The organism is Spirosoma jeollabukense, from assembly GCF_054777855.1.
This window is the reverse complement of sequence record NZ_BAAHAD010000016.1, coordinates 1-57,671: the sequence shown is the minus strand read 5'-3', so window position 1 is coordinate 57,671 and position 57,671 is coordinate 1. Positions and strand designations below refer to the sequence as shown.

The window sequence follows — 57,671 nt, the reverse complement described above, 5'->3', positions numbered from 1 at the left end:
ATGTTCTTTCGTCGTGTTGTTGGGGTGCCCTTCCCAGCCATAATCAGGATCGTCCGCCGGATCGGCCCACTGAAAAAGACCATCCAGTAAGCGCCGGAGCTGATCCGGCGAAAAAAAGCTGGGCGTTCCACCACCCAGGTGTAACTCCGCAATGCGGGGGCGCTCCGGGAGCCAGTCGCAATACATCGCCCACTCAGCCAGCAACGTATCGATGTACGGTTGTTCGACGCCGTGGTTGCGGGTGATGCGTTTGTTGCAGCCGCAAAATGTACACAGGCTCTCGCAGTAGGGCATGTGAATATACAGGCTGATGCCGCTCGCGTAGTTAGTTTCGGCAAAGGCGGTGGTCAGGCGCCGTTGCCAGCCGAGTCGGTTAAAGGCATCAGTGTTCCAGAAAGGGACAGTTGGGTAGCTGGTATAGCGGGGGGCGGCTACGTTATACTTAGCGATCAGTGAATCAGTCATGGGCCAAATCTGACCCATTTAAGGAATGAATCAGGCTGCTCAAAGTTCACTACGTACGCTCGGCGCAACACCAACCAAAATCAGCCAACAATCTGATTTATATCAGCCAATGTTCAATTGACCAGCGCCAATTTTGAGGGAAATACCCGCCACGATGACCACCGCTCAGTCAACGAAAACCGTCTGCTATCACTGCGGCAGTACCTGTGCTACCGATACGAACCCTATTTTTTTTGACGATAAGCCGTTTTGCTGCTCGGGTTGCCAGACCGTTTATCAGGTTTTGAGCGAACACCAGCTCTGCCAGTACTACGACCTGAATTCAACGCCGGGCAAGTCCATGCCGGGCAACTCCATGCCGGGCCGTACGGCTGAACTCGATCATTTAGCCTTTCTGGACAATCCCGCCATTGCGGCTCAACTGATCGATTTTCAAAATGACAACGTAGCGCACGTCACGTTTTATGTACCCGCCATTCACTGTTCATCCTGTTTGTGGCTCCTGGAACACCTCTACCGTATGGAGCCGGGCGTGCAGCAAACCCGCGTCGACTTCCTGAAAAAGCAGGTACATCTGGTAATCAATCCAGCCCAGATCTCGTTACGTCAGGTGGCCGAACTACTCACCTCGCTGGGCTATGAGCCGCTTATCAGTCTCAACGACGTTGTGAAGCAGCAGCAGAAACCTACGTACCGACCCCTGCTGTACCGGCTGGCCGTGGCAGGGTTTTGCGCGGGAAATATCATGCTTTTCAGTTTTCCCGAATACCTGGGCCTGGATGATCCAAAGTTTAAACATGTATTTGGCCTGCTAAATTTGCTGCTGGCCACGCCCGTTGTGTTTTATTCAGGCTCAGGCTACTTCGCGTCGGTCTGGAAAAGCCTTCGCCGTCACGTTCGTGGTAGGCTCATTAACATCGATTTTCCAATTTTACTGGGAATTCTGGTTGCCTATTTTCGGGGTACATATGAAGTCCTGGTATTGGGTGGCGCAGGGTATTACGATTCAGTTAGTGGGTTGATATTCTTTCTGTTATGTGGAAAATGGTTTCAGGAGCGTACCTACGATTTTCTGTCTTTCGAGCGCGATTATAAATCGTATTTCCCGCTGGCTGTCCAGCGTCTTACGGGCGAAGTCGAAACATCTGTACCAGTAGCTGATTTGCAGAAAGGGGACCGTATTCGGGTTCGTCACGGCGATTTGATTCCGGCCGATGGCTTGTTGTATCGGGGCGATGGACTACTTGATTATTCGTTTGTGACGGGTGAATCGGCGCTGGAATGTAAGGAGCCGGCCGCATTGCTCTACGCAGGCGGGCGACAGATGGGCGGCAGCATCGACCTCGAAATCGTGCGCGACGTATCACAAAGCTACCTCACCCAACTCTGGAATAACGACGCGTTTAAAAAAGACCAGTCGAGTCAAACGCGAACCTTTGCTGATGCCGTGGGGACCTATTTTACCCTGACTGTACTGACGCTGGCCACTCTAATTGGCACCTACTGGTACGTATGGGCTGGTCAGCCTGCTACGGCGGTGAATGCGTTTACGGCTGTACTGATTGTGGCCTGCCCCTGCGTGCTCTCGCTGTCCTATCCGGTGGCATTGGGACATGGCTTGCGGCTATTGAGTAAACGCGGGTTTTATCTCAAAAACGCTACCGTGATTGAGCAACTTTCCCGCTGCCATACGGTCGTTTTTGACAAAACCGGCACGCTGACCACACCGGCCCCGAAGTCGGTAACCGAATCGTTTGAGCGTCCGCTATCCCCCATTGAGCGGAGCATGGTTCGAGCCGTAGTCAATCAGTCGGCGCACCCATTGAGCCGCCGACTAAGCCAGTATTTGGCCGACGGGTTGCCCATGGCCGTAGAGAATTTTACGGAACTACCCGGTCAGGGTGTGATTGGGGTAGTGGATGATTACGTAGTAAAAATAGGCAATGCGGCTTTTGTTGGCGGGGTTGCCGAGCCAGGTGGCTCAACTGTCCACCTGAGTATCGGCGGAACGTACCGGGGACGGTTTCAATTGGCCGCCCACCTGCGCGACGGGCTGGCGGATATGCTGACGACTCTGCGAGAACAAGGCAAACAGCTCTACCTTTTGTCTGGCGATACAGCCGCTACCCGCGATAACTTGCAAACCTGGTTTGACGATGATGCGATGACGTTTGATTGCCAGCCCGAAGACAAACTCAATTTTATTCGGGCATTGCAACGTAGTGGTCAGAAAGTTCTGATGATCGGCGATGGACTGAACGATGCGGGTGCTTTGAAACAAGCCGATGTGGGTCTGGCCGTGACGGATGATACACTCCAGTTCACACCCGCCAGCGACGCGATTCTGGAAAGCCGATCGCTACGTGATCTACCTGATTTGCTGCAGTATAGCCGGTTTGCCATGCGGCTCATCCAGTTCAGCTTTGGTGTGTCGCTGCTGTATAACCTGGTGGGGCTGTCATTTGCCGCTACAGGTCACCTCTCGCCGGTCGTGGCTGCGGTGCTCATGCCACTGAGTTCAGCAACAATGGTGCTGATTGCTACGGTTGGTATGCGCCTGAGAGCCTGATTGGTAAAAATTGCTCGTGTTCATCCCATACAGGCTCGCTCAGAGCCGAAACAGGCAATAGGGATTTAGCGAATTCAGGGTAAAGTAGACTACAAGGGCGTCCGCCCTTCCCTGACCGAGCTCAATACGTTAACTCAATTTTTAAGTTACAGGAATTGGCCCGATTTCCCGCTCGGAACACCCGCAATGCCTGTTGAGCAGCCTGTTCAGTTGCCGTTGACCGAAAAGCCCAGTTCGACTATCTGTTGGTTGGCTCTTGCCAGCGTCTTTCTACTTGGATTCGTAACGTTTCTATTGGTTGGCGGAAAACAGAAAGTCCGCTGGGACATGATCTTCTAATCAACGGTATTTATTCGCTTGACCAGGTTGGATGGAAAGTAAAAGTTGATACCCGTCTGCTGCTGTATATCAGCTAACAAACCGATTGTCTCTATGCTACTTAGCCCGATCTCTTGCCTTGACTGATTTACTTGCTTCCTGGCTTGGCTGGTCAATGACTGACTCAAGTAGCCGAAGTGCGTTTCTTGACGGTCACTCTTGACTGCTACGTACCAATCATCAATCATGGCAAATTCGTAGGGTGACATCGCCCCTGACTTAAGGGCTTGTACGAGCTTGGGTTTTATGCGCGCATACAACGTGTCGTTCAGCGCATATCGTTTGCTGATTGAATTGTGATGACTCAATATGACTGAAGCCCAATACCCATTGTGAATGAGTTTTTCACCGGGATATCCGTACGCGTCGATAATCTTGTTTAATTTAGCTACTTGCTGTTCACTATGAGGAGCAAATCGTTTTTCGGCGTAGCGTTCCTGTCCTTTAGCGCCAAACGTAAATAGCGCCAGCAGGGCCTTTCGCTGGTCCTTCCTGAACATCTTTTCAAGGTGATTTCGAACCTGTTGATTCCCGCCGTTTTGATAGAGGGCTCTTAACGAGTCGTATTGCTGTTCGACCAATCGCCATTCGGGCTCGCTTTGAAGCGTACGAACCAGGACATTTTTCTTTATCTGCCTGAGCGTCCATCCGGTGGCTATTGCTCTCCGTAAATACGTAAACGCCTGCCGCTTTTGGCCCGTTTTTAGCGCCAGTTGAGTGGCCACTTTGTACTCCCTTGAAAAGATAAACTCATACGTATCGAACACGTGCCGATATAAATCTAAGGCCTCTTGATAGTCATGGTGAGTGATATGAGTATGAGCCGTAGCAATGGTGTTATGATAGAGTGTGTAGTCTTTTTGATTGCCTTTGTCCTGCATACTGTCAGGCAGGCATCTGACTAAGCTGAAGGCATTCAGAAAAAGATAGAGGGCAAGGAAGTGGCTCATACGAGGTTTTTATCCTCTAGACGCGGCTAGGTGTAGCTAGGTTGTAAGCCGTTAAGAAGTTTTAACAACTCGTTGGTTACCGAATAGGCACATACTCCCTTAGTAATTCCAGATAGTCTCAACCCAACAACGTATTATGAGCACATAGCTTACCTATCGTTTGTATCAGAAAGGAGCGCTTTCAGGAACATCTATTCTTAGACGTATCAACAACTATGGGTTCATACATGCCAACCAATGGATAGCATTACAGGTCTTATCGAAAAGACTTCTGTTATGAATAGTAAACCGGCTACTCTATTATTGTTTTGTTTACTGGTAGGATGCAACGGATCAGGAGTTGAGCCAGGGGAGGTAGCCGCTACCACAAAAGGATATCTTTACATTGATAACTGGGGCAAGTCCTGTGGGAGTGGAGGGCTAGTAACCGTTATCAATGCAGATACTTATTTGGCGACTAATTCGGTGCCGGTGGCTTATGAAGGTAATTCCAGCGAGCCTGTTCCAGTATGGATACGATACGAAAAACTGAGTCCTGATTCCTGCGCTCAATTGACAAACCGAATTAAAATTTTGTCGATACGTAAAAGAGACTAATCAAGAGCATTGTCTCCTGAAAGGCCTCATTTGCTTTCTAGTGAGTTGGGTTGCCAGGCGATAAACAAAAAAGCCAGACGACGAGAGGTCACCTGGCTTTTTTGCCGCTTACTCGAGCAGTTATTATTTAAAATCAGGTGCTTTTCACAGCATCCCCGTCGAGCAGCGATTACAGATATAAAAACGACTTCCAGCAGAAATTGTTTTCAGAAAGCGAAATTTGACGCATAATTTTTCAAAAAATTTACTCTTTCTTCCAGGCTGTCATTTTTTCTCAAATGGGAGGCTTATTTGACGCTAGCAACTACGCAAGTAGATTCGTCTGGATTAGTCGATCAGCCTGACCAGTAGGAGGGAGCACTTGCCGTTCATTCAGCAAGTACCCCAGTATAATACATCAAACCGTAAATTTTCGACAGTACGTCCCTGGGCCGATTGAGTTTCTTGCTCAAGTCGGGAAGTGTTAATTGATAAACCCTATTTTTGGTCAAAACCTAAAACCTATGCTGTCAAAATACTTCTGGATGACGGGCTCGTTGATCATTGCTACCTTAGGTAGTATTCATTTGTATTTAACTTTTTTTACCACTGCGTTTTCGTCAGGAAATGAGCAGATGATTGAGCAGATGAAAGCCTCATCCCCTATGCTGAGTCCAGCCATAAATATGTGGAAGGCGTGGATTGGCTTTAATGCCAGTCACAGTAGCGGGCTGTTATTTATTGGATTGCTTAATTTCTATTTAGCACTTCGCTACTTTGGCCAGGTTCAATCCGATCCCTTCTTTTTCTTTATGACAGTCCTTACAATCGGCTTTTACGGTTGGCTAGCCGAAAAATACTGGTTTACTATTCCCTTTGTGGGTGTGTTGGTGGCCCTGATTTGCTACGTGATTTCTTATGTTTTAACCCTGGTAAACGACTGATTTATTGGTTGTTAACCAGGCTGTCTATCAGCAGGAGCCTTTTCGTGAGAATCTTTCCCTGTTAGCGAAGCAGTGCTACACCCACCCAATAGGTAATCTCGTACTGCGTTTTGTCGTTCGTCTATTTTACAGCTCAGGGCACCTATTTTAGGGTATGGTAGCAACCGATTTTGCATGGACGTTTACATATACGCTTCGTCGCGGCCTACGCGGAGCTTCACGATTTTCAGGGTATTAAGCATCTTCAGAATCGGGTAAGCCGGGTCGAACTCGTGCCAGCGGAAGCCGCCGAAGTTGGCCCGCCCACCGTATTTGTGGTGATTGTTGTGATACGATTCGCCCATCATCAGAAAATCAAATGGTAGCAGATTTTTGGCGGTGTCGTCTACCTCGAAGTTCGTATACCCGTAACGGTGGGCGTACCAGTTGATGATAGCTCCGTGGATTGGTCCCATCAGAAACTGCACCGGTAGCAGCAGAAATAACCAGGGCGACGTAGCAAACTGGATGTAAAACAGGGTATAAAGTGTTCCCCACGCTATCCTGACCGGCCAGCGGCTACCGAAGCGCTCCATCCATTCCCAGTTGGGCACGCCCTTTTTGAACTTCGCCGGAACCGAGTCCCGATTGTTCTTGATGTCGCTATAAAAGAGCCGGGTCTTCCACATCATATCGAACAGGTTCCTGGAATACTGGGGCGAATGGGGATCGAACTCCGTGTCGGCATGGGCGTGGTGCAACCGGTGCATAATGCCGTAGGCGCGCGGACTCAGAAACGACGACCCCTGTCCAATGAACGTCAGTACGTAAAAGAATTTTTCCCAGCCTTTGCTCATGGTGAACATCTGGTGGGCAGCATAGCGGTGAAGAAATAATGTCTGCATCAGCACTGAGAAATACCAGTGCGCAAGGAAGAAAGCGAGAATGATCATTTAAAAAGAGCCCACAAGTGGCGTGGGCCATTTAACGCATTAAAGTGAATTGCCGTAAAAGTAGGTGGCCTGACTTGTCCCGTTCCTGACTGTCCTCAATGTATCACCTGAGTTTTGTTAACCCGGTTGATCGCCTGATAGAACTCAGCTAACACCCTGACGAAGCTCATTCATTGCCCGCCAGATTTACCGCACTTTTGGCTTGTCAAACGCCACTGGGAATGTCTATACTCTTTTTTATGATTGGAATCAGCCTACTGATGGCACTCGGATTCCTGGGCGCTTTTATCTGGTCGATGCGTACCGGGCAGCAGGATGATCTTTTTACGCCTTCGCTCCGCATGCTACTCGACGACAACCCGCCCGACGAATTATCCAATCAGGTAACTCCTGCTGAATCAAGACCTCATATTTCCTCGAAAACTTCTACTACTGCTGTATGAACGTTAGCACGAACCAACCGCCCCTCATCATTTCGCCCGACCGGGCGGCTATCGGGCAACCGCCACCGGGCCAGCGACCCGTTATCGATCGATTCGCCTACGACAATACCACCGTCCGTAATTTTGCGGTGGCCACCATCATTTGGGGGATCATAGGAATGCTCGTCGGGGTGATTGCAGCCACGCAGTTGTTTGCGCCAGCGGCCAACCTCGGTAACCAGTACACGACGTTCGGACGTATCCGGCCCCTGCACACCAACGCGGTGATTTTCGCCTTTGTGGGCAACGCCATATTCATGGGCGTCTACTATTCGCTGCAACGGCTCTGCAAAGCCCGGATGTTCTCGGACCTGCTCAGCAAACTTCACTTCTGGGGCTGGCAGCTAATTATCCTCTCGGCCGTGGCTACGTTACCACTCGGGCTAACAACCTCGAAAGAATACGCCGAACTCGAATGGCCCATCGACATTGCCATTACGTTGATCTGGGTCGTGTTTGGTATCAATATGTTCGGTACGATCATCAAGCGCCGGGAGCGGCATTTGTATGTAGCGATCTGGTTCTACATCGCTATGTTCGTTACCATTGCGGTGCTGCACATCATCAATTCGATGGCCATTCCGGTTACGTTCCTCAAAAGTTATTCGCTTTATGCCGGGGTTCAGGATGCGCTGGTGCAGTGGTGGTATGGCCATAATGCAGTGGCTTTCTTCCTGACAACGCCGTACCTGGGCATGATGTATTACTTCCTGCCCAAGATGGCCAATCGGCCCGTGTACTCCTATAAACTCTCGATTCTGCACTTCTGGGCCTTGATTTTTCTTTATATCTGGGCTGGTCCCCACCATTTACTATACAGCTCGCTGCCCGACTGGGCGCAGTCGCTGGGGGTAGTGTTCTCCATTATGCTCATTGCGCCGTCCTGGGGTGGGATGATCAATGGTCTCCTGACGTTGCGGGGTGCCTGGGATAAGGTGCGTGAAGATGCCATTTTGAAATTCATGGTCGTTGGCCTGACTGCCTATGGTATGGCAACGTTTGAAGGCCCTTTGCTCTCGCTCAAAAACGTAAATGCCATTGCCCATTTTACCGACTGGATTGTGGCACACGTTCACGTGGGGGCGCTGGGCTGGAACGGATTTCTGACGTTCGCTATGCTGTACTGGCTCATTCCCAGAATGTACCATACACCCCTATTCTCGAAGAAACTGCTGAATACGCACTTCTGGCTGGGTACGTTAGGTATTCTGTTCTATGCGGTGCCGATGTACATTTCGGGCTTCACGCAGGGAATGATGTGGAAGGAGTTCACGCCAGAAGGTACGCTACGGTATAGTAACTTCCTGGAAACCACGCTGCAACTACTGCCTATGCACCGGATGCGGGCTATCGGCGGAGTACTCTACCTGGTTGGTGCTATTCTGATGGGGTATAATCTCTTCAAAACGATGGCCGCCGGAACATTGATCGCCAATGAACCCGCCGAAGCCCCCGCCTTACCCAAAGCTTATGTACCGACAGGCAGTGATACGTACTGGCACCGCTGGTTCGAGCGCAAACCTATCCCGCTGCTGGTCGGCTCGTTAGTTGTCATTTTGATCGGTTCGCTGATTGAGCTGGTGCCGACGTTCATGGTGGATAGCAACGTACCGACCATTTCGGCGGTGCAGCCTTATACCGCCCTTGAAGTCGAAGGCCGCGACCTCTATATCCGGGAGGGTTGTGTGAACTGCCACTCTCAGATGGTACGTCCGTTCCGCTCCGAAACGGAGCGATATGGCGAGTACTCGAAAGCCGGTGAGTTCGTGTATGATCACCCATTTTTGTGGGGTAGTAAACGGACCGGTCCTGACCTCCACCGAGAAGGCGGCAAATACCCCGACTCCTGGCATTACCACCACATGCAGGACCCCAGTTCGATGTCGCCCGGCTCAATTATGCCACCTTATCCCTGGCTTCGGGAACAAAAGCTGGACGTATCCAATACGGCTGATAAGCTGAAAGCACTTCGCAAAGTGGGTGTTCCTTACCAGGACGTAGCGATTCAGTCTGCGACTGAAGACCTGCAAAAACAGGCGGGTACCATCAGCAGCCAATTAGCCAAAGACGGCATCAAGGTTCAGCCCGACCGCGAAATAGTAGCCCTCATTGCCTACCTGCAACGACTGGGTACGGATATTAAGAAAATGGAAACGGTACAGAAATAAATGATGAATTATAAATGATGAATGATTGCCGGGTCGTCGGTGCGATGATAAATACACATCCATAGCTTATCATACATCATTTATAATTCATCATTCATCATTCCCTTAAAGTCATGTTCAAGCAATTTATTTCCAAAATTCCGGGGGCGGACCTCTATATGGTGGGTTCATTTCTGACCTTCTTCCTCTTTTTTGTGCTGGTTGGGCTGTATCTGTGGCTGGCCGACAAAAACCATATGGGCCAGATGAGCCGCCTGCCGCTCGATGATTCCTCCACCGATTAACCTACGCTATCTCTCATGAATCTGTTTTTAATCTTTTTATCGAGTGATCCAGTTAGATCGATCTGGGCGATTGAATCGGGTGAGGAATTAGCGCTGCTTTTACTGGCGACACTGCTGCTGGTCGGTATGATCGTGGTGGCGCTCGTGGCGGTGTATCTGATGCTCATCCTGCGAAAAGCCCTTGGACAGGAACCCATTGCCAAACGGGCCGATCCCCGTACGTTCTGGCAACGTATCGCCGGACTGCACGCGCTCAGTCAGGAGAAAGAACTGATGCTGGAACACGCCTACGATGGCATTGAGGAACTTGATAACCCAACTCCGCCCTGGTTCATGGGGCTGTTTTACAGCACTATTGCGTTCGGGGTCGTTTACCTGTTCGTGTTCCATGTCTTCAACGTGGGCGATCTGCAAACCGCCGAATACACCCAGGAAGTGGCTATGGCCGATCAGCAGCGCGAGATTTACATTAAAAAAGTGGCTGGGTCGATCAATGAAAATACCGTTTCCCTTGTAAAAGAGCCAAAGGCGCTTGCGGCCGGAAAGGCAGTGTTTTTGCAAAGCTGCGTCGCCTGTCACGGGCAGCAGGGACAAGGGGGCGTTGGCCCCAACCTGACGGATGAGTACTGGCTGCATGGCGGCACAATAAAAGCGGTCTTTCATACCATTACCGAAGGGGTTCCTGAAAAGGGGATGATGTCGTGGAAAAAACAGCTTAATCCCCTGCAGGTGCAACAGGTAGCCAGTTATATTCTGTCGCTGCAAGGCACCCAACCCGCCGATGCGAAAGCCCCACAGGGAACCAAAGAAATGCCGAACGTACCAGCCCAAACCGAAAAGGTAGCCGTCCGGTAACGAAAAAAACTATGAATACCGAACTCAACGTAACAACACCGGCCGATGATTATTTTCGGTCGCACTTGCCGAATCAGAACGAAAACGGGGGGCGGCAGTGGCTGTACCCGCGTGCTACGTCGGGGCGGTTCACAAAATGGCGTACGGTGATTGCGGTTGGGCTGCTGGCGGGGTTGTTTGCCGGACCATTCATCTGGGTAGATGGGCATCCCCTGTTTCTGTTCAACGTATTGGAACGCCGGTTCATCTTTTTCGGCGTAACGTTCTGGCCGCAGGATTTTTACCTGGTCGCTATCGGTCTGATTACGTTCATTGTGTTCATTACGTTGTTTACGGTGGTTTTTGGGCGGGTATTTTGTGGCTGGGCCTGTCCGCAAACGATCTTTATGGAAATGGTTTTTCGTAAAATCGAAAGCTGGATCGAAGGCGATTACAACGCTCGAAAACGACTCGATGCCGCTCCCTGGACGACCGAAAAGGTTCTTAAAAAGACCGCAAAGCATGGCGTGTTTTTCCTGATCTCATTTGCTATCAGCAATACATTTCTGGCCTACCTCATAGGTCGGGATCAGTGGTTAACCTTAATCACCGCTAACCCGGCCCAACACCTGGGGGGCTTGACGACTATCCTTGTTTTCACCGGTGTTTTCTACGGTGTATTCGCCTATATGCGCGAAATTGTCTGCACGACTATTTGCCCCTATGGGCGATTACAAAGCGTACTGCTGGATAAAAATTCGCTCATCGTCGCCTACGACTACATCCGGGGCGAACCGCGCGGGAAAAAAGTGAAGAATGAAGAATTAAAAGTGAAAAATAGCAGTACTACTCTTCATTCTTCACTATTAACTCTTCACTCACCAAAAGGCGATTGTGTTGATTGCAAACTTTGTGTGCACGTTTGCCCGACGGGCATCGATATACGTAACGGAACCCAGATGGAGTGCATCAACTGCACCGCCTGCATGGATGCCTGTGACGAGGTGATGATCAAAATTGACCGTCCATTGGGTCTGATTCGGATGGATTCGCAACAGGGAATCGAGACCCGAAAACCCTTTCGATTTACGAAACGAATTATGGCCTATACCGGTGTGCTGGTTGTACTCGTAGGCGTGTTGGGATTCCTGCTTGTCAGTCGGCCATCACTTGACGTAACGATACTACGGGCACCGGGGCAACTGTTTCAGCGCGAAGCCAATGGGCAGGTCGCTAACCTGTATTCGGTGGAGGTGATCAATAAAACGTATCGGGCGTTGCCTGTCCGATTCCGGCTCAACCGCCCCGACGCTACGTTGCGATTTGTGCAGCCACTCAGCCAAACCCAACCCGGCGAACTGACCAAAACCATGTTTTTTATTACACTGCCCGAGAAAGCCATTCAATCCGACAAAACCAGGTTGACCATCGATGTACTGACGGGTGATACCGTCGTTGATCAGCTAGAAACGAGCTTTTTAGGTCCTGTAAACCCATAACGTAGTATGAACTGGGGAAAATCAATTGTACTCGTGTTTATCCTGTTTGCCGGGTTCATCGGCACTATGGTCTTTTTAATGACTCGGCAACACATCGATCTGGTACGTGATGATTACTACCAGGACGAAATCGCCTATCAGCAGCACATCGACCGGCTGGCCCGCACGGCTCGTTTGCCTCAGGCACCTTCGCTACGTATTGATTCTGTCCGGCAAGAACTTGACCTGCGCATGCCCGTTGGCTGGCAGCAGGGCACGCTGACGTTCTACCGCCCGTCCAACCGCCAGGAGGATCAACGGATTATCCTTTCACCGGGCCAACAACGCGTTTCGACAGCCAGGCTAGGCAAAGGACTCTGGCGGGCCCAGCTCAACTGGTCAGCGGGCGGGCAGTCGTATTTTCATGAGCAAACCTTTACCAAATTATGAGTCTCGGCTGGATCGCTGCTGCCCTGACAACGGGGCTTGTTGGCAGTCTGCATTGCGTAGGTATGTGCGGGCCGCTGGCCATGGCCTTACCCATCGGTCGATTGCCGTCCAGCCAACGCTGGCTGGCCATAGGCGTGTATCATCTGGCTCGCCTGACCGCCTACGCCGGGTTGGGGCTCGCCATTGGCAGTGTAGGGCAGGGGTTGTTATTGATCGGATTGCAGCGTCCACTGTCGATTGGGGCTGGGTTATTTTTACTCATTTGGGTACTACTGATCCGGGGCCGGTTTAGTGGCTTGACTACCGGAAATTCAGTACGTTGGGTCGTAGGGCCGATGTCCAGTTTTTTACAGAAGCCTTCATGGCGGGCTTTTGGCGCCCTAGGATTTCTCAACGGCCTGTTGCCCTGCGGCTTTGTCTACGTCGCTATGGCGGGCGCCGTCGTTACAGGAAGTGCCCTGCATAGTGGGTTGTATATGCTGCTGTTCGGGATTGGTACCGTACCAGCGTTGTTGGCCGTTCGGCTCGTTCCAACGCTGTTTCCTGTGAACTCACGTCAGCGGTTTGTGAAACTGATGCCGCTGCTTACGATCGTAGTAGGCCTTTTGCTCGTGCTTCGTGGCGTATATCAACCACCGCATACGGGTCGATCGGACCAACCTATTCCCCTTTGTCACGGGACAACAGGGGTGCTAAAGTAAGGCCAGTGATTTCTACAAAATGGGTTTTACCTGCTGATAGACAACGGGTTTTAGTCAGCTATTGAGTAGCTGTTGGGACAATTGCGTAAGCATTTCTTCGTTGGGTGTACCTACCTGCCGCCACAATTCGACACCCTGCTGCACCAGCACAAAAGCGGGAGTTGCGGTAATGTCAAAACTGCGTACTACGTCGGGATGATTAGCTTCATCGATGCGCAGTACCCGAACGCGACTGCCCAACTGTTGTTGCAGCGAGTTTGCCAGGGCAACTATCGATGTCCGGCGCTGACGATCCAGCGGCATAAAGATCAATAACACAGCCGACTTGGCGGGGATCAGGATCGGGTAGGAATAGTCGGGCATCATGACAGGTGGCCTACGGTACGTAATTAGTTGCTGAGAATTAGTAATTATGGTTGTAAAAATGGGGATTTGATAATTCAAACAACCTGACGTTCGTCATGTAGGCCCCTGATAGTTGGTTCGTTACTGAAGGTTATGGTGTAAATTGCCGGTAAAAATCGCTTCCTGATTCTTCACTTTGCCCGTTACTTACTTTATGCTCACCAGCCTGTCTACTAATGTGTTGATGAATCTGATGTTTGAACAGGATACCGATTTCCTGGGGATATACGATACGCAACAGGATAAGTACATCCGCATCAATCGGGCCGGTGTTCGGATGATGGGGTATGCCGACGAACAGCAATTGCTTGACTTGACGAGTCCTATTTTTCGTAGCCAGCCGTTGGCTAGCGACGATCGAACCCAGACGATTGCTCAACTGATTCAGGCGGGTCATCACGATGGAGAAATGGAACTCATTCAATCCGGTGGCGATACGTTCTGGGGACGTTTGACCATTACGACCATAGAAGCCAGTCCACTGTCGTTGATACGTATCACCAACCTGGAGCGGCTGCACCGGACCGAACGCGAACTGGCCCACAGCGTTCGTCGCTATGAGGCCATTTTCTCCAACGCGACCATAGGCATTATTGTCTGCGACCAGCACGGCCGTATCCTGTCGACCAATCAGCTGGCCGATCAGTTGTTTGGCTATGCGACCGGTGAATTGGTGTCGATGGTTATTGAACAACTGGTTCCGGCGGGTATAAGTCATTACCACGAAAAACTTCGCCATTCGTTCAACGCGAACCCGCAGGTACGGGCCATGGGACACAACCGGGATCTACACGCGCAACGGAAAGATGGCTCGATATTTCCGGTTGAAATCAGCTTAAGTTATTTTCGACTTGAAGAAGTGCTGCACGTGGTCGCTTATATTATCGACATTACCTTCAAGAAAGAAGCTGAACGGGAACTGCTGGCCCGCAATGAGCATATTGAACGGCTCAACGCGGACCTGGAACAGAAAGTGGCCGATCGCACCCATGCCCTGATGAACACCCTCGATCAGTTGGAACGCTCCAAGGATGAACTGTCGAAGGCATTGGCCGCCGAGCGCGAACTGGGCGAGTTGAAGTCCCGCTTCGTGTCGATGGCCTCGCATGAATTTCGTACCCCATTGACAGCCGTACAAACGTCGGCTACGCTGATTGAAAAATACCCCGGCGGTGATCAGCAGGACAAACGCCAGAAACACATCAACCGTATCCGTTCGTCGGTGAAGCAATTGAACGATATTCTGGAAGAGTTTCTATCGGTGGGCCGGCTGGAAGAGGGAAAAATCGAGTCTCATCCGCTAATGGTCGATGTGACTCAGCTGGTTGAGGACGTTGTGGCAGATATGAACGGGGCGCTCAAGGCAGCTCAATCCATTCAAATCCGAATGGATTGCCCGGAACCGGCCTGGCTCGACCCGTCCCTCTTGCGTAAAGTGCTGATCAACCTGCTCTCAAACGCCGTAAAATATTCCGGGCCTGGCTCGACCGTGACCGTGACGGGGATGTGTGCGAATGACCAGTTGGTGCTATCCGTTCAGGATCAGGGCATAGGTATCTCGAAAGAAGATAAGGAACATTTGTTTGATCGATTCTTTAGAGCGCATAACGTAGCAAACATTCCCGGCACGGGCCTGGGGCTGCATATCGTTTCCCGCTACATCGACTTGATGGGAGGAACCCTGACCCTTCAAAGTGAACTCAATCAGGGAACAACTGTAACTATAACCCTACCTTATGAAAACCATCCTCTTGATTGAAGATAACGACGAGATCCGGGATAACACGGCCGAGATACTGGAACTAACCGGCTACACCGTTCTGACGGCCGAAAATGGCAAAATCGGTGTTGAAAAAGCCCTGGAAACGCGTCCTGATCTGGTTATCTGCGATATTATGATGCCCGTGCTGGATGGATACGGGGTGTTGCACATATTCAACAAAAATCCGCAGCTGGCAGGCATTCCTTTTATCTTCCTGACGGCGAAAACCGAACGTACTGATTTTCGAAAAGGTATGGAACTGGGGGCTGATGACTATCTGACCAAACCCTTCGACGAAAGTGAACTGTTAAGCGCCATTGAAGGCCGACTCAACCGATTTCAGCATTTAAAGCCGGACTATGATTTGCAGCGTGATGGCTTAAATCAGTTTCTGTCTGATGCCAGGCAGGTTGGCAATTTGGCGAGTTTATCGGTTGACCGGAAGACGCATCTGGTTCATAAAAAACAATTTATCTATACGGAAGGTGATGAACCAACGCGGCTGTATTTTCTGGTATCCGGCAAAGTCAAGACCGTTCGGGCCAACGCAGACGGAAAAGAGTTGATAACGGGGTTGTATAATGCCGGTGAGTTTTTCGGCTACCTCGCCCTGCTGGAAAATGCTACGTATACGGACTCGGCTATATCGCTGGAAGCGTCTGAACTGATTTATATTCCAAACGAAGATTTCAAACAATTGCTGCTGGCCAATAAGGACGTAGGTCAGCAGTTTATTAAGCTCCTGGCTGGCCACGTAAGCGAACGCGAAGAGCAATTGGTTGGAATGGCCTACAACTCACTACGTCGGCGGGTAGCCGATGCGCTCCTGCGTTTGCATGAGCAGCAAACACACGGACTGATTCAGCTCACGCGCGATGATCTGGCGGCTGTTGTGGGTACGGCGACCGAGTCGTTGATCCGTACCCTGAGTGAGTTCAAACAGGATGGCCTCATTGATATTAGTGGGTCTGGCATAAAGGTAGTGCAGCCAGATAAATTGCGCCGGTCTCGCTGGTAACTAACGAGAGAATACTGACAACGATCAGGTTGGAAGCTAAGCTGGCTCATCTGTCTGGACAGATGAGCCAGCTATTTTTGAGCCTTTATGTAACGCCAGACGATTTCCATGAAAACGGCCTTTTATTCCACAGACTGCTCAGTTGATTCCGCTCTAGCCCTACGTTCGTGGCTGACCACTACTCCTGAAAAAGCGATTCACCTGACGGTTGTCCATGCGTACGACATCGAAGCAGGCACTTCGCTCAACAAGGAAGCTTGTCGAGCTGCCAAACAACAGGCGAAAGCGCGGCTGAATCACTGGCTGGAGATGCTTAATCAATCGTGGGTGGGCGAAGTTAAACCCGAAACACTGCTGGCCTCGCGCGAGTTGGCCATAACGATGCATTTGCTGCTACGTTCGTATGACATTCTGTTGCTCGATGAACAGGTTGTTTCGGAAACGGTTCTAAATCAGACGAAGGCAACGCGCTGTCGGATAGGACATTACGAAATGTCTGGGCAAACGGCGTAAGGTTATGCTGGGGTGGGTAATTTATCAGATGCCGACGTCTGGAAATGCCAGCGGGTTTCGATTTATGAGTAGTCACCACTTAGGCGGCCAAATTCGCCAGTGAATGAGTAGCTGGTGAATGTGCTTGTAGCTCCGCTTCGGTTTCTGCAATACGTAGTACGACACGACTATTTATCTTGCCCGCCGAGGGCTAATTTATTATCCTGAATGTCTACGGCGGCCACCCGCATACCCATGGCTTTGGCATACTGAACGGCCAGATGCCCCAATCCGCCAATGCCTGAAATAACCACCCACTGACCAGGCTTGACCTCGTTCTCCTTCAACCCTTTATAGACCGTAACGCCCGCGCACAGCATGGGGGCCGCTTCCTCAAATGCGAGTAAATCCGGTAGAACGCCCACATAATTGGGATAGGCGGAGGCAGTAGTTAGGGATATGACCAGAGTCAGGAGTCCGGTCAATCCTGGTCAGGCAAGTGTCTTGATTTTATCCCTACCATACGCCATCAGCGTATACAGCCACTCACTGGAACAGAGGAATCGTGAACTGACTATCTCCATCCGTCTCTTCTTCGTTGCCATATGGCGAAAAAGTTTTTACGCTGAGCTCATTTTTTTTGATGTTGAACCTGTACAGGCGCATCAACCCATGGCCCCCGTTAGGTCGGCTCTGGTAATCATTGAGAAACGTCTTGATGGTGTGTCCATCATAGACGTCCGTGCGGTAGCCCTCCCCATTATCGCCAATGTGCCCACAAAGCATCATAAATACGTTAGGATTGCCCTTTAAGCTTTCGTAGACGGCTTTCCCTTCAGCATTGAAAGGAGCCTGGGGCGTATTCGTTCCTTTCACCGGATTGAAGTGAATCAGCGAATGGCTCACGACAATTGCCTTGCGGGATGCGTATTGACTTAATATCGTGTTCGCCCAGGCATACAAATTAGTACGGTCTTCATTATGAGCGTCAAACTCCAGGTACAACACGATAAAATCGAGGCCACCCGCCGAGAACAGATCATAATGGCTGTCATTCGAAGTCCCGTAGTGTCCCCCATAATACGGTCTGCCCTCAAAATGGTTGATGCCAAAGTAGCGGTTATAAAAATTGGTCGTTCCCGTAACGGCATGCCCCGCGGGAAACTGGTCGTGATTCCCGATCGCCAGCCCGTAGGGAATGCTTACCGGGTTTTCGAGCTTGTAAAGCGCCGTCTTGGCTAAGTACCATTCGGAGCGGGCGGTAACCGGATTGTCTCCGTGTTCGGTGATGTCCCCCATATGGGCGACGTACGCAATGTTTTCTTTGGCCTGATTTTTCTGTATCCAGTCAATCTGCGCGGTGAACATATCAACGCTACCACCCAGTTGCGCCTGGGCTACGTAATACTGGGTGTCTGGAATGATAGCCAGTGAGAAGTCACCGGATTTAACGATGGCAGGCGGTCCAGGGGTGTTGCGTACCGGTTCGTCGGTAGCTACGGTTTGACCAACGCCTACCGTTGGCATTGCCAGTACAGCGCCACCCAGGAATGAGGCAACCAGGCATCGGGAGAAAAAACAGGACATAGACAAGTGATTAATATAATGATCGCAAAGATAGCGATACACTATTAACTCAATATTAAATACAACTGTCTCACTGTCAGTAGTGTATAAATTACAAATCAACTAATGTTAATAGATTATTATTTGCCTATGGGCATGTTCTTATAAACTTAATATTAGCTCCATACTAGCTATAAACTGGGTTCCGAACTTTGCTCCGTCAAAAACTGGCCTTCGCGAAGGTCGTGTAGCCGCCAATTCGTCCATTAGCTTGTATGCTCAACTTTTGCTCATTTTTACCCGGTAAAAAACAGTTCCTCGTCGTCATTTTACTGATAAGTGTGTTTTGCCAGGTACGCGCTCAGCAACCTACCGGCGTCATCCGGGGCTTAGTATCCGATAATACCGGCCCGCTGCCGGGGGCTACCGTAGTAATCGTTGGCACCCAGACGGGAGCCGTGGCCAATGCCGACGGCCGATACCGGTTGACCGTGGCCCCCGGTCGTTATACGGTGGCAGCCACGTTCGTAGGCTACGCCCGGAAAGAGGTAAAAAATGTTAATGTTACGGCCAATAGCGAACAGGTCGTGGATGTACAGTTGGGAGCCGGTGAAGGCAATTCGTTGCAGGAGGTAACCGTGAGCTACGGTCGGCAGCGCCGTCGGGAAATTACCGGCTCAGTGGCTACGCTGGATGCTTCGCTGCTTGAAGATATGCCGGTTCAACAGTTTGCCCAGCAACTCCAGGGGAAAATTGCCGGTGTTTCGGTGCAGCAAAGCAGTGGACAGCCGGGTCGGGGCACCGATTTTCGGATTCGCGGGGCGGCTTCCTTTTATTCGGATAACCAGCCGCTGTTCGTGGTCGATGGTATGCCGATAACGGGTAGTATCAATAACATCAATCCCAACGAAATCGAGAGCTACAGCGTGCTGAAAGATGCCGCAGCCACCGCTCTTTATGGCTCACGGGCGGCTAACGGGGTGGTACTCATTACGACTAAACATGCCAAGGCGGGCGACGCCAGGATTCAGTTTAACGCCAGCTATGGCGTGCAGAAACTACCCGATAATCGGGCACCGAAGGTCATGAACGCCCAGCAGTATGCTACGTTCATGAACGAGCGCTATCAGGATATCCGGAAATATGAGAATCCAGCCACCGCCACACCAGCCGAATATGAAAATCCGGCGCAATACGGGGAAGGCACCAACTGGTATAAGCTGCTGACTCGAACGGCTCCCATTCAGAATTACGACCTGACCGTGCAGTCGGCCACGGAGAAGTCGTCCTCCACGGCGCTCTTCGGCTATCAGGAGCAGCAAGGAGTGCTGATCAATACGGGCACCCGGTTGTTTAGTGGTCGGTTGAACAAGGATCTGACCATCGCGGGTGGACGGATCAAATTAGGCTTCGGCCTGGCTCCCAGCTACCGCATCGACCATAATAACCGGTTAGCGACGGACGGCGTGGGTGGCTTATTCGAGCGCATTTTTGAAGCCAGTCCCCTGAAATCACCCTATAATGCTGATGGTAGCTACAACCGCGATACGTATTCGCCGGGCATGGTCGCGTACATTAACCCGCTGGCCCAGTTCAACCTGACGAATGACGATTATAAAACGACCCGTATTCTGGGAAATGCCTTTCTGACCTATGAAGTAATGAAAGGGTTGCAGTTTAAATTCAATACCGGGATTGATAAAGGCAATGAAATACGCCACTATTACCAGTCCGGGATCGTCAGTTCAACAGTGAATAATCCTAACGGCACCAGCAGCGCCACAGATAACGGTTCCTATACGGCCGAAGGGTATCTTGATTACACCCTGACTATTAAAACGGATCATCACCTGAACCTGCTGGCGGGCTATTCTGCCCAGAAGTTTACCCAGGAAAGCAACACACTCTCTGGGCTGGGTTTTCCCAACGATGACATTACGTACCTGACGGCCGCCACCAGCGTGACAGGCAGCAGCAACTACACGGCCTATGCGCTGTTATCGACGCTGGTGCGGCTGAACTACAATTACCAGGGACGCTACCTGCTCCAGGGCGCCTTTCGGCGCGATGGTTCCTCCCGGTTCGGTACCAGCCGTCAGTATGGGAATTTTCCGTCCGTTTCGGCGGGTTGGATTGTCAGCGACGAGGCCTTTATGAAGCGCTTTAAGGGGATTAATTTATTGAAACTACGAGCGAGCTACGGCATTACGGGAAACAACTTTTTTGGTAATTACGTCGCCCAGTCGACAACGTCCAATTACTATTACAACTTTAACAACGTTATCACGCAGGGGACCACCATTGGCAACCTGGGTAACCCGAATCTGCGCTGGGAGCGGAGCCGCCAGTTCGACCTGGGCCTCGACCTGACGCTGCTCAACAACCGGATTAACCTGACCTACGATTACTATTTCAAGAATACGGACGGGCTCATTCAGAGTCGGCCCCTGCCCACCTCGTCGGGGTTCACGTCTATTCTGGATAACGTGGGAGCCCTCGCCTTCTGGGGTCACGAGATAACCCTCAACACGGTGAACATCAACCGGCCGGATTTCCGCTGGAACAGCAATTTCAACATATCGTTCGACCGTAACCTGATCAACGCGCTGGTCGATCCTGGCTATATCCGCCGGAACAATACCGTAAGTTCCGATTATTTCCGCAATCAGGTTGGTCATCACCTGGGCGAGTTTTACGGGTTTGTCTTTCAGGGGCTGTACAAGGATGCAGCCGACCTGGACCAGTCGGCTAAATACCAGGCGACGGCCACTGCCCCCAACGGTCTGTCGGACATTGGCACCATCAAAGTCAAGGATATCAACGGCGACGGGGTTATTGATGACGTTAACGACCGGACATTCATCGGCAATCCGACGCCTACCTTTACGGGTGGTTTCAGCAATAACCTGACCTATAAAAAATTCGACCTGAGCATCAGCACCGCTTTCTCGGTAGGCGGTCAACTGCTGAATGCGGCCAAGTGGGCCTACCAGACCAATCTGGATGGGTCGCGCGTACCGCTGGCCGCTGCCGCTGACCGTTGGCGATCAATTGACAATCCGGGTTCGGGTGTTTACCCACGCACGAAAACCGGCACTACCGGCCTGGGACGTAGCGTTAATTCGCAGTGGCTGGAAAATGCCTCCTATTTTACCCTCAAGAACATTGCGCTGGGGTATACGTTTGGCCTCAGCGACCGCTCGGCGCTGAAAGGGTTGCGGGTATATGCTTCCGTTCAGCAGGCGTTTGTCTTAACCGGCTACAGCGGCATGAACCCCGAAATCAACTTTGCCGGCCAGGACGCGACGCTGGGCTTGAAGGTCGACGAGAACGCCTATCCCATTCCCAGAACCTTTGCCGTCGGCCTTTCGGCAACCTTTCGTTAATAGTTTCTTACCCCACGCTCAGCATGAAGAAGACCAAATTATACGCCCTGGCAATCGGCCTGACGCTTTCCGCCTGCCAGCAAGATTATCTGAATTTAGCCCCCAAAGCCGCCTATACCGATGATACGTATTTTCAGACGGACGCCCAGTTCAGGCAGGCAGTGACGGCCGCTTACGCTCCGCTGCTCGATCTGATGAACAATGATTTCTATTTGTCCGAAATGCGCTCGGACAACACGTTCTATCAGTCAGTACTGTCTAACCGGGGTACGGCTTTCGTGTTCCGGGAAAACATTTCAGATTTCAAGGACGGAGCGACCAACTCATATACGGCGGCTGAATGGCAGTATCTGTACCAGATTATTTCCCGGGCTAATCTGGCCATTGGCCGACTGAAGACGGCTAGTGGGCTTTCGGCCGCTTCTCTATCCAGTTACGATGGACAATGCAAGTTTCTTCGGGCCTTTGCCTATTTCAAATTAGTCCGGCTGTTTGGCGGAGTACCGCTGTTTATTGATGAAGTAAAGGACGCCAATGGTGCGTTTTTGCCCCGCGCTACGCCGAATCAGGTCTATCAGCAGATCATTGCGGATGCCAACGATGCCGTCCGGGAGCTGAACGCGCCAGCCAAATTTCCACAAACCGGCGAGGCCACTAAAGGGGCGGCCACGGTGCTGCTGGCGGATGTGCTGGTTACGTTGCAGCGCTGGGCCGAAGCCGAAACGCTGCTGGCCACCCTGCCCGGCATGGGCTACGGCCTGAACGCAGACTATGCCAGCGTCTTTTTGCCAACCAACAAAAACAGCAAAGAGTCACTTTTTGAGGTGCAGTATCTGGATGGGACCACGACGGGCACCACGCCGAATACCCTATCGTTCAATTTCCTGCCCCGCAGTACCAACACTACGTTGCTAACGGGCGTTGCCATCAATAACAGCGGGGCGGGTGGGGTTAACACACCCACATCGGACCTAATCAGCGCCTATGAATCAACCGACAAACGATTAGACGCTTCTATCGGGATTACCGAAGGTACCTATAATGCCAGTAATTTATTTACCTACTCAGCCGTCAAAAGCCTCGTGGGCTACACAGCCTCAGCAACTGGCCGGGTGGCGGTTCCATACATAAAAAAATACCTGCATGCTCCCCTGTCGGCGCTGACCGGTTCGGCTGACAATTTCCCGATTTACCGGTACGCCGAGGCTCTGCTGCTCCTGGCCGAAGCGCAGAACGAACAGGGCAAATCTCCATTGGTTGCCCTGAACGCTGTGCGGAGCCGGGCAGGTTTACCCAACGCCCAGGCCGCTGATCAGGCTACGATGCGCCAGGTCATACTGCACGAACGACGGGTGGAACTGGCGTTTGAAAATAAGCGATGGTACGATCTAGTCCGTAGCGGCACGGCGGTGGCCACGCTGAATGCGTTCGGGGCAAAAATCAAAGCGCAGGCCAACTACCTACCGACGGATGGCCGCATTGTCACTCCCTTTCGATTGCTGTTCCCCATACCAGCTGCCGAAGTTGGCCTCAACCCACTACTAACGCAGAATCCAAGCTATTAACTGATTTATTCCACAGAAATAACCTGACAAATCAGGTAAATTAAACCCTCTTTACGCCAACAGTTTTTATCGGAAGTGCTTCAACAAAGGTTAGATTCGTGTTTTTGTAAAGCGAAAAAACGAGTAGCTGCAAAAACTACTTAACCCCGTCAGCACATGCCAGAGGGCATGCCCCTGGAAGATGGAATACGGATCACAGCCTACTTTCTGTACGTCCAGCGTCCGTATTTTTATGGCCGCCCCAATCAGTACTATACTCAGCCCGATCAGCCACAACGAACGCTCTTTCCGGAACTGGACGTAGTTAATAATCATCAATCCGTTCAATCCTAAAATCAACACTGGCACCAGGCGGGAGCTGGGTATTAACAACGCAATCTTGAAAAATGCGCCAATAAGAATCAGTAACGCCAGCACCCAAATGGTTTTTTGAGCAGGTGTCCACCGCAACCGGTGGCCAATGTGATAAAGCGCAATGCCCACCAGCGTCAGCATAATGCTGTAGGTCGCATTCATATCTACCCGCTGGCCCAGATACGTGAGCGACGCGTGGAAAAAAGCACTTCCAACGCCCAGATACACAAAACACCCACCCAGCAAGGCCGAAAGCATCGGAAAATTGGCCAGTCGGTTCAGCCCCAGCTTCCCGCGCTGTGTATGATCTGCCCAGGCAATCTGGAGGAGGAGAACTCCCAAAAAGAAGTACGCCAGGTTGGAATAGGTATTGATGGGTTGATGAAAGAAGCGATGAACATGGTTGAACTCGCAATACTCAACTGTCACAGCCGATTGGCTGATTGGCAGGCCCGCCCAGGCGGTTCCGTCAAGCCAGGTATCCAGGCCCACCCAAAGTAAAAGCATCCCGATCGTCAGATACGCGGAGCGAAGCAACTGTTTGTAAAGAATGGGTTGTGCCATACGAATACTAAGCCCGCAGGGGCATGTCCTTACTGATCTGATACCCGATACCACTACGTTAGATAGAGTTACCGGCATTCGATGAGCTGATAGATTCTCCGGTTACCAGGTTGGAAATAGCAGGACCACCAGTGCCGCTACCAATGTATTGAGGAAATTTACCGCGTCATTCTTCAGATACCCCCTCCGCTCCAGAGTGGCACCCAGCACGGAGTCAACCAGATTGCCGATTGTGCCAGCCACCAGAATCCACAGGACTGACCAGCCCCCGCCAAAGCTAACAGCATAGATACCCACAATCAGGCAACTCCCCAGAAAACCCAGTAGTGTTCCCTCCAGGCTAATTACTCCGTCCAGCCCCCTGGTATCGGTACGTCCGGTGAGGACGTTGTAAAAATGTCGTCCATAGACATTGCCTAATTCCGACGCACAGGTGTCGGCAGTGGCGGATGCGAAACTGGCGGTAAGCATCAGCTGAAACAGATTCGCCTGAGCCGGATAGAACCAGGCTAATAAACCTGTTATGCCAGCTACCCCGGCATTGGCTACCACCTGGGAAGCGGTTCGTCGTCCCTTGTTCGGCTCGGCTAATCCGGCGGCTATCTTAGCGGGTAGTTGCCAACTGGTCGCCAGTGAGCCAACAATAAAAAAAGTGCCCAGCATCACCAGACCCGGTAGGCCAGCGCCCAGAAAGATGGCAAAACCCAGCACCCCCCCGGTTAGCGCGCCCGTTACGTTGAGTTTACCCGATTTTACACTGAGGACCATGCCCACCAGCAGACAACTTACGACGATCCAATAGGAGAGGTGCATACCGGGTTTGAGAAATTACGATTGTAAGGTCGAGTATATAATTCTGTCAATTATAGCGCTTCGTTAACTGCATGGCCTGAGTCGCCTGGAATAAACGAAACGCATGTTTAAATGCCCATCCGCTCGAAACCAGCGAGAGATCGTTGGTGATCATGATCTAATTGCTCGTGTTGATAGCCTCTTTCAATGAAATCAAAATGTAGCTAATAACCGGTTGCGTCAGGAGTCTCTCCTCAAGATGTTACAAACCCGCTACAGGCTGACCTGTGTAGACACTAGTCAGTGTATAGTTTGTCTGAACGTCACCCCGTATAAAAATAGGCGATTCTCCGCACAATTTTCCATAATGGTTTATGCTTTCATTTGGGTGCACAGGCATAAAAGCCCCGGTATGTGCCATTCGTGGGTTGAATAGGTAACGAGTAATTGGCTTCATTGACGGTTAGTACGCCTTTAAACTACGTGTAGGCTCCTGTTCGGCAGTTGTAGCTGGTGGTTGAATTTATAACCTACTCTTCATACGTACCATCCGCATGAAAATCGAAAACCAGTGCCTGCTTATAAGCATTACCAGCATAGGTACCGGTGTCATTCCAGAAGTTGGTGGGCGAGAACGTGCCATGCGACCACTTGCCGACTAATTCAGCCGGAATTTTAGGGGGTGATGCCGAGGAATCAAGGGTAAGATGGGCGGTAGGGTCAATTTTTTTGTTTGCAAATTTTAATAAAAATATATATAGATGATACCGATTAATATATATGTATATTTTAAGTAATTATATGTGGTTATAATAGTACTTATGGGTGGTAATAGGAATTGGTCCTATTGGTTACTCATTAATCACTATGAAAAAATCTATCTTCTTTATCACCAGCCACAGCTGGTTGTTATTGCTGTTGGCAACAACCTTTTTAAGTATGGGCGAATTTCCTGCTTCTAAAGCCCCGAGCCCGCCTATGAGTAAGGTCAACAAACAAAAGCCTCGCTACTCAGAAGACCGACAACGCCCAGCTTCAAATGATCCGATTGGCTTTAAGCTCCACGCCAATAAAAATAAGCTAAAGGTTGGTGAGCTCGTTGAAATAACGGTTACGGCCCGTTACCTGAGCTTACATCCCAGTATGCTCTTTACATTTGACGGAGCGAATGCTTTCCGCCTGAAGGTTATTGTTCCAGAAGAATTTGTCATCACGGGTGGGACCTATCATGATTATATCGGCGATCAGCTTTCGGCCGATCACCCGGTGGCAACGTATACCATTCAGGGGTATTTCACAAAAATACCGGCTCAACCCCTCTTTCGATTGCTCCGAGGTACAGGCCAGGCCGATCCGCAAAGCTTATTTGCCGACAAAGGGGAGCTTCGACTTCAACTACTACCCGCGGAGAAGTCAGCTGCTCGAATCGGAGGAGGGGATTACAGAAGCAGTTTTGATTACGCCAACTGTAGTTCTATTGGCGGCTGGATTCTCGATTACAGTAGTACACAGGAATCGATCAGTGTCGATATCTACCTTAATGGCACAATGGTAGCGACCGTACTCGCGAATACCATCCGCCAGGACGTAGCCAATGCGTTTGGCATCAACGGCTACAACCAATATGGATTCAACTGGAACATTCCAAGCCAGTATAAAACAGGAGCACCCATCACCGTTTCGGTCAAGGCCGCTGGCTCGACCTACCAATTGGCCTCCAGTCCCCGAACGACCGAGACCTGTGCCGGATCGTCCAGTTGCACGTTCACCCCGACGGCCAGCGTAAGCAATGCCAGTCCCGGCTGTGGCAGCACGGTGACCTTAAATGCCACTTGTGCAGGCGCCGACTGTAGTGGAGTTAGTTATACCTGGACCGGTAATGGACTAAACGCAATGGGCTCCTCCGTGACAACGACCGTTCCTGCCACCAACGGCAACTACACCTACACGGTAACGGCCGCCAAGGCCGGTTGTACGAATCAGACGGCCACAACAACCGTTACTGTGAGTAACTGTGGCACGGGTGGCGATTACCGCAGTAATCTCGATTATGCGAACTGTGAGGGCGTTGGCGGATGGGTCTTTGATAATAACAGTACACACCAATCGCTTAGTGTCGATATCTACCTCAATGGCACAAAGGCAGCGACCGTACTCGCGAACACCACCCGCCAGGACGTAGCCAATGCCTATGGTATTAGTGGTTATAACCAATATGGATTCAACTGGCCTCTACCGGCTCAATACAAAACAGGAGCACCCATCACCGTTTCGGTCAAGGCTGCTGGCTCGACCTACGAACTGATCGCTAGTCCCCGAACGACCGAGACCTGTGCCGGATCGCCCGGTTGCACGTTCACCCCGACGGCCAGCGTGAGCAATGCCAGTCCCGGCTGTGGCGGCACGGTGACCTTAAATGCCACTTGTGCAGGCGCCGACTGTAGTGGAGTTAGTTATACCTGGACCGGTAATGGACTAAACGCAACGGGCTCCTCCGTGACAACGACCGTTCCTGCCACCAACGGTAACTACACCTACACGGTAACGGCCGCCAAGGCCGGTTGTACGCCTGCGACTAGTTCGGTGAGCATTGGTGTCACTTGCAGTGCCCCAACCTCCTTATCGGTGGGCTGCTATACCATCAAATCCCAGAAAACAGGCCAGCCTCTGCAAGCGATGGCAGATGGGTCGATCAAGCAGCAGGCGAGCAATGGCCAGCCCAACCAGGTATGGCAAGTTGACGATGCTGGAAATAGCCAGTTCAAATTCACACCCCGGAGTAGCACCGGTCAGGTTATAAAGGTCAATGATGGGACGGCTAGTGGTGAACAACTCTCACTAGGCGCTTATTCTGGAGATGATCGGCAAAAATGGTTTGTCCAGAAAGACGTGGCCAGTGGAGCGTACCGGGTGTATCGCAGCAACGGGATTACCTGGGATCAGAACAATTATGGCAACAATCCAGAGATTCAGCTCTATGGAACGACCGCTGAATCGGCCGTTGATTTCCGCCTGTTTCGTTTTGATGCCACGACTTGTAACAATACATCGGCCTGTGATTTCACCATTTCGGCCAGTCCGGTTAGTGCCACCTGCGGCCAATCCATTCAGGTAATGGCCGTCTGCAATGGTACTGGAGTCAGTTGTGAGAATGTTAGCTACAACTGGCTCATCAATGGCAACACGGTTAGTGGACAGAGCGCTACGTTCAATGCTCCAACTGGAAATGGAAGCACCAACTATACCGTCACGGCGACCAAAGCCGGTTGCGCCAGTAAAACGGCGGTGGCCACCGTAACGGTTAGCAACTGCCCCCAATCTTCAGGGTACGTGCCCGATGGCGCGGAGATTATCGTAAATCAGTATTAATCAGATCTATTTTCCATCTCTGACAATGAAACGTTCTCAATCGATCAATATAGTTTCTGCCTGCCTGCTGGGGCTGCTGCTACCTGGGCTTTATGCGGCTCAAGCGCAAACACGTTATAAACCCGTCAAAAAGGTTACTGGTAGTACAACCGATTTCAAAGCCATGCAGCGGGATCTAACGACTTACCCCTTGACGAGCGCTGGAAATACGGCCTTTAACTCAGCCGTTGCGGCCAATAGTTTACCCGTCGTCGATCGACCGATTGCCGGTGCTGTCGTGGGCAAATACAGCTATGATTTCGCCCTGTCGGGCAGCGATTACAATGGCCATCCATTTGTGACTACAACTGCTCCCGTGCTGGTGGATGCGCCCCGGTCGGCTCCGCGTCCGCTGGGAAACTATTTTCCCCTCGATCCTCAGACAGCTCAGAATACCGTCTTGCTACGAAGGTTACCCACCACAACGGTGCCGTCCAGCAAAATTGTAGTTTATGCCGGGCCTAACTTCACCAATACAGACGACCGCAGTGCCATCCTCACGCGGGGCTTCAACGCCGTAGCGGAGAATGTCCAGGATCGAACCACGATAACGGGTACCCGGGGCAACTACCTGATCCAGGGAAATGGGTACCGGGCTATTGGCGGAAGCCTGGCAAATAATTTTGGTATTAGCATGTCAACTGAGGCCCGAAATGCATTACGAGACTATGCGGATCATGGATACTATATAAATAATGCCGAAGCAGGTTTATTATTTGGCCAAGCCGTCTGGAATGACAAGAAAGGACCCGATTGGAGTACAAACAGCAATGGAGCCTTTGCCTTCTCACCTGATTTTGAGGATTTAACATCGGCAGGTGGCTATGATGAAGCGCAATGGAGAAATATGGTTGGTTATATGATGGCGGGTGTTAAATCTCAGGCAAATGCAGATGGTAAACCTACGCCCTGGTTTTTACCCTACGACTGGGGAACCTTAACCAACTATTCGTTACAAACACGTAGCCGGGATCAAGGGACAAGTCCTTACACGGAGTTGCCCTCGCCGATTGCCTACGATCCAGAGCCGGGGGTACCGTTCTACTTTTCGTATGCGGCTATTGGGGGTGCTTTTGGGGGGGGGACTAAATTAGCACCAATCGGGGCAAACAACCCATTAGCTCAATATGCGAAGGCAAACCCCTCTGCTGCGGGATCCGTCGAATACATGCGCAATACATGGGATGATCAAACTTTTTTTAAGAAAAATGGCAATGGTCAGCCGTTAACGCGTACGGTCTCTGGTAGTTCCGTTCCACTACTGGTCTATCGGGATGATGCACGAACAGCAACCATCTATGGTCAATCGACGGACATTTTGGGACTGGGTCAGTATGGTGGTTCGGAAGCGACCAACTTTATCTATCTGACCTATGAACGAATTCAACAGGCTATTACGGATCTGTATTTCCGGGCGGGGGGCAAGCATTTACCGATGTCAACCGATCGGCAGGCTGGTTGGGAAAATCTGAAATTGGAGCAATGGTTCCGGTTTGATACCGAGTTTAAAAATGAAGAGCAAGCGGTTGGACCACATGGCGATTTGAACAGTCGTCCCCTGAACCCGGATTTTGTCGAAGGGGATGCCATCGCCCATTATTTGCTTCGGGATGTCCTGCGCACTTGGGGAGCCTCCGAACCTACCTTAACACAGGGTCAACTCGGAACCACATCCTTAGGGAATGGAGTCGGTGGCAAGGGAAGCGTAGAAACGTTTAGTAAAGCCATTGAGCGTGCCAGTCAGTTAAACTTTCTTACTGATACCCCGTGGCGGTTGGTGTGCCCTCGTTATCTGATTCGAAATCAAGCTGAAGGCTGGTCATGGTACGATCCGAATGAGGCTTTTGAGAAGAAACCAATTGTATTTGGAGGAATCGTACCCAGCTATGGCAGCAAATCATACCTTTGGATGTACTGGCGCTATCCCATGCAGGACGTCGATCAATCGACGGAGATGGTCTGTTGGGTTGATAAAGGCAGTGGTCCGGTTACAGGCGCCTATCGGCTCGTCCTGAGAGGTCGCAAAACGGGTCTTGATTATTGGGAAGTACCCGCTGCCGTAGCAACGGCCGAACCCCAGCATATCAAGTTTCAGTTTACAGACCTAACCGGCGTGAAACAAACCTGGACGGGTGATTATCGCATACCGGTTCAGTACACCAATCATCCTACTCCTCCAACCCCTGTCTCCATCACGGGGGATATCTATAAAGAAAACTAATCGTTGAATAACCCCAAACAGATCGAAGCCATCGGAAGTGAATTTTTCGATGGCTTCGATCTGTCCATTAACTAATTCAAGATGTTGGGCTGCAAAATAGACTGCTAGAGCGGGTGACCATGCTGAGTAGTTGGGCCAAGACCGAAAACATCCGCTTGGCTATCGACTCCTGTCGGTTGCCCGTTTGTAAGAACATTTCTGAAACTGCGCCTTTGAGGTTGATAAGCACTTACACGCTCCTTACTGGTAGTGCCAATTGACAGTTGCAAGGTGCGGGTCTACTGATGGCTAAAATGGCCGGAGGTGTATGTCATCCCGTGAAATCATCGCTATACTGCCTTAACTCGACGGTAGTGTTGATTTATGAGACGGTGAATAGCCTATTCATCAATCAGTAATTTTTTGCATTCAACCGTATTGAGCCATTACCCGTTTTTACTAACCACTTAACTCAGTCTGGACCCTACTTGATGACAGCAATGGCGGCAGCGTAATCAGGCTCCTGACCTATTTCCGGTACTTGCTGTTCATAGATGATTTTACCTTCGGGATTCACTACAATTACCGCCCGACTTAACAGACCTTTCATGGGTCCGTCGGCAATTTGCACCCCATAAGAATTGCCAAAATCAGTTCTGAAATCAGAAAGCATCACTACATTTTTAATGCCTTCCGCACCACAAAAGGCTTTTTGAGCAAAAGGCAGATCTTTGGAAATACAGAGCACGGTTGTGTTTTTTAGTCCAGCTGCATCCTCATTAAATTTTCGTACCGATTTGGAACAAACTCCTGTGTTCACACTTGGAAAAATATTCATGATCACATATTTGCCCTTATAATCGGCTAACGTCTTATCCGTAAGATCAACCCCGGTCAATGTGAAATCTTTGACTGGAGTTCCCACCGCGGGTAGTTTACCGACGGTATGAATTGGTTTACCGCCTAACGTAACGGCCGTACCTGTCGTTTGCCCTAGCGAAATACCTGTCATGAATATGGCGACAAGGCCCAAAAAAAAGAATTTGTAGCTGTATATCGTGTTATTGATAGGAGTCATAAGCTGTATTAAATTGATGATGATTCCACAAATGTGCAAAGAAATCATTCATGAAAATCAATCATGCCAACCGATAAAAATCTTAAACGCCCGATTCAGACTTTTTCAGTACAAAATAGTAGAGATTGGTAGTTGATCACGTAACTTTTTATCGTTGCCTGTTCATCATTCTCGGCAAAAGATGCCATACGCCTTCTAGGGTTTTTCGCTGGTGTTGGCAGGCCGTGGTCTGTTGGTGGCTCAAAAGTCAATGGCGTTGAAGCGGGAATAGCCGGTTCATTTTTGTTTCTGACGGGGGAGTATAATCGGTCGTAGTGACGATTCTGCTGACACTGTTGATCGGGCTGCTGCATGTGGTGTTCGTTCCTAGTTTGCCAGACCAACTACTTAAATTAAACATAAACTATACTGCCTGATGGAATTCCTAATCGACAGGATCAGCCAAATCATCAGCCTATCGGAGGATGAAGCGCAATTGATAAAACAGCTATTTACCGAAAAGAGGATCAAAAAGGGGGAGCATTTTTTGCTTGAAGGGCAGATATGCCAGTCTGTGGCCATGATCAGCGCCGGATTGGTTCGGTACTATATCAATGAGGATGGCGATGAGGGCACCTATTATTTTAGCAGGGAGGGCGATTTTGTCTGTGATTATGAAAGCTTCCTCCCTCAGGCACCATCCAGTAAAAATATTCAGGCCCTGGAAGACACGTCACTTTATGTGGTAAGCTATGAGGGGCTGCAACAAATTTATCAGGGCGTGAAGCAGGGTGAGCGCCTTGGTCGACTGGGTATCGAACAGGTTTTCGTCACTGTCCTCCAGCAGTTATCCTCCTTTTACAAAGATTCGCCTGAGGTGCGCTATCAACGCTTCCTGCACACATTTTCAGTGATCAGTCAGCGGGTGTCCCAGTATTACATTGCTTCGTATGTCGGCATTAAACCGCAATCGCTATCCCGAATCCGGAAACGAGAAACCCGGCACCATTAATTAACCTGGGTGAATGAATAAAAAATGTAGCCGGGGGACATTTGCTTAACAAATCAGATAAGCAGATGAAAACACAACCAATCAATTTCTGGGGACCACGTTCGGTCTCGTACTGGCTCACGGCGCTGGCTGCGGTGGGCATCATTTTCCTGGGTTTGCGGTTTATGGTGGCTCCTGCCGCTGGCGCCGAAGGGTTTGGCATTCCGCTTGCGCCTACTAAAGAGGCAATGGCGTATGGTTGGGTCAAAGGCATCCGGGATATATTTTCGGGCCTGGTAGTGCTCCTGTTCCTGATCCCACGGAAGCCCCAGGCAACAGCTTTCGCCTTCGGGGCAGCCATCATTATTCCCGTATCCGATTGCCTTACTGTTTTGGCCGTCAACGGTGTACAGGATGTGACGCATTTACTGATCCACGGGGGTACGGCTATCTATATGATGATCACCACCTTCTTTTTATTCAGAGCAGAACCTAAAAAGTAAACGTTAAAGCCCGGTAGTAGCGATTTAATAGGCCATTCCTAGAGTTTCGTTAGCCAAAAATTTATCCGTATGGACACTAAAAATTATCCGTTAACCCGCGGACCTAAAGAGGGAAAGAATGTTTCCGTAGTGGGTGCTACGTATCGAATCCTGGTAGCTGGGGAAGACACTAATGGCGCTTTTGCCACGATTGATATGCTCATACCCCCCGGTGGCGGTCCCGGACCTCATGCGCATGCTGGTTTCGCTGAAACATTTTATGTCATCGATGGTGAAGTGGAGGTCAAATCAGAGGCCGGTAGCTATATTGCTGAGAAGGGATCCTTTATAACTGTCCCCACAGGCGGTATTGTCCATTGTTTCAAAAATAACACGGGTGAAATGGCTCACCTTCTTTGTACCGTCGTTCCCGCTGGCCTGGAGAAATTTTTTGAAGAGGTTGGCCAACCGGTTGCTTATGGGGAGTTCAAACCCAATCCAGCGATGGATAAAGAGTATGTCAAAAAGCTACAGGAAACCGCGGCCCGTTATGGGCAACAAATATTTCCTCCAGACTACTTCGACTAAGCCCTATCCCCACGATAGGGCTTTTTTTACTGTTTTAACTCAACTGTACTGTAAACCTGGACCATCTTAATGAATGTTTGTTGAATCAAATCAGCATTAAAATTAAACACGTAGACAGGCATAAATTTATCAGAACTTGGTCGCATCAACCGTTCGAATAGCGGCTGGAGTCCAGAACGTTTGCTTATTGAAGTAGCTCCTAACGTGAACCTAGTCGCCAAAGCCAAGCGCGTAGTCAATCTCGGCTACGGTCCAACCAGTACGTTTAAGCAGGGTGCTGGCTCCCCGAATGATTCGCTGGTGGGTTACTCCCAGGTTATTCTGCCTATTCCATCTTTTAACACTTTGCGGAGGTGGTTTATGTGTACGGCCAAACGCTTAGCATGGTCATTTGGGTGAGTTGGTTTAGCCCTTATCTCAGCGATTCGATCGGAAATTGCCATTCCAGAAAAAGCGGAAATACGTTCCGGGGCACTTCAACACGGATTGGGTTAGATGAATTGGCGCCCCGCGACTTTCAGTTACTGCCCGTTGACCCACCAGGCATCATCGGTACAGAGGAGGGGCAGTGAAACGTTCTAAAACCATGAGTCAATTCGCTAAAGCCCGCGGAATGATTCGTCGATTCTAACCTATTGGTGGTTGCTAAAACTTACACAAAAACAAGAGCAGATAGCCACAAACCAAGGAGATTAGCGCCATAAAGTTTATATCAATATTTTAAGAGCCTACTTTACGGATATACCTGTTAAATTTACTTATAATTACCATTATTTGTTGAAAGTAACAATATTGACTTTATTCATGTCTGTAGCAGCTAGAAACAATGTGCAATTACTGGGCAATCTTTTGTCGGAGAAGACAATTGTATGTGCGCATGGATTTGGTACCGACCAGCGTGCCTGGCTTGACGTCGTCGCGGCTTTTACAGACGAGTATAAAGTAGTTTTGTTCGATTATGTGGGCGCTAATGATAAAACAGTTCCCTACTTTACGAGCTGGAAATATAAACACCTGCATGCTTATGCAAGCGATATCTTAGACATTATTGAAGAGCTTGGCCTACAGAATGTTACGTTCATTGGGCACTCGGCAGGCGGTATGAGTGGAGCATTGGCTGCCATTGCGGAGCCAGAGTGGTTTTCCCAACTCGTTTTACTAAATGCGTCACCGTGTTATGTCAACCAGGATGGGTACATTGGAGGATTTAGTACGACAATATTAAACGAGCTTTTTGCCCAAATGGAAACTAACTTCCATGCCTGGGCTAGTGGCTTTGCGCCAATGATTATGGCCAATCCGGATCGTCCACATTTAGCTAACTCCTTTTCCAGTACGCTGTCGGCCATGCGACCAGATGTCGCATTAGCTATTGCAAAAGTTATTTTTTATTCGGATCATCGGGTAGATATAGGGCGGCTATCTCATCCAACGCTATTGATTCAGGCACAGGAAGATGTCGCTGTTCCACACGAAGTTGGCTATTTTCTGGAGAAGCACATCCCCAATTCGACGCTGATATTCTTGGATACTGAAGGGCATTTACCCCACATCAGTGATGCCAGTAAGGTAATTAGCGCCATAAAACCATTCCTCAAGTAAGTGTATGCCAGTTTCTATTGACAGCACAGGTTTTTTAAGGCTGGCCACTTTTTACTAATCCCGGAACCAATCAATAACCTGCTATCGATTCCTAGCTTATACTTCACCTGGCATGATTGACTTTAACCGTCTTGAGAAACGATTTCGGGTTATTGAAGAGACTGAAATTGGGCCAAACTTGCTGGAGGCCTATGCATCCGAACTACTTCTCTTTCTAGGCGCTGAGGTTTGCTATCTGATACAGGAACGGGAAGAGTGGACAGCCACGGTACTGCATTCTACCCGTCCTGACCTGGCGTCAGCTCATATCAATCCAGATCAATTTAACGACTTGACCCGATCGGCATCGTTCTTTTTTGAGCCAAATTTTGTCCCTCGCCGGTCATTGAAAGCATTATTAGGTGATTACTCTTCGGTCGCTGGCCTTCGTCTAAGCAATTATACGTTCAAAGGCTGGATTGTAGTAGGGTGGCCCAGGCTACCGGCCTTTTCCAGGGAGGAGGTTGAGAATATCCTCTATAGATTTGGTGATAAAGTATTAATCTGTACCCTGTCATTTCAGCAAATTGCGTTAGACCAGCAGTATAGGTTCCTGTTTGGTGTGGTTCCACAGGCCATTGTTCTGCTTAACGAAGCGGAAGACATAAATTGGATCAATCAGTCGGCTCTTGAGCTAATGAACCTGGAACCCGGTAATCTTCGCCCGTCATCGGCCAGTTTAGCTGCAGGGATGCTCCAGCTCCGAAATCGAGCGCTGAATAAGGACGCCATTGACCAAACCGCTTCAGAGTTGATTAATAATTCATCCTTCGTCACCAAAGAGTGGATTTGGACCTTTCCAGAAAAGGTGTTGTCCGTGTTTACAAAACCTATTTTTTCCCCATATTTCAAGGGCCGAATCTGGCTGTTCAATGACGTAACAGAACTATATCGTAAACATCAGCAGCTTTCGGATGCCAACCAGGAAATTGAAAATCTTATCAGTGTAATTGCCCATGATTTAAAGTCGCCTTTATCTACAATCAGCTTCATTTTTAGCTTCCTGCCTATGATTGGCTCACTGAATGATGAGCAAAATGAAAGTATCGAACATGGACAGAAAACGATTAAACGGGGCCTTAATCTGATTGATGGTATCGTTTATTTCAACAGCCTGGCTACCTCGGATCAAGCCCTGGAAATGGAAGATATCGAGCTGGATCGCCTGATTGACACGGTTGTCGATAGCTTTTCGGCGCAGGCTTATCAGAAAGAAATCTCACTTCATATTGAACGGACCCATCCACCGCTCATCCTCCACTCAGATCCTAAATCACTGGTTCGTATTCTCGATAATTTAATCAGCAATGCGCTAAAGTTTTCGCCGTTTGGCCGACGTGTGTATGTGCACACCGAATTAGTTAACCATCAACTGACGATGGCCATCAAAGACGAAGGTCCTGGGATATCTCCCGACGACCAGGTCAAACTTTTCAAGCGTTTCCAACGATTATCGGCTCAGCCTACTAACAACGAAGGCTCGTCGGGCCTAGGGCTGTCTATTGTGAAATCACTAACTGAAAAACTGGGCGCTTCGATCGAAGTCGAAAGTGTCATGCATGTAGGTACTACTTTTCGGGTAGTCTTCCCCGCCGAGTTTGTTCGCCTGGGTCATCAGGAAAAAGTGGGACGTGAGTTACTGTAAGTTTACAGTGTCCTCAAGCAGACACCCGATTGTTTTTTTTAACTTACGTAGCGTATGCGACTAATCAAATTTGACAGCTAGCAAACTGTAACCGTCTCCTAAAACGCTTTCCAAACTGAGACGACGGAGGGAGTTTTACTATCCGCAAACCAGGCGATTCATCACAACTAAAGTAAATTAAGAATCTACTTTAGTTGTGGCCAGTCTCAAATAATCCTTTGATTAATGAACATCATATCTCAGAGAATTGACCTGTAGGAGTCGTATAATTTAACAAGAAAATAGCTTGGAAATCTTGGGAGTAGTGTGCCACGCCAGTTATTAAACAACCAATTGCTTTGCACCCTTAGAAAGTCGTAGCCACTACGTCTTTAGGTGCCAAAATTCGTTCGGGCCACTTATAAAGTAAACAAACAGCCAGACTTTTTAAAGTCTGGCTGCTGCCTTCCTGACCTGTAAACAGGCGCGTGTTGCGTTAGGGTTTAAGCAATTTAAGCGTTTTCTGCTCGGTGCCCGTACTAACCCGCAACAACAAAATCCCCTGTGCCGTACCGAGCGGTATACTGACTCGTTCGAGCGTTTGGGCTTGGTGGATATAGAGTTGATGCAGCAGATCACCCCGGCTGTCAGTCAGGTTTAGTTGAACCGATTTCCCGGCGATACCACTGATTTCGACCTCCGCCGATTTACTTTCCACGGGGTTGCCCAGCACCCGTACCTGCAACCCTGTGCCCAGTTCGTCGATACCGGCACGAGCTCGTCCACAAGACGCTTTTAGATCCCAAACATAGGTCACTACGTTGCCACTCTGGCGAGCCATCAGGGTAAAGGGTTTAACGTCATTGGCCGTGCGGCTCTCCTTGTCCACAAACTGGTTGGGGTCCGTGGTCCAGCCGGTGATGCCCAGGGCCATGTACTCGATGCGGTCGCCGTTGCCCCCCTGGGTTTTAAAGATAAATGCACCCGTCAGGCAGTTGTACTCTGGAGCTACGAGCTGAAGTGAGCCTCCGCTCAATGGCGCAACCGTCAACGTAAATACACCCTCTGTTGCTAGCCCACCAAGGTCTGTAGCGGTGATCTTAACCAGGTAGTTACCTGACTGCGTGGGCGTACCACTCAGCGTCGTTCCGTTAAGGGTAATGCCGATGGGTAATCCGGAAGCGGCAAAGGTAAGCGGCTGGCCTTCGGGGTCAGTGAAGGCACCGGTGGGCAGTACGTAGCTGAACGGGCTGTTTTGCTGAGCCGTCTGGTTCGATAAGCTCCCGTTGTAGAACGGTGGGCTGTTGGCCCCCACCGGACACTGTGCCCGAATACTCCAAATGTAGGTTACCTCAGTGCCGTTCTGGCGGGCTTTAAGCGTTATCGGCTGGGCATCGACGGCGGTGCGCAGTTCGGTATCCACAAACTGGTTGGGGTTCGTGGTCCAGCCGGTGATGCCCAGAGCCATGTACTCGATGCGGTCGCCGTTGCCCCCCTGGGTTTTAAAGATAAACGCACCCGTCAGGCAGTTGTACTCTGGAGCAAGCAGCGCCAGTCCATTCGGTGGTGTCACCGTTACAGAACTACAGGCGGTCAGGGCATTCCACGAATACGTCACCGTAATGCCGTTCTGCGTGGCCGACAGGGTGAAGGGTTGCACGCTGGGTTTCTGGTCCCGAATGTCCTGCGCAATACCTGCATCGACCATAGCCGTGCAGCTCGTTGTTGGAGACGAAATGCCGACTGCCGAGTAACTGATCGGGGAGCCATCGCCACCCACGGTATTGAACTTAAACTCATTCGTAGCACAGTTATAGGTTGGTGCTACGAGACTGAGCGCCTGCCCCAGCGTGGCCGTTGGGCTGCCGCAGGACGTAGTAGCGGGCGAGCAATTGTTCGAAACCGTAATGCGCTGAGACGCTGTTCCGACGTTACCGCAGGCATCGGTGACCGTCCAGGTGCGGACAAGGGTGTAGGATACACCCGCAGTTGGAGTTGCCGGTGTGGTTACGTCCTGTACCGTAACGCTGAGGGGGCCAGGGCAGTTGAACGCCGAAGCCGTTATGGTCGCCGTGCTGGACACGGGTACCTCACTGGCACACGCATACTGAGCAGCCACCGGAATGCCACAGATCTTGGGTAGAAAGCTCGTGCCTAAGGGAGGATTGCCAGATGCGCGAACGCTGTTTGGGGTGTTATTGAGCGTGTTGTTAAGGTAATCGCGCAGGGCCGGTTTTTCCTGACCACTACAGGCGTCGACCAGAAACGCTTCCTGAGCCGTGCGCCAGTGGCCCGTCAGATACCCCCACAGGGTAATACCAATGACCGACGGGTGATTCCAGTACAACCCAAAAATACGCTCGTATTCCGATTTCTGGAATGCCTGCTTCACCGCTACGTTAGTTGTAACCGTATAGGTGCTGTCCACATCGCCGTCGATGTCCAGTTCGGTAATCATGATCGGCAATCCGGTCGCGGCAATTTTATTGAGCTGCGTTCTCAGGTAAGTAGTATGGGCCGCAAAGCTTTGGTTGGGGTCGTACTTGCGGGTCGAGAACGAGTGGCCCTGCAGTCCGATTACATCCAGCAGATTATCCGCTTTCAGCAGATTAACCAGCGTCACATAATCATCTGCCAGGCCGGATTCAGCATTGTACTCGTTCAGCATCAGCTTGGTTTCGCAGGGGAAGTACTGCCGGGCCAGTTTGAACGAATTGACAACCCAGTCGAACCGACCGGGCGTTGTACCCAGTTCGGCATTCAGGGATTTCAGCGCGTTCACGTAATCACCACTGGCCGGATCAGTTAAATTAGGCCCCAGGTTATTCGGTGGATCGTTCAGCGTTTCGTTGGCTACTTCAATGTATTCAAGCCTGGCCCGTGCGTCCGAACTGCCATCGTAGTGGGTAGCCACCGCCTGAAACCAGGCTTTTATTTTCTGAACCTTCTGTGCATCGTTCAGCGGTTTTAGCCACGTTGGCTGTTGCGCGCCCCACACCAGCACGTGAAACCGGAAGGGGAACCCATGCTGCTTGGCAAATGCACGCGCCTGATCTACTTCGGTGAAATTATAAACGCCCTGGGTCCCTTCGATACTGCCCCATTTACCGGCATTTTCGGGCGTTACCTGGTTGAAATACTTCTCGAAGTTTGGCATCTGTGGCGTGCTGTACGCAGACCCCAGAAATTTATTTTTTCCCGTGGCGATAGGCGTTTGACCGGCGGGTACCTGATACTTTACCGCACAATCATCCGCGCCAACCACCGTCACGTTATCGACAAAGAACGTACCGACGCTAGTACCCATGTCCAGCACAATTCGTGTACTGGCATCATTGGCCGTAAACGTCCAGGTCATAGGTTGCCAGGCCGTCGTTGTCGTATAGTTAGGCCCGTACTGGGCACCGGCTGTTGCATTGGTCGAAAACCGGATGACTTCTCCCCCCACATTTGAGCGCACATAAATCCTGGCCGTGTAATTTTTGCCGGCACTAAGACTCATCGGATCGCTTACCAGTTGCACGCTATACGGTTCACCAGCGGCTGTGTTGACCACCTTTACCGCTCGGCTGCCCTCGTTCACTTCAGCCGCAACGGTGGTTTCGGTTATATTGGCCGCCCCGTTATATTTTGACCAGTTCGTGAAATTGTTGCCAGGGCCGCCTAACTCAAAGCTACCATTGGTGACGAGATTGACGATGGCTGGGCTGATATCGGCATCGTCAAGGTAATAAACGTTCGTGTTTTTGCCCAGGTCAAGGACCAGTTTAGTCTGGGTTTCATTAGCGGTAAATGTCCAGCTCAGTTTAGTCCAGGTGGTCGGTACCGGCGTATCAGGTCCGTAGAGTGAGTTGGGCGTGGTCGAAAAGCGAATTGTGCTTCCGGCCGTGGTGGCTTTAGCCCAGATCGAGAAGGTGTACTGCGTTCCGACAACCGTCGTGGCTGCATCGTTGATTAACTGCACCGAGTAAGGTTGACCGGCATTAGGCTGACTACCTGTGACTTCGGCCCGCAACGCCCGGCCACCCGAGTGGGTCTCGGTAGTGGTAGCCGTCAGAAACGAAGCTCCGTTTTGCTTGGTCCAGTTGGTAAAGGTATCGCCAAATCCGGTCTCAAACCCACCGTTTCCGATCAGCAGGGCATCCGTCGAGGTCAGGCTCATGTCGTCCACAAAGTAAGTAGCGGCACTGGTACCCAGATCGATGGCGACCCGTGTGGTCGGTTCAACCGGTGTAAAATCGAGCGTTAACAACTGCCAGTCGGTGCCAATGGTGGTCGTCGTTGAATAAGCGTACGCGCCATAGTTCGCCAAGGGCGATATGGTGGAAAGTCTGACCTGCCCTCCAGCCACAGCCGCTTTGATGTAGATTCTAAACTGGAAGTGCTTGCCCACCGGCGTATTTAAAAAAGGACTGGCGAACTGTACTTCGTAGGCATTGCGGGGCGTAGTAGATACCACCTTTAAAGCTCTAACCCCGACTTTCACTTCGGCGGGGTTGGTCGTCTCTAAAAACGACCCCGCTCCATTCAGTTCCGACCAGTTGGTAAAGGTGTTGCCCGTACCCTCTTCAAGGCTGGAATTGGGTAAGTAGTTTGTCAAATTAGCCGTAGGCGGGTTAACAACAGCCGTTCCCGGCATTTCCATATCGTCCAGGTAATAGACGACGTTGCTTTGGCCCAAATCTAGGGCGATGCGGGTTTGGGTTACATTGGCCGTAAATGTCCACGACAACTGGGTCCATACATTGGCCGGGACATTCATATCGGGGCCGTAGAGCGCGCTGGGTTGGGTCGAGAACCGGACCGTTCCGCCGGCCGTTGCGGCTTTAACCCAAATTTTGAATGTGTAACTAGTGCCGATGGTCGTTGGGATCAGGTCACTTAGCATCTGCACCTGATACTGCTGACCCGCAAACCCCGGCCCCGCCGACTTTAGCGCGCGCGTTCCACCGTGCACTTCATCGGCAGCGGTTGTCGCTGTCAGATAGGTAGCTCCATTGGCTTTGGTCCAGTTGGTGAACGTATCACCGGAGCCTGACTCAAAGCCCGGATTTGGTACCAGATTTTGCTGGGCCATCAGCGGTGATAAGACCCCTAACAACAGGAGGCATACGACGAATAAAAAGTATTTTTTTCTCATTGACGAAGAGCTGGCGGATCGGTTGATCCGGCAAGAATTTTCAGCTTGATTTTAAAAGAATAGGCCATTTTCTTTATACTTGTTAAATTGACACTTATTTATTAAAAAAGTATTAGAACATATTGATAAAGCACCATAATGGCTTATTTAGGTCTATACTACGTTAATGGTCACACTGCTCCAGCCCGTAGGTGACGGTTTGTCGTTGAGGGAAGTTTTGATAGTTGAGTCTCCTGACCTGATAGGAGGTATCAATTTTTTACCTAAAATTGATACCTATGCAAGATCACATTCGCGGGCGATTCGGTCGCTTCCAGTACCGGGAGCCGCGCCGGGAGACTGCCGTTTTTCGTAGGCTCTTTGGGGGAACGTTCGGCGGGTGGCTGATTGGGTACACACAGTAATCATACGCTTCGTCGCTGGAGGCAAAAATACCGCCCCCTGATTTACGACGTAGCAATCCTGAGTTTTATCACGCCGGAATTACTACTGGCTTGCGTTTTATTGGTGGTAATGAGCCGTTTAGGAGCGATAAACAAAAAGAATTATCAAACCCTTTCCTAACGTATATGCTACGTAACTACCTCAAGATCGCTTTGCGGCACCTGGCCAGGAACCGGGCGTATTCGTTTATCAATATTGTCGGACTAGCGATTGGCATGGCCCTGGCAATGCTCATCGGGCTTTGGTTGTATGATGAGCTGTCCATCAATAAGTCCTTCCGCAACTACGACCGCATTGCCCAGGTCATGCGAAACAGAACCGTCAATGGGGAAGTCGATACCAAAGCGGGGTTGCCAATACCCGTGGCCCAGAAACTGCAAACTACCTATGGCGATGATTTTACCCACATCGTTTTAGCCTGGTGGACCAGTTGGCATACGATCACACTAGCCAATCAGGTGTTCTCAAAAAGTGGCAAATTCATGACATCCAATGCCCCCGAGATGTTATCGCTAACCATGCTCAGAGGCAGTCGGGATGGGTTAAAAGAACCAGCTTCTATCTTCCTGTCGGCGTCAGTGGCACGGGCTTTGTTCGGGGAAACCAACCCGCTAAATAGAACCCTGACCCTTGACAACACCATGACGGTCAGCGTCACGGGGGTGTATGAAGATATTCCTGCCGGGAACGCTTTTGATGACGTTCAGTTTATAGCCCCCTGGGATCTTTATGCCGCATCAACGCCCTGGGTAAAGGAGGCCAAAGACGACTGGACCAATACGTCGTTTGAGATTTATGTCGAGCTGGCTCCCCAGACTACGGAAGCGGCTGTATCGGCCAGGATTAAAAATGTACTGGCTACTAGCCATCAACTAGACTCGGCTCAGAAACCCGAAGTTGTGCTTTATCCGATGTTCCGTTGGCACCTGTACTCCGACTGGAAAAACGGCATCAATCAGGGTGGGCGGATTCAGTTTGTCTGGTTGTTTGGCATCATCGGCGTGTTCGTTTTACTGTTAGCCTGCATCAACTTCATGAATCTGAGCACGGCCCGCTCCTTCAACCGGGCTAGGGAGGTGGGCATTCGCAAAGCCATCGGTTCCCGGCGCCAGGAATTGATTGTTCAGTTTTTTAGTGAGTCATTACTGGTCGTTTCGCTCTCATTCGGTCTATCCATTGGGCTGGTATCGCTGGCAATGCCCTTCTTCAATCAGGTGGCCGGTAAGCATATCGTCGTTCCCTTTACGAACCTGTTTTTCTGGGTGCTGGGGCTAGGGTTCACGCTAGTAACGGGCCTGATTGCAGGCAGTTACCCGGCGCTATACCTATCTTCGTTCCAGCCCGTTGCCGTGTTGAAGGGACTTAGCTCGATCGCTCGATTCCAGACAGGTACTTCCATTGCCACGCCCCGCCGGATATTGGTTGTTGTGCAATTTACCGTCTCGATTACACTCATTATCGGGACCCTGGTGGTGCATCGGCAAGTTCAGCACGCTAAAAACCGCCCAATTGGTTATAGCCGGAATGGATTATTGTCGCTGCTGCTAAACGTGCCCCACTACGAACAGCATCGGGAGACCGTTCGCAACGAGCTGATCAAATCGGGCGCTGTGCTCGAAGTGGGCGAATCGGCTAGCCCGTTGACTGAGGTCCGGTCTACTAACGGGGGCTTCGACTGGGCGGGTAAAGACCCCGCCTTACAGGTCAATTTTGGGACAGTTGGCATATCGCCTGAATTTGGCAAAGCCGTCGGTTGGCGGTTCAAACAAGGACGCGATTTCTCCCGACAGCTGGCATCGGATTCATTGGGGGCTGTCTTGAACGAATCGGCGGTAGCCTTTATGGGGATGAAAGACATCCTGGGCAAAACCATCTCCTGGAACGGCAGCGGCTTTAACGTCCGTTTTCATGTGATCGGCGTGATTCAGGACATGGTAATGGATTCACCCTATGAGCCGGTCAAGCCGTCCGTATTTTTCATCAGCCCGCAACCCGGTAAATTTCTGACCATGCGGCTCAACCCAGTCCGTAGCCCACAGGCCGCGATTGCCACCATTGGCGAGGTGTTGAAGAAACACCTGCCCGAAGCTCCCTTCAACTACACGTTCGTCGATGAGGAGTACGACCAGAAATTTCGCAGCGAAGAACGTATCGGCCTATTATCCAGCCTCTTTGCCGGACTGGCCATTTTCATTTCTTGCCTGGGTTTGTTTGGCCTGGCTTCGTTTATGGCCGAGCAACGCACAAAAGAGATTGGCATTCGCAAAGTACTGGGCGCGTCGGTGGCTAACCTATGGCTCCTGCTTTCTAAAGACTTTGTCTTATTGATCCTTGTTGCTTTCGGTATGGCTACGCTGGTGGCTTACTATTTTCTGCAGGAGTGGCTCCGAACGTATCCGTACCGCACCGAATTATCGTGGTGGATTTTTGCTACGGCGGGTGCGGGTGCCCTGCTCATTACGCTGCTGACGATCAGTTTTCAGAGCATAAAAGCGGCCCTGATGAATCCAGTTAAGTCATTAAGAAGTGAGTAGTGAAATTATGAAGTTGTTGCAGAAAGAGTATATGCTTGCAATAAAGTCACTTATACAACTCAATAACATGAACAAACTTTGTTTAGTCGCAGGTCTTTATCTGCTAGCTTACTCGTTCACCAACGCCCAGACAGTTACCTATAAAAACTCAATTCGTGCAGGTGTTGACTACATGAGTTTGGATGGCCCAGACGATTTAGGGTTAAGATACATAGCTCGTTATGCCCGTCACCTCGCCAAGGACCGTCTTGTTGTAGAGGGCAGCTTTGGCTACCTTAGTATAGAGAATCGACGGCCAGTCTTTACGAATTTCTATTTCGTAGGGCGGCCCCGGCAGCGGTTCACGGCTGATTTAACGGGTTTCTTTGATTGCCTTCGCAACGCACGCCATGCGTTACGTTTAGGAGGGGGCCCTTCGGTTTGGTATCGGAAAGACGATGCCCTGCGGGAGGCCAGATCAACTATCAATCAAAACGGCCAGGTAACTGATGTGACAATTCTTAATGAAAAAGTGGATGAAGCCAACGTTGGGTATCATGTTGCTGCTGAGTACGAATATAGGATTGGCGCTCGAGCTACCTTGTCTGGTCGAATAGGTATGGCCAATCTTAACCGGGCGGGCATCAGTTCGACAGCGGGTATCAATGTTGGATATCGATTTTAACGCTCACGCAAAAGCAACTATACTACTACAAGACTTTTGACGCGTTTTACGCTTATCGATGGCCAGATAGTGTACTTTTTGGTCATCGATTACAAAGAGTCTGTGATGGATTTTGGTAATTGAGATTTCATTCCGGGATTTTTGAGGCATTGATCACTATAACTCTATTTACTACTCAACTTCCTTTTTGACTCTATAGCTTTTAAATGAAAACAAATCGGAAATTTCTCCTTATCGCTCCCTGGGATTATCAGTTGTATGTAGTGATTGAGAAAAACCTTAGACACCTGGGTTACGAAGTGACGGTTGTTCATAATAATCATTATCCGTTTACTGTAAAAGATTTAGCTATCAAAATAAAGTACAAATGGAGGAAAATGATCTCAGGGTATAAAGAAGATAATCAAGAACTAATCAATATATATATGGAAGAAAAGAAAATGTCTTTGATTAAATCTACTAAATTTTACGATTTATGTTTAGTAATCAGAGCAGATGTCTTTTCCCAAAAGTTGTTAACCGAAGCTAAAAGAAGAAGCGGTAAATTTATATCTTTTTTTTACGATGGTTTAACTTTCAATCAACATATACTTCCTCTGATACCTTTTTTTGACCGTTTTTATATATTCGATAAAACCGAATTGGATTTATTTAAAGACCATGGTATTAGGTATGCGCCCAACTTTTACGTTGATTATCCAGAAATTAATAAAGATACGTACGATCACGGTAATAAAATTTATTACATCAGTTCCTATAACCCTAGCCGTGTGGCAATAATCGAGTCTTTTTATAAATATATTGTTCAGAGGATCTATCCAATACAATTTGATCTTATATATAACAAAAATGAAGAATACGATATTCCCGATTACATAAAACAACATTTTAATTGTATACAGACGATTGTTCCCTATGAAGAACAGTTAAAATTAATACGAAATACTGAGATAATACTGGATTTTAAAATGACATTTCATTCAGGCTTTTCATTTAGAATTTTTGATGGAATTAAATTGAAAAAAAAAGTTATTACCACCAACCCGTTTGTCGTAGATGAAGACTTTTATCATCCTGATAATTTCTTCGTATTGACTGAAAATAATGAAAATGAACTTGATGATTTTTTGCAACGGCCTTATGTGCCATTAGATGATGGCATCAGGACAAAGTATTCGTTTGAAAGCTGGCTGAAGGCCGTCACAGATTATTAATGTCAATGCCTGTATTCAAGGTGATGTTCCTGGGAAATCTTAACTAAGTGCATTCTTTGAGTGGCAGGGACTAACAGCTAGGAAAGTGCACCGACAAGGCCTCACATATCTACCGGTTGGTGTAACTACCCAGCGCCGATCTGGAACGTCGATACCTGGATCATCAATACGTTAACTACGGGAAATCGCTGTCTAATAAGCGCTTTTTTGCCAGCCAGCATTATGGCCACAAAGCGTACCGGTAACCCTGGGACTCTTCTGAAATTTTTAGTTTATCTATCAATTTCCGTCGTTTACGACCAATTATTGAACCTTCACGACTTTATGAAGTGGCTGGATGGCCGAGTAGCTACCTTTGTTTCGTGGCTGAGCTCATTTATGTAATCGAGCAGGCCTACTGACCAAGCTGCTCAAAAGTAGGCGGTCAGTCTATTCAAATCCTTCCTCTTTTATGCCTGGGCCCCAGTGGTCCGGGCTTTTTTACTAACTGAACTTTAAGTATGAGTTCCATCCTAACACGTAGTGATACCTGTTACTTTTACCGGACACCACATTAAAATCATTTTATGTAGTCTCTTCCAGAAGGCAGTAAGTCCGGGAAGCGTTTGCTCAAGTTGAGTAACTATCCTATAATAATGTAGGGCCAACTACAGTCCGCTATGGTGCCTGGCCGTCGTTACGTTGATGGCCTTTATCAGGATACTATGGAAGGAACCGCAAAAGATATTACAGAAAAATGTTGCTGGGACAGCCCATGGTCAGCGTGGCCTATTCATGCCATCGCCCGGCTTTAGCGAGAAGGCCGGGCGATGACGAGTACACATGGTTAAATCAGGCTAAACTTGCTGGATCAATTTCATCGAGGTTAGCGCGGTTGGCGTTGGTATGATTGCCAAAGCGTTTTTCTATCTGACGCTGCAACTTGGCTACTACGTCGTTGATTAGGCTGTACCAGTTGTCGCCCGATGCGTCGGCAAATACATCATTGCCCGGCACACCATATTTGATGCCCACATGCTTGGTGTTGGTTCGCTGGTTGGGTTCTACTTTCAAATACACATCGGCCGTGATGACATCTCCCTTGTAGAAACGCTGAAGCTTCGAGAGAGCCTCCAGAATGACGGCCTGCAAGTCGTCGTCCAAAGTAAATCCTACGGCCTCGATGTCGAGTCGTACCTTATCTAAACGTTGGTCCTGTTCCATAATACACTTGGTTTACGTTGAGAATGCCTTTGATTAAGGGCTAGGGTTCTCAAGTTTAGTACTTCCTTGCTAAGTATTTTGTTTTAAAAGCCTCCACTGATCTATAAACAAAAGAGCAAGTAAAGCATAGGCTCCTGTTTGTTCTTTGTTTTGGCCCTTAAGTCATTCGAGCGTTTTCGGCAATGAGGTCCGGTTGCAATGGAGTAGATAGCCTTCTGAACCTCGCCAACATTGCTCCGGTACGGGCTGTGTTCTCGTCACTCAGCCTCAGGATCTCTTAAATGACAAACCTTTTTACGTGCCTCTAAACGATCGTTGAACAATTAATTGCTTGCTCTGGCTTAACTTATGCCTGCCTTATTCCTTCAGGCGTGGTTGATAGCAAATAAACCGTTTAGACGGGCGTTAAAAAGCTGTTTACTGCTCAATCCTGGCTTACGGCCCGATAATGGTAAGCATGCGCTTCATAAGCGTTAATGCATTGTTCGACTCTAAAAGCTGTTATTGAAGGACAGCCCCTGGTTACCGATGAATTTATTCGTATCCATTGCCTTACTGACCCTGTCTGGGTGGTTGATGACCGATCCGATTGTATCCGTATCAGAACCTCGGCACCCGCGTGCCTTGCTCAAGGCACAGCATCTGTCAATGGCTGAGCAGCGGCAGACGGTTGATCAACAAAGTGAGAAAGCGGCCATTCTGCTAGCGACTAACCAACAACGAGTCCGAGTCCACTTATCCGAATTGAAGCCGGATGCCAAGTTGATGCAAGCGGCTCAACAATACGCTGAACTGATGGCGACGAAGGATCAGATGAGCCATACCTTGAATGGATTGAGTTTGGTTGACAAAGCCAATCGGGTTGGCTATTCCTATCGGCAACTGCGGGAAAATATTGCGCTTAATACCCGTTTAGATGGTCGCTTCGTGGTAATCAGCCAGTGGATGGAGTCCAAAGGGCACCGGAAAAATTTATTGACTAAAGACCTAACGGATATCGGCATTGGAATTGCAGGCCCTAGTAAACAGAACCGTTACTATTATTGCCAGCTATTCGGTACCCCCTTGTAATTGGAGCAGTTTGACTTGTAATGTTCAGGTTGAAACCCCTTCATTGTATAGTGAAAGAATGGCCAGTTACTGAAAAGACGTATCAGGCAAATCTTCATTTTTAATTGAATGTCGAGCGCCGGGAGCCAGTCTCGAAGACCTTAACATAAGAGCCCGCTCCCATACGGGTCTTAAATCCAACTACCTACTATCTTGAAAACGCTGGTTCTTTTCCTGGTTACTACGTCGCTCGCAACTGCGCAGGTCGTTACCTGGGTACCTGTTCAACCCGGTATCTGGAAAGCCACAGTTGGCAAGCCTGAAGTGTATAACTTATTGACAGCCAGCAAAGCCAACCCAAACGTAGGTGCATTGACGAAACTGGGTCAATCCAGGTTTCCACTGCCGCAATCGGCGGTTACAGCCCGCATTGTCGACGGGAAAACGTACCTGCGCTTCCCGCTCAATCGCACGGAGCAGCTTTATGGTTTCGGGCTTAACTTTCAAACGGTTCACCAGCGAGGCCGGATTCTGAACCTGCATGTCGATCATTTCGGTGGCTCCGATAATGGCCGGACGCACGCACCTACTCCGTTTTACGTTTCCTCTGCTGGATACGGCGTCTTTATCAATTCGGCCCGGTACCTGACTGTTTACGCGGGTACTGCCGTTCGCAAAGACAGCGCCGATCCACCCGAATCGCAGGATCGCAATACCGACAAATCCTGGACCAGCCGGCCCTATTCCGACGCCGTCGAAATTCTGGTTCCGGCTGCGGGCGTAGACGTATACGTGTTTGCCGGACCGAAGCCGCTCGACGTTGTCCGGCGGTATAATCTCTTGAATGGGGGCGGGTGCCTGCCTCCTCGCTGGGGCCTCGGGTTTCAGCAACGGGTTCAGAAGCTTTATACGGCGGAGCAGGTGCAGGCCGAAGCCGCTCAGTTTGAACAAAAAGGATTTCCGCTCGACGTAGTAGGGCTGGAACCGGGCTGGCAAAGTAAATCGTATCCCTGCACCTTTGAGTGGGACAGCACCCGCTTTCCTGACCCTGGAGGCTTTTTACGGACGATGCTGACCAAGGGTGTCCGGGCTAATCTCTGGCTGAATCCCTACGTATCGCCATCGGCCTCAATATTTAGTTCAATAATGCCCTATACAGCTTCCCACACCGTCTGGACGGGGCAGGTTCCTGATCTGACACTCCCGAAAGCGCAACAGATTTTCTTTGGCCAACTGGCGAAAGATGGCGTAAACATCGGGGTAAGCGGCTATAAAATCGATGAGGTAGATGGCTACGATTCATGGCTTTGGCCCGACGTCGCTACGTTCCCATCGGGTCATGTCGCCGAACAGATGCGCCAGACGTATGGGCTTTTATTACAACAGCATAGTCTGGATCTATACCGGAAACAAAACAGTCGCACCTATGGGCTGGTACGGGCGTCGAACGGCGGTGGGTCCCGGTTTCCATACGTGATCTATAATGATTATTACAAACACGAAGACTTCATCACGGCCCTGATCAACAGCAGCTTTGCGGGGGTACTCTGGACACCCGAAGTTCGTTCGTCCACGAGTAGTGAAGAGTGGATACGTCGGATTCAGACCGTCGTTTTCTCGCCATTGGCGATGATCAACGCCTGGGACAGTGGTACCAAACCCTGGTCCTTTAGCGATGTGAGCCAAGCTGTGCAGGATATGGCGCTGCTACGCATGCGGATGATGCCCTACTGGTACAGCGAGTTTGCCAAATATCATTTCGAAGGCACCCCCCCGTTTCGGGCGATGAACCTGGAAGAGGGGTTTCGGTCGGATGTGAAACGCGAACTGGTTACGACGAGCCTGGAGAAAAACCCCTATGCCGAAGCTGTACTGAAGGAAATTAAAGACCAGTATATGGCAGGTGAGTATTTGCTGGTGGCTCCTTTGTTCAACGGACAGACGAGCCGCACGGTAACCTTGCCAACGGGCAACTGGTATGATTTTTACACAGGCAACCTGGTTGGTAATGGTCAGCAGATTACCGTGTCGCCAGGGCTGGACCGGATTCCGGTCTATGTGAAAGACGGTGGGATTATTCCCATGATGCCCGCCCGGCTCCACGCGCCCAAAGCGGGTGAGGTAGTGCCTATCGAAGTGCGATATTACGGTAGTAAGCCGGGTCTGTATCGGCTTTATGACGACGATGGCGAAACGTTCAATTACGAAAAAGGGCAGTATAGCTTCCGTGAAATTCGCGTTGCGAAGCAATCGAATGGTCAGATCAGCGGCACCATTTCGGCAGCGGAGCCCGCAAAACCTAATACGGTAGGGACCGTTAGGTTTACACAGATGACCAAATAAATACGGACGAATTTATTTGGTCGGTACGATTGGCTGGACCTTTCTGCGATTCGCAGGGTGGGGGAGGGAGGCCGTCATTTTAAATTAGTAGTCTACCCGTATTAGGGGGCCGAAGACTGCTGACCAAGCGCAGGAGAAAGGCATTCTGTATATAAAGTAGGGTAGGGAACGTATCAACTTCAGGCGTGTTTGCATCCTTAAAGTAGGTGTAGTCGCATAGCTGGCCAAGGTCGATCGTAGGCTATTTAGACACCAAAAGTTCATAAAATACTACGCCAATTACCCTCACAAGGGTAAACTTGAGGAGCCTCATTGGTTCTAACCCCGATTTTATTCGGCCGTTTAACTGACGATTACCGGCTAAACGTACTGAACGCGATCAGCTTGGGGCGGCTGGAAACAATCCAACTTATACCGACGTTTTTAATGAAGCAATGCTAAATTGTTCCTGGTCTAGCCTATGAGTAGTGCTTTTTTAAAAAATGAAACAGCGGATGCCCCAGTGGTTATTCCGGCACGAGCACCCTTACCACCGGGTACGCCTAATTACGTCACCCCTCAGGGGCTCAACCTGTTGCGCACTGAACTCGAAGGTTTAGATACCGAGCGTGCCCACCTGCAAGCCGCTAAAATTGAAGACGAAAATGAGCGCAGTCGGCAACTTGCTTTGCTCAATGGGCGTATCGCCAACCTGAACCAGCGCATTTCTATCGCCAAAGTTATCGACACACAGGAGCAGGACAGAGTCCGTTTTGGCGCCAGGGTTCGCTTAAAAATACAAACGGGCAAATTGGCCGGTACAGAACGTGTTTTCACCATTGTGGGCGTTGATCAGGCGAATGCTGCTCAGGGGCTGATCGCCTTCACGGCTCCGTTGGCCCGCGCTTTGCAGGGAAAACGGGTTGGCGAAACGGTTTCATTGCCTTCTCAACAGGGAAGTCAGGTAATGGAGGTACTAAGTATCACGTATGAAATGGCCTGAGATGGGAATCAGGGCTACTGATGGAATCATACGATTTTATGACGGAAAACGCTACGTTGAGGATAGGAGCCAGGCACAACAGGATTCGGGAAGAATAGCCAACCGAACAGGGATATCGTATATCTATGAGAACACTTGGACTTGTCGCCATAAGCTTGCTAATCAGCTACGTCTGTATCGGTTATTTAAGTGGCGAATGGAAACCGTTTCATTGGAAAATCGAATCACAGGCCTGGGCACTAGTCGGTGAAGTAACCTTTCTGGTGCTTTTTCTTTTGTTTAGACACAAGCTTGATAAAGACTAAAACGTAGCGGCCTGATGGATGGTTATTGATACAATTTATATTTTTCTGGAGACGATTTAGGTTGTCGAATGGGATAACGCTACGGTCAGATTTTATAGCCGTAAAAATTGGTTGTCGGGAAATGTCTTATTGCCTAACAATCAGCTTCACTACGTAGTTAGTCATTCGTTGTCGCGAATTCCGAAAACACCACGATAATTGCCAGGAATAGCAAATGCCTATTTAATGACTAAACAATAGCCTAATGGACGAACACGAATCACCTGAACTGACAGAAGACGAAAAGCGGTTGTTTGCCGATCTGATGCCAGGAGAACTGGATGAGATTCTTGATACGGGTGTCAACCGGCGTCATTTTCTTAAGCTAATGACGCTGGCGGGTGGAGGTCTCCTGGCCACTCAATCGGCGGTGGCAGAGCAGTTGATGACCCGGCCACTCAGTGGATCAACGCCCGTCGAACTCGCTCCGGCTAGCCTCGAAAACGGGGTGAACGTATCGTTCAAGGTAAATGGCACGGCTCGTAAACTGACTGTCGATTCGCGCATGACTCTACTGGATACATTGCGCGAACGACTGGACCTGACCGGTTCCAAGAAAGGCTGCGACCACGGTCAATGTGGAGCCTGCACCGTCATTGTCAATGGCCAACGGGTGTTGTCGTGTTTGACCTTGGCCGCGAGTTGTGAAGGAAAGACGGTGCAGACGATTGAAGGACTGGCGCAGGGAAGCACCGGAACTACCGTACGGCTCCATCCAATGCAGGAGGCTTTCCTGAAACACGATGGTTTCCAGTGCGGCTTCTGTACGCCTGGCCAGATTTGCTCGGCGGTAGCGATGCTCGACGAGGTGAAGAAAGGTCATGCCAGCTACGTTAGCGAGAACGTTCGTCAGCCAGCGGGCTCTGCGAAACTTTCCGATAATGAGATTCGGGAGCGGATGTCGGGTAATATTTGCCGTTGCGGGGCGTATCCCAACATTGTGGCTGCCATTCAGGAGGTGCATGGCGGCAAGCCCGTCGAACAGATTTTTCGCTCGGTCTAATCCTTTTTCAACCGTATTCAATGAGACCATTTACCTATAGCCGGGCCAAAGACCCTTCGTCTGCCATTCAGATGGTGGCTCAGAACCCGAACGCCAAATTTCTCGCTGGCGGTACCAATCTGCTCGACCTGATGAAGGAGGACGTTGAACGGCCAGGCGCCATCATTGACATTTCCGAACTGGGTTTGAGCGATATTAAACCCATAACCGCCGGAACGAATCAGGGAGGAGTTTCCTTAGGTGGCCTTGGCAAAAATACCGACACGGCCAACCATCCACTCGTGCGGCAGCATTACCCGCTATTAACGCAGGCGATTCTGGCGGGTGCCTCGGGACAGCTTCGGAATATGGCTACCAACGGCGGTAACTTGCTCCAGCGAACCCGTTGTCCCTATTTCTACGAAGTGGCCATGCCCTGCAACAAGCGTGAGCCGGGCACGGGTTGTGGCGCTCGCGAAGGTATTAACCGGATGCATGCCATCTTTGGCTGGTCGGAACAATGCGTGGCTGTGTATCCATCCGACATGGCCGTTGCCCTAGCCGCCTTAGATGCGGTAATTAAAGTCCGAACCGTGAGCGGAGAGGAACGTAGCATCCCCATTGCCGATTTCCACCGGCTCCCAGGCAATCAGCCCGAAAAAGACACCAATCTTGCGCATGGCGAACTCATTACAGCCATTGAACTGCCGAAAAATCAATATGCTGACAAGTCCTATTACCTGAAAGTTCGTGACCGGGCTTCGTATGCCTTCGCGCTGGTATCGGTCGCGGCTGCTTTGGAAATGGATCGGTCCAGCGGGTCGGGCAACCGGATCAAGCAGGTACGCATTGCTATGGGCGGGGTAGCCCACAAACCCTGGCGGGCGCTAAAGGCCGAGCAGATGCTGATTGGGAAAGAAGCTACAGAGGCTAATTTCAAACTAGCCGCCAGCGCTGAAATGGCCGACGCCAAACCGTTGGCCCACAACGCGTTTAAAGTCGAGCTGGGTAATCGGGGCATTGTGCTGGCCTTGCAAATGGCGCTGAACGGTGGTAAAGCCTAAGGGTAATAAATGCTATGAAAGATACGAATAAAACAATCGGCACGCCCATCAGTCGGATAGACGGAATTGCCAAGGTAACGGGTAAAGCCGCGTATTCGATGGATCATCCGGTTAAGAATCCGGCGTATGCCATTCTGTTTAAAAGCACTATTGCCGCCGGAACAATTCGGGAGATTGACTCGACTTCCGCCGAAAAAGCGCCCGGTGTGCTGGCTGTTATCACGCATAAAAATGCGCCGAAGCTAAACGTAAAGGGGGGGCTGCGCGGGGGTGCACTGCTGCAAAGTCCCGAAATTGATTTCTTCGGACAACATATCGGCATTGTTGTGGCCGAAACCTTCGAGCAGGCTCGGTATGCATCGCGGTTGATCAACGTTACGTATGACAAAAAAGAAGGTAAAGTCGATTTCGATAAACTAGCGGGTCAGGCCCGTCTGCCAAAGGACAAGGAGAAAGCCGATGCTAAACGGGGTGATCCGCAGGCTGCCCTTAGCCAGGCCACCATTAAAGTGGAAGAAGTGTATGAAACGCCCATTGAGCATCATCATCCGCTGGAGCCCCATGCTGCCATTGCCGAATGGAACGGCGATAAAGTGACCTTATACAGTAGTGCCCAGATTGTGAATGGCGCGCAAAGTGCCGCGGCTGCTACGTTAAATCTGAAGCCGGAGCAGGTGCGTATCGTGTCACCTTACATTGGTGGCGGCTTTGGCTCGAAAGGTGGGCAATGGGCTAATCTGGCACTGGCGGCAGTAGCGGCCAAGTACGTAAACCGTCCCGTGAAGCTCGCCCTGACTCGTCAGCAAATGGTGAACTCCGTGGGGATGCGGCAACATAACCATCAGAAAGTAAGTCTGGCCGCTACGGCCAATGGCAAATTGACGGCGCTGGTCCATGAGATCACCACCCACTGCGCCATCAACGACGAGTTTGTTGAACCTTGTGGCGACTGCTCAAAAATCATGTACGACACGCCCAACTCGCTCATTACGTATCGGGTGGTGCCCATGAACCTGATTGTGCCGACCTACACGCGCGGCCCCGGCAAATCGACGGGCAGCTTTGCCCTGGAATCGGCCATGGACGAACTGGCGTATAAATTGAAGATGGACCCGATTGAGTTTCGGATTAAAAACGAACCTGAACACGATCCGTCTAATGGTAAACCCTGGTCATCACGTACGACAGTGCAGTGCCTGCAAGAAGGTGCTAAAGCGTTCGGCTGGGAAAAGCGTAACCTGGAGCCCCGTCAGAACCAGCAGGGCAATTACTGGATTGGCTACGGTGTTTCGGCGGGAACGTATCCCGCTCACCAGCGGCCTACCTCGGCCTCGGTAACGCTGAAACGCACAGGCGACAACGTAACAGCGACTGTTGAACTGGCCGCTGCGGATTTGGGCACGGGCACCTATACCATCCTAACCCAGACGGCAGCCGATGCATTGGGCTTAGCCATTCAGAATGTCACCGTAAAAATTGGCGACTCCGATTTGCCCCCCGCGGCTGGTTCGGTGGGCTCGGTGGGCGCTGCCAGTTATGCTAATGCGGTTAACGATGCCTGTCGAAAGCTAACAGACGAGTTAGTAACCAAGTCTGGCAAGCAGTTTTTTGTCCACCCGACGGCTGCGCAACTGATGCGCTCGGAGAAACTGACCGACTACCAGACGCGGGTCGACTCCAAAGCGCCCGAAAGCGCCGAAGACTATTCGGCCCATAGTTTCAACGCTAATTTTGCAGAAGTCGCTGTGAACAAATCGACTGGCATGGTGCGCGTAAACCGTTTTCTGGCGGTGACGGGTGCTGGGCAGATCCTAAATCCCAAAACCGCTCGCTCACAGATTATCGGCGGCAACGTCTGGGGCATCGGCATGGCACTGACCGAAGAATCGGTGGTTGATCCACGCTGGGGCAATTTCGTTACCCGGTCTCTGGGCGATTATCACGTACCAGCCAACCTGGATATTGGTTCGTTGGACGCTATTTTTATTCGTGAGAAAGATGAACACGTCAATACAATGGGTGTCAAGGGTATCGGCGAAGTGGGCATTGTGGCTGTAGCGGCTGCCGTTGCCAACGCAGTCTTCAATGCTACCGGCAAACGGGTCCGAGACCTACCGATTACGCCGGATAAGGTGTTGTGACCCGTAAGATAAGTCATTGATTCCAGATGCGTTACCCAAGATTTTCGTGAACGCTTCGAGGAGTGTAGGTAATCGTATTTGTCTGTCAGTTACTGAACAATTACGTCAACCAACTGACAGACAAATACAACTGAAAGCTGAACAGGCTCACTTTTCTTTTTGGAACGTATTCGTATGCGAAAATGGGAATGTAGATTATTCATTTTCCCAAGAGTTATATAGTCATACGAAGCCAGGACACAGCACTACAAAGCTGAAACTTCAACCCCCTTGTCCCTGCCCCATTCCCTCGTATACCCCTTCGCCGACCGACCGGCGGGATGCGGATCGGCCCAGGCCTGCCCCGGCCCACAACCCGCCCGCCCCCATCAGCCGGTGAACCAGCCGAGAACACCGCTTCCGTAGCTTGTGGCTTTGCTTGAGCACCAGCCGCTGCCACCCCTCCTGGGCCACATAACCC

General features: G+C 50.2%; 46 protein-coding genes (1 of these 46 running past the window's edge). 32 read left to right on the top strand and 14 right to left on the bottom strand.

All coding sequences use genetic code 11. The annotated features are described in order from the left end of the window. Nucleotides 1-465: the 5' portion of an oxygen-independent coproporphyrinogen III oxidase gene (gene hemN / locus ACYVEA_RS31995; RefSeq protein WP_461117444.1), read on the bottom strand. It extends 900 nt beyond the left edge of the window; the window shows 465 of its 1,365 coding nt (coding positions 1-465); it begins with the start codon at nt 463-465; its stop codon lies off the left edge, out of view. 154 nt (nt 466-619) lie between these two features. Here hemN and ACYVEA_RS31990 point away from each other — a divergent pair, with 154 nt between their 5' ends. After that, nucleotides 620-3,034 carry a heavy metal translocating P-type ATPase gene (locus ACYVEA_RS31990; RefSeq protein WP_461117443.1) on the top strand — a complete coding sequence of 805 codons (2,415 nt, stop codon included), beginning with the start codon at nt 620-622 and terminating at the stop codon, nt 3,032-3,034. Nucleotides 3,035-3,369: 335 nt separating this feature from the next. Here the strand turns inward: ACYVEA_RS31990 and ACYVEA_RS31985 are convergent, their stop codons facing one another. Further along, nucleotides 3,370-4,362, bottom strand: a complete 993-nt coding sequence (locus tag ACYVEA_RS31985; RefSeq protein ID WP_461117442.1) for a hypothetical protein — start codon at nt 4,360-4,362, stop codon at nt 3,370-3,372. Nucleotides 4,363-5,462: 1,100 nt separating this feature from the next. Between ACYVEA_RS31985 and ACYVEA_RS31980 the strand changes: the two genes are divergently transcribed. Continuing rightward, nucleotides 5,463-5,882, top strand: a complete 420-nt coding sequence (locus ACYVEA_RS31980) for an LIC_13387 family protein (protein ID WP_461117441.1) — start codon at nt 5,463-5,465, stop codon at nt 5,880-5,882. Between the two features lie 182 nt (nt 5,883-6,064). Here the strand turns inward: ACYVEA_RS31980 and ACYVEA_RS31975 are convergent, their stop codons facing one another. Next, the gene (locus ACYVEA_RS31975; protein WP_461117440.1) at nt 6,065-6,814 is read right to left on the bottom strand and encodes an acyl-CoA desaturase; all 750 of its coding nucleotides are present in this window, start codon (nt 6,812-6,814) and stop codon (nt 6,065-6,067) included. Nucleotides 6,815-7,035: 221 nt separating this feature from the next. Between ACYVEA_RS31975 and ccoS the strand changes: the two genes are divergently transcribed. The 7 genes from ccoS to ACYVEA_RS31940 all read left to right on the top strand — a co-directional run bounded on the left by ccoS (nt 7,036) and on the right by ACYVEA_RS31940 (nt 13,211). Further along, a complete protein-coding gene (gene ccoS / locus ACYVEA_RS31970) occupies nt 7,036-7,257 on the top strand; it encodes a cbb3-type cytochrome oxidase assembly protein CcoS (RefSeq protein WP_461117439.1) in 222 nt (73 codons plus the stop codon). Continuing rightward, nucleotides 7,254-9,464 (top strand): cytochrome-c oxidase, cbb3-type subunit I, encoded by a 2,211-nt coding sequence (gene ccoN / locus ACYVEA_RS31965; protein WP_461117438.1) that lies wholly within the window; start codon nt 7,254-7,256, stop codon nt 9,462-9,464. The genes ccoS and ccoN overlap by 4 nt, the downstream gene beginning before the upstream one ends. A gap of 113 nt (nt 9,465-9,577) precedes the next feature. Further along, nucleotides 9,578-9,748 (top strand): hypothetical protein, encoded by a 171-nt coding sequence (locus tag ACYVEA_RS31960; RefSeq protein WP_461117437.1) that lies wholly within the window; start codon nt 9,578-9,580, stop codon nt 9,746-9,748. A 15-nt stretch (nt 9,749-9,763) separates the two neighbouring features. Next, nucleotides 9,764-10,603 carry a cbb3-type cytochrome c oxidase N-terminal domain-containing protein gene (locus ACYVEA_RS31955; protein ID WP_461117436.1) on the top strand — a complete coding sequence of 280 codons (840 nt, stop codon included), beginning with the start codon at nt 9,764-9,766 and terminating at the stop codon, nt 10,601-10,603. An 11-nt stretch (nt 10,604-10,614) separates the two neighbouring features. Next, nucleotides 10,615-12,081: a cytochrome c oxidase accessory protein CcoG gene (gene ccoG, locus ACYVEA_RS31950; RefSeq protein WP_461117435.1), complete on the top strand. Its 1,467-nt coding sequence runs from the start codon at nt 10,615-10,617 to the stop codon at nt 12,079-12,081. A 6-nt stretch (nt 12,082-12,087) separates the two neighbouring features. Then, nucleotides 12,088-12,510 carry a FixH family protein gene (locus tag ACYVEA_RS31945; RefSeq protein WP_461117434.1) on the top strand — a complete coding sequence of 141 codons (423 nt, stop codon included), beginning with the start codon at nt 12,088-12,090 and terminating at the stop codon, nt 12,508-12,510. Further along, nucleotides 12,507-13,211 carry a sulfite exporter TauE/SafE family protein gene (locus tag ACYVEA_RS31940; RefSeq protein ID WP_461117433.1) on the top strand — a complete coding sequence of 235 codons (705 nt, stop codon included), beginning with the start codon at nt 12,507-12,509 and terminating at the stop codon, nt 13,209-13,211. The genes ACYVEA_RS31945 and ACYVEA_RS31940 overlap by 4 nt, the downstream gene beginning before the upstream one ends. Before the next feature lie 54 nt (nt 13,212-13,265). Here the strand turns inward: ACYVEA_RS31940 and ACYVEA_RS31935 are convergent, their stop codons facing one another. Beyond that, the gene (locus ACYVEA_RS31935; RefSeq protein WP_461117432.1) at nt 13,266-13,577 is read right to left on the bottom strand and encodes a thioredoxin family protein; all 312 of its coding nucleotides are present in this window, start codon (nt 13,575-13,577) and stop codon (nt 13,266-13,268) included. 193 nt (nt 13,578-13,770) lie between these two features. Here ACYVEA_RS31935 and ACYVEA_RS31930 point away from each other — a divergent pair, with 193 nt between their 5' ends. From ACYVEA_RS31930 to ACYVEA_RS31920, 3 genes are all read left to right on the top strand, one after another. Beyond that, nucleotides 13,771-15,375 (top strand): sensor histidine kinase, encoded by a 1,605-nt coding sequence (locus tag ACYVEA_RS31930; protein ID WP_461117431.1) that lies wholly within the window; start codon nt 13,771-13,773, stop codon nt 15,373-15,375. Further along, nucleotides 15,353-16,396 (top strand): response regulator, encoded by a 1,044-nt coding sequence (locus ACYVEA_RS31925; RefSeq protein WP_461117430.1) that lies wholly within the window; start codon nt 15,353-15,355, stop codon nt 16,394-16,396. Before ACYVEA_RS31930 ends, ACYVEA_RS31925 begins: the two co-directional genes overlap by 23 nt. 108 nt (nt 16,397-16,504) lie before the next feature. Then, nucleotides 16,505-16,909 (top strand): hypothetical protein, encoded by a 405-nt coding sequence (locus tag ACYVEA_RS31920; RefSeq protein ID WP_461117429.1) that lies wholly within the window; start codon nt 16,505-16,507, stop codon nt 16,907-16,909. Between the two features lie 167 nt (nt 16,910-17,076). Here ACYVEA_RS31920 and ACYVEA_RS31915 read toward each other — a convergent pair whose 3' ends face one another. Together ACYVEA_RS31915 and ACYVEA_RS31910 are read right to left on the bottom strand one after the other, a co-directional pair. Next, nucleotides 17,077-17,313 carry a hypothetical protein gene (locus tag ACYVEA_RS31915; RefSeq protein WP_461117428.1) on the bottom strand — a complete coding sequence of 79 codons (237 nt, stop codon included), beginning with the start codon at nt 17,311-17,313 and terminating at the stop codon, nt 17,077-17,079. 121 nt (nt 17,314-17,434) lie between these two features. Continuing rightward, nucleotides 17,435-18,475, bottom strand: a complete 1,041-nt coding sequence (locus tag ACYVEA_RS31910; protein ID WP_461117427.1) for a metallophosphoesterase — start codon at nt 18,473-18,475, stop codon at nt 17,435-17,437. A gap of 254 nt (nt 18,476-18,729) precedes the next feature. Between ACYVEA_RS31910 and ACYVEA_RS31905 the strand changes: the two genes are divergently transcribed. Continuing rightward, complete coding sequence (locus ACYVEA_RS31905; protein WP_461117426.1) at nt 18,730-21,840, top strand: SusC/RagA family TonB-linked outer membrane protein; 3,111 nt, start codon at nt 18,730-18,732, stop codon at nt 21,838-21,840. Nucleotides 21,841-21,863: 23 nt separating this feature from the next. Continuing rightward, the gene (locus ACYVEA_RS31900) at nt 21,864-23,405 is read left to right on the top strand and encodes a RagB/SusD family nutrient uptake outer membrane protein (RefSeq protein WP_461117425.1); all 1,542 of its coding nucleotides are present in this window, start codon (nt 21,864-21,866) and stop codon (nt 23,403-23,405) included. A gap of 90 nt (nt 23,406-23,495) precedes the next feature. On the opposite strand, the gene ACYVEA_RS31895 is transcribed toward ACYVEA_RS31900, so the two are convergent. Next, complete coding sequence (locus ACYVEA_RS31895; RefSeq protein WP_461117424.1) at nt 23,496-24,323, bottom strand: ceramidase domain-containing protein; 828 nt, start codon at nt 24,321-24,323, stop codon at nt 23,496-23,498. A 102-nt stretch (nt 24,324-24,425) separates the two neighbouring features. After that, a complete protein-coding gene (locus ACYVEA_RS31890) occupies nt 24,426-25,136 on the bottom strand; it encodes a DUF92 domain-containing protein (protein ID WP_461117423.1) in 711 nt (236 codons plus the stop codon). Between the two features lie 846 nt (nt 25,137-25,982). Here ACYVEA_RS31890 and ACYVEA_RS31885 point away from each other — a divergent pair. Then, a complete protein-coding gene (locus ACYVEA_RS31885) occupies nt 25,983-28,484 on the top strand; it encodes an RICIN domain-containing protein (protein ID WP_461117422.1) in 2,502 nt (833 codons plus the stop codon). 25 nt (nt 28,485-28,509) lie between these two features. After that, nucleotides 28,510-30,744 carry a hypothetical protein gene (locus ACYVEA_RS31880; RefSeq protein ID WP_461117421.1) on the top strand — a complete coding sequence of 745 codons (2,235 nt, stop codon included), beginning with the start codon at nt 28,510-28,512 and terminating at the stop codon, nt 30,742-30,744. A gap of 463 nt (nt 30,745-31,207) precedes the next feature. On the opposite strand, the gene tpx is transcribed toward ACYVEA_RS31880, so the two are convergent. Both tpx and ACYVEA_RS31870 read right to left on the bottom strand, forming a co-directional pair. After that, nucleotides 31,208-31,849: a thiol peroxidase gene (tpx, locus tag ACYVEA_RS31875; RefSeq protein ID WP_461117420.1), complete on the bottom strand. Its 642-nt coding sequence runs from the start codon at nt 31,847-31,849 to the stop codon at nt 31,208-31,210. Between the two features lie 47 nt (nt 31,850-31,896). Continuing rightward, on the bottom strand, nt 31,897-32,154 hold the full coding sequence (locus tag ACYVEA_RS31870; RefSeq protein ID WP_461117419.1) for a hypothetical protein: 258 nt from the start codon (nt 32,152-32,154) through the stop codon (nt 31,897-31,899). A 62-nt stretch (nt 32,155-32,216) separates the two neighbouring features. Between ACYVEA_RS31870 and ACYVEA_RS31865 the strand changes: the two genes are divergently transcribed. The 6 genes from ACYVEA_RS31865 to ACYVEA_RS31840 all read left to right on the top strand — a co-directional run bounded on the left by ACYVEA_RS31865 (nt 32,217) and on the right by ACYVEA_RS31840 (nt 37,127). Beyond that, nucleotides 32,217-32,792, top strand: coding sequence for a Crp/Fnr family transcriptional regulator (locus ACYVEA_RS31865; protein WP_461117418.1), 576 nt, complete (start codon nt 32,217-32,219; stop codon nt 32,790-32,792). A 65-nt stretch (nt 32,793-32,857) separates the two neighbouring features. Beyond that, nucleotides 32,858-33,274, top strand: a complete 417-nt coding sequence (locus tag ACYVEA_RS31860) for a DUF4267 domain-containing protein (RefSeq protein WP_461117417.1) — start codon at nt 32,858-32,860, stop codon at nt 33,272-33,274. A 69-nt stretch (nt 33,275-33,343) separates the two neighbouring features. After that, nucleotides 33,344-33,841 carry a cupin domain-containing protein gene (locus ACYVEA_RS31855; protein ID WP_461117416.1) on the top strand — a complete coding sequence of 166 codons (498 nt, stop codon included), beginning with the start codon at nt 33,344-33,346 and terminating at the stop codon, nt 33,839-33,841. Nucleotides 33,842-34,194: 353 nt separating this feature from the next. After that, a complete protein-coding gene (locus ACYVEA_RS31850; protein ID WP_461117415.1) occupies nt 34,195-34,413 on the top strand; it encodes a hypothetical protein in 219 nt (72 codons plus the stop codon). Nucleotides 34,414-34,645: 232 nt separating this feature from the next. Beyond that, nucleotides 34,646-35,443, top strand: coding sequence for an alpha/beta fold hydrolase (locus ACYVEA_RS31845; RefSeq protein WP_461117414.1), 798 nt, complete (start codon nt 34,646-34,648; stop codon nt 35,441-35,443). 112 nt (nt 35,444-35,555) lie between these two features. Beyond that, nucleotides 35,556-37,127 carry a sensor histidine kinase gene (locus ACYVEA_RS31840; RefSeq protein WP_461117413.1) on the top strand — a complete coding sequence of 524 codons (1,572 nt, stop codon included), beginning with the start codon at nt 35,556-35,558 and terminating at the stop codon, nt 37,125-37,127. A gap of 475 nt (nt 37,128-37,602) precedes the next feature. On the opposite strand, the gene ACYVEA_RS31835 is transcribed toward ACYVEA_RS31840, so the two are convergent. Together ACYVEA_RS31835 and ACYVEA_RS31830 are read right to left on the bottom strand one after the other, a co-directional pair. Beyond that, nucleotides 37,603-42,246 carry an endo-1,4-beta-xylanase gene (locus tag ACYVEA_RS31835; RefSeq protein ID WP_461117412.1) on the bottom strand — a complete coding sequence of 1,548 codons (4,644 nt, stop codon included), beginning with the start codon at nt 42,244-42,246 and terminating at the stop codon, nt 37,603-37,605. A 276-nt stretch (nt 42,247-42,522) separates the two neighbouring features. Further along, nucleotides 42,523-42,654, bottom strand: coding sequence for a hypothetical protein (locus ACYVEA_RS31830; protein ID WP_461117411.1), 132 nt, complete (start codon nt 42,652-42,654; stop codon nt 42,523-42,525). A 161-nt stretch (nt 42,655-42,815) separates the two neighbouring features. Here ACYVEA_RS31830 and ACYVEA_RS31825 point away from each other — a divergent pair, with 161 nt between their 5' ends. The 3 genes from ACYVEA_RS31825 (at nt 42,816) to ACYVEA_RS31815 (ending at nt 47,102) form a co-directional block, all read left to right on the top strand. Further along, nucleotides 42,816-45,224: an ABC transporter permease gene (locus tag ACYVEA_RS31825; protein ID WP_461117410.1), complete on the top strand. Its 2,409-nt coding sequence runs from the start codon at nt 42,816-42,818 to the stop codon at nt 45,222-45,224. A 67-nt stretch (nt 45,225-45,291) separates the two neighbouring features. After that, complete coding sequence (locus ACYVEA_RS31820) at nt 45,292-45,888, top strand: hypothetical protein (protein WP_461117409.1); 597 nt, start codon at nt 45,292-45,294, stop codon at nt 45,886-45,888. 206 nt (nt 45,889-46,094) lie between these two features. Beyond that, nucleotides 46,095-47,102, top strand: coding sequence for a hypothetical protein (locus ACYVEA_RS31815; RefSeq protein ID WP_461117408.1), 1,008 nt, complete (start codon nt 46,095-46,097; stop codon nt 47,100-47,102). A gap of 831 nt (nt 47,103-47,933) precedes the next feature. Here ACYVEA_RS31815 and ACYVEA_RS31810 read toward each other — a convergent pair. Further along, on the bottom strand, nt 47,934-48,305 hold the full coding sequence (locus tag ACYVEA_RS31810) for an HPF/RaiA family ribosome-associated protein (RefSeq protein ID WP_461117407.1): 372 nt from the start codon (nt 48,303-48,305) through the stop codon (nt 47,934-47,936). Between the two features lie 528 nt (nt 48,306-48,833). Between ACYVEA_RS31810 and ACYVEA_RS31805 the strand changes: the two genes are divergently transcribed. From ACYVEA_RS31805 to ACYVEA_RS31775, 7 genes are all read left to right on the top strand, one after another. Beyond that, complete coding sequence (locus tag ACYVEA_RS31805; protein WP_461117406.1) at nt 48,834-49,376, top strand: CAP domain-containing protein; 543 nt, start codon at nt 48,834-48,836, stop codon at nt 49,374-49,376. Between the two features lie 192 nt (nt 49,377-49,568). Beyond that, nucleotides 49,569-51,698 carry a glycoside hydrolase family 31 protein gene (locus ACYVEA_RS31800; protein ID WP_461117405.1) on the top strand — a complete coding sequence of 710 codons (2,130 nt, stop codon included), beginning with the start codon at nt 49,569-49,571 and terminating at the stop codon, nt 51,696-51,698. Between the two features lie 460 nt (nt 51,699-52,158). Further along, nucleotides 52,159-52,680 carry a GreA/GreB family elongation factor gene (locus ACYVEA_RS31795; protein WP_461117404.1) on the top strand — a complete coding sequence of 174 codons (522 nt, stop codon included), beginning with the start codon at nt 52,159-52,161 and terminating at the stop codon, nt 52,678-52,680. A gap of 125 nt (nt 52,681-52,805) precedes the next feature. Further along, nucleotides 52,806-52,985: a hypothetical protein gene (locus ACYVEA_RS31790; RefSeq protein ID WP_461117403.1), complete on the top strand. Its 180-nt coding sequence runs from the start codon at nt 52,806-52,808 to the stop codon at nt 52,983-52,985. Between the two features lie 244 nt (nt 52,986-53,229). Further along, the gene (locus ACYVEA_RS31785; RefSeq protein ID WP_461117402.1) at nt 53,230-54,027 is read left to right on the top strand and encodes a 2Fe-2S iron-sulfur cluster-binding protein; all 798 of its coding nucleotides are present in this window, start codon (nt 53,230-53,232) and stop codon (nt 54,025-54,027) included. Nucleotides 54,028-54,047: 20 nt separating this feature from the next. Continuing rightward, entirely contained in the window at nt 54,048-55,070 is a 1,023-nt protein-coding gene (locus ACYVEA_RS31780; RefSeq protein WP_461117401.1) for an FAD binding domain-containing protein, read from the top strand. 14 nt (nt 55,071-55,084) lie between these two features. Beyond that, on the top strand, nt 55,085-57,211 hold the full coding sequence (locus tag ACYVEA_RS31775; RefSeq protein ID WP_461117400.1) for a xanthine dehydrogenase family protein molybdopterin-binding subunit: 2,127 nt from the start codon (nt 55,085-55,087) through the stop codon (nt 57,209-57,211). 261 nt (nt 57,212-57,472) lie between these two features. On the opposite strand, the gene ACYVEA_RS31770 is transcribed toward ACYVEA_RS31775, so the two are convergent. Next, nucleotides 57,473-57,671: hypothetical protein (locus ACYVEA_RS31770; RefSeq protein WP_461117399.1), on the bottom strand; the 199-nt coding region annotated here is incomplete at its 5' end.

What these genes read in the sequence shown, in the direction of transcription:
- ACYVEA_RS31880 (WP_461117421.1), top strand. Translation starts at nt 28,510, where the DNA reads ATGAAACGTTCTCAATCGATCAATATAGTTTCTGCCTGCCTGCTGGGG.
- ACYVEA_RS31925 (WP_461117430.1), top strand. Translation starts at nt 15,353, where the DNA reads ATGAAAACCATCCTCTTGATTGAAGATAACGACGAGATCCGGGATAAC.
- ACYVEA_RS31980 (WP_461117441.1), top strand. Translation starts at nt 5,463, where the DNA reads ATGCTGTCAAAATACTTCTGGATGACGGGCTCGTTGATCATTGCTACC.
- ACYVEA_RS31885 (WP_461117422.1), top strand. Translation starts at nt 25,983, where the DNA reads ATGAAAAAATCTATCTTCTTTATCACCAGCCACAGCTGGTTGTTATTG.
- ACYVEA_RS31955 (WP_461117436.1), top strand. Translation starts at nt 9,764, where the DNA reads ATGAATCTGTTTTTAATCTTTTTATCGAGTGATCCAGTTAGATCGATC.
- ACYVEA_RS31960 (WP_461117437.1), top strand. Translation starts at nt 9,578, where the DNA reads ATGTTCAAGCAATTTATTTCCAAAATTCCGGGGGCGGACCTCTATATG.
- ACYVEA_RS31795 (WP_461117404.1), top strand. Translation starts at nt 52,159, where the DNA reads ATGAGTAGTGCTTTTTTAAAAAATGAAACAGCGGATGCCCCAGTGGTT.
- ACYVEA_RS31775 (WP_461117400.1), top strand. Translation starts at nt 55,085, where the DNA reads ATGAAAGATACGAATAAAACAATCGGCACGCCCATCAGTCGGATAGAC.
- ACYVEA_RS31855 (WP_461117416.1), top strand. Translation starts at nt 33,344, where the DNA reads ATGGACACTAAAAATTATCCGTTAACCCGCGGACCTAAAGAGGGAAAG.
- ACYVEA_RS31825 (WP_461117410.1), top strand. Translation starts at nt 42,816, where the DNA reads ATGCTACGTAACTACCTCAAGATCGCTTTGCGGCACCTGGCCAGGAAC.
- ACYVEA_RS31920 (WP_461117429.1), top strand. Translation starts at nt 16,505, where the DNA reads ATGAAAACGGCCTTTTATTCCACAGACTGCTCAGTTGATTCCGCTCTA.
- ACYVEA_RS31785 (WP_461117402.1), top strand. Translation starts at nt 53,230, where the DNA reads ATGGACGAACACGAATCACCTGAACTGACAGAAGACGAAAAGCGGTTG.
- ACYVEA_RS31830 (WP_461117411.1), bottom strand. Translation starts at nt 42,654, where the DNA reads ATGATTACTGTGTGTACCCAATCAGCCACCCGCCGAACGTTCCCCCAA.
- ACYVEA_RS31790 (WP_461117403.1), top strand. Translation starts at nt 52,806, where the DNA reads ATGAGAACACTTGGACTTGTCGCCATAAGCTTGCTAATCAGCTACGTC.
- ACYVEA_RS31975 (WP_461117440.1), bottom strand. Translation starts at nt 6,814, where the DNA reads ATGATCATTCTCGCTTTCTTCCTTGCGCACTGGTATTTCTCAGTGCTG.
- ACYVEA_RS31940 (WP_461117433.1), top strand. Translation starts at nt 12,507, where the DNA reads ATGAGTCTCGGCTGGATCGCTGCTGCCCTGACAACGGGGCTTGTTGGC.
- ACYVEA_RS31985 (WP_461117442.1), bottom strand. Translation starts at nt 4,362, where the DNA reads ATGAGCCACTTCCTTGCCCTCTATCTTTTTCTGAATGCCTTCAGCTTA.
- ACYVEA_RS31840 (WP_461117413.1), top strand. Translation starts at nt 35,556, where the DNA reads ATGATTGACTTTAACCGTCTTGAGAAACGATTTCGGGTTATTGAAGAG.
- ACYVEA_RS31895 (WP_461117424.1), bottom strand. Translation starts at nt 24,323, where the DNA reads ATGGCACAACCCATTCTTTACAAACAGTTGCTTCGCTCCGCGTATCTG.
- ACYVEA_RS31845 (WP_461117414.1), top strand. Translation starts at nt 34,646, where the DNA reads ATGTCTGTAGCAGCTAGAAACAATGTGCAATTACTGGGCAATCTTTTG.
- ccoG (WP_461117435.1), top strand. Translation starts at nt 10,615, where the DNA reads ATGAATACCGAACTCAACGTAACAACACCGGCCGATGATTATTTTCGG.
- ACYVEA_RS31910 (WP_461117427.1), bottom strand. Translation starts at nt 18,475, where the DNA reads ATGTCCTGTTTTTTCTCCCGATGCCTGGTTGCCTCATTCCTGGGTGGC.
- ccoS (WP_461117439.1), top strand. Translation starts at nt 7,036, where the DNA reads ATGTCTATACTCTTTTTTATGATTGGAATCAGCCTACTGATGGCACTC.
- ACYVEA_RS31930 (WP_461117431.1), top strand. Translation starts at nt 13,771, where the DNA reads ATGCTCACCAGCCTGTCTACTAATGTGTTGATGAATCTGATGTTTGAA.
- ACYVEA_RS31835 (WP_461117412.1), bottom strand. Translation starts at nt 42,246, where the DNA reads ATGAGAAAAAAATACTTTTTATTCGTCGTATGCCTCCTGTTGTTAGGG.
- ccoN (WP_461117438.1), top strand. Translation starts at nt 7,254, where the DNA reads ATGAACGTTAGCACGAACCAACCGCCCCTCATCATTTCGCCCGACCGG.
- ACYVEA_RS31935 (WP_461117432.1), bottom strand. Translation starts at nt 13,577, where the DNA reads ATGATGCCCGACTATTCCTACCCGATCCTGATCCCCGCCAAGTCGGCT.
- ACYVEA_RS31815 (WP_461117408.1), top strand. Translation starts at nt 46,095, where the DNA reads ATGAAAACAAATCGGAAATTTCTCCTTATCGCTCCCTGGGATTATCAG.
- ACYVEA_RS31870 (WP_461117419.1), bottom strand. Translation starts at nt 32,154, where the DNA reads ATGCAGCAGCCCGATCAACAGTGTCAGCAGAATCGTCACTACGACCGA.
- ACYVEA_RS31890 (WP_461117423.1), bottom strand. Translation starts at nt 25,136, where the DNA reads ATGCACCTCTCCTATTGGATCGTCGTAAGTTGTCTGCTGGTGGGCATG.
- ACYVEA_RS31820 (WP_461117409.1), top strand. Translation starts at nt 45,292, where the DNA reads ATGAACAAACTTTGTTTAGTCGCAGGTCTTTATCTGCTAGCTTACTCG.
- ACYVEA_RS31945 (WP_461117434.1), top strand. Translation starts at nt 12,088, where the DNA reads ATGAACTGGGGAAAATCAATTGTACTCGTGTTTATCCTGTTTGCCGGG.
- ACYVEA_RS31860 (WP_461117417.1), top strand. Translation starts at nt 32,858, where the DNA reads ATGAAAACACAACCAATCAATTTCTGGGGACCACGTTCGGTCTCGTAC.
- ACYVEA_RS31990 (WP_461117443.1), top strand. Translation starts at nt 620, where the DNA reads ATGACCACCGCTCAGTCAACGAAAACCGTCTGCTATCACTGCGGCAGT.
- ACYVEA_RS31900 (WP_461117425.1), top strand. Translation starts at nt 21,864, where the DNA reads ATGAAGAAGACCAAATTATACGCCCTGGCAATCGGCCTGACGCTTTCC.
- tpx (WP_461117420.1), bottom strand. Translation starts at nt 31,849, where the DNA reads ATGATTTCTTTGCACATTTGTGGAATCATCATCAATTTAATACAGCTT.
- ACYVEA_RS31780 (WP_461117401.1), top strand. Translation starts at nt 54,048, where the DNA reads ATGAGACCATTTACCTATAGCCGGGCCAAAGACCCTTCGTCTGCCATT.
- ACYVEA_RS31865 (WP_461117418.1), top strand. Translation starts at nt 32,217, where the DNA reads ATGGAATTCCTAATCGACAGGATCAGCCAAATCATCAGCCTATCGGAG.
- ACYVEA_RS31805 (WP_461117406.1), top strand. Translation starts at nt 48,834, where the DNA reads ATGAATTTATTCGTATCCATTGCCTTACTGACCCTGTCTGGGTGGTTG.
- ACYVEA_RS31810 (WP_461117407.1), bottom strand. Translation starts at nt 48,305, where the DNA reads ATGGAACAGGACCAACGTTTAGATAAGGTACGACTCGACATCGAGGCC.
- ACYVEA_RS31905 (WP_461117426.1), top strand. Translation starts at nt 18,730, where the DNA reads ATGCTCAACTTTTGCTCATTTTTACCCGGTAAAAAACAGTTCCTCGTC.